Source organism: Komagataeibacter sp. FNDCR2 (assembly GCF_021295395.1).
GTDB lineage: Bacteria > Pseudomonadota > Alphaproteobacteria > Acetobacterales > Acetobacteraceae > Komagataeibacter.
Genome location: NZ_JAIWOU010000001.1, coordinates 1 through 57,179 on the forward strand (window position 1 = coordinate 1; position 57,179 = coordinate 57,179).

54 protein-coding genes (1 of these 54 running past the window's edge) are annotated in these 57,179 nt (G+C 65.2%); 33 read left to right on the forward strand and 21 right to left on the reverse strand.

Going from position 1 to position 57,179, the window contains the following annotated elements; genetic code table 11:
- From dnaA to gyrB, 4 genes are all read left to right on the forward strand, one after another.
- Positions 1–1,455, forward strand: coding sequence for a chromosomal replication initiator protein DnaA (gene dnaA / locus LDL28_RS00005; protein WP_233056631.1), 1,455 nt, complete (start codon positions 1–3; stop codon positions 1,453–1,455).
- Between the two features lie 101 nt (positions 1,456–1,556).
- Entirely contained in the window at positions 1,557–2,681 is a 1,125-nt protein-coding gene (dnaN, locus tag LDL28_RS00010) for a DNA polymerase III subunit beta (RefSeq protein WP_233056632.1), read from the forward strand.
- 22 nt (positions 2,682–2,703) lie between these two features.
- Positions 2,704–3,828, forward strand: coding sequence for a DNA replication/repair protein RecF (gene recF / locus LDL28_RS00015; RefSeq protein WP_233056633.1), 1,125 nt, complete (start codon positions 2,704–2,706; stop codon positions 3,826–3,828).
- 12 nt (positions 3,829–3,840) lie between these two features.
- Positions 3,841–6,387, forward strand: a complete 2,547-nt coding sequence (gyrB, locus tag LDL28_RS00020) for a DNA topoisomerase (ATP-hydrolyzing) subunit B (RefSeq protein WP_233056634.1) — start codon at positions 3,841–3,843, stop codon at positions 6,385–6,387.
- A gap of 4 nt (positions 6,388–6,391) precedes the next feature.
- Here the strand turns inward: gyrB and LDL28_RS00025 are convergent, their stop codons facing one another.
- Positions 6,392–7,069 carry an HAD hydrolase-like protein gene (locus tag LDL28_RS00025; RefSeq protein WP_233056635.1) on the reverse strand — a complete coding sequence of 226 codons (678 nt, stop codon included), beginning with the start codon at positions 7,067–7,069 and terminating at the stop codon, positions 6,392–6,394.
- A gap of 117 nt (positions 7,070–7,186) precedes the next feature.
- Between LDL28_RS00025 and glmU the strand changes: the two genes are divergently transcribed.
- From glmU to LDL28_RS00060, 7 genes are all read left to right on the forward strand, one after another.
- Positions 7,187–8,554: a bifunctional UDP-N-acetylglucosamine diphosphorylase/glucosamine-1-phosphate N-acetyltransferase GlmU gene (glmU, locus tag LDL28_RS00030; protein ID WP_233056636.1), complete on the forward strand. Its 1,368-nt coding sequence runs from the start codon at positions 7,187–7,189 to the stop codon at positions 8,552–8,554.
- The gene (gene glmS, locus LDL28_RS00035) at positions 8,554–10,377 is read left to right on the forward strand and encodes a glutamine--fructose-6-phosphate transaminase (isomerizing) (RefSeq protein ID WP_233056637.1); all 1,824 of its coding nucleotides are present in this window, start codon (positions 8,554–8,556) and stop codon (positions 10,375–10,377) included. The genes glmU and glmS overlap by 1 nt, the downstream gene beginning before the upstream one ends.
- 66 nt (positions 10,378–10,443) lie before the next feature.
- On the forward strand, positions 10,444–11,439 hold the full coding sequence (gene thiO, locus LDL28_RS00040; RefSeq protein WP_233056638.1) for a glycine oxidase ThiO: 996 nt from the start codon (positions 10,444–10,446) through the stop codon (positions 11,437–11,439).
- Between the two features lie 24 nt (positions 11,440–11,463).
- Positions 11,464–11,664: a sulfur carrier protein ThiS gene (gene thiS, locus LDL28_RS00045; RefSeq protein WP_233056639.1), complete on the forward strand. Its 201-nt coding sequence runs from the start codon at positions 11,464–11,466 to the stop codon at positions 11,662–11,664.
- Positions 11,665–11,668: 4 nt separating this feature from the next.
- Positions 11,669–12,439, forward strand: a complete 771-nt coding sequence (locus LDL28_RS00050; protein WP_233056640.1) for a thiazole synthase — start codon at positions 11,669–11,671, stop codon at positions 12,437–12,439.
- Positions 12,436–13,071: a thiamine phosphate synthase gene (locus LDL28_RS00055; protein ID WP_233056641.1), complete on the forward strand. Its 636-nt coding sequence runs from the start codon at positions 12,436–12,438 to the stop codon at positions 13,069–13,071. The genes LDL28_RS00050 and LDL28_RS00055 overlap by 4 nt, the downstream gene beginning before the upstream one ends.
- 208 nt (positions 13,072–13,279) lie before the next feature.
- Positions 13,280–15,904 (forward strand): cation:proton antiporter, encoded by a 2,625-nt coding sequence (locus LDL28_RS00060; RefSeq protein WP_233056642.1) that lies wholly within the window; start codon positions 13,280–13,282, stop codon positions 15,902–15,904.
- An 83-nt stretch (positions 15,905–15,987) separates the two neighbouring features.
- Here LDL28_RS00060 and LDL28_RS00065 read toward each other — a convergent pair whose 3' ends face one another.
- Together LDL28_RS00065 and lysA are read right to left on the reverse strand one after the other, a co-directional pair.
- The gene (locus LDL28_RS00065) at positions 15,988–18,726 is read right to left on the reverse strand and encodes a DUF4175 domain-containing protein (protein ID WP_233056643.1); all 2,739 of its coding nucleotides are present in this window, start codon (positions 18,724–18,726) and stop codon (positions 15,988–15,990) included.
- Positions 18,723–20,093: a diaminopimelate decarboxylase gene (gene lysA, locus LDL28_RS00070; RefSeq protein WP_233059134.1), complete on the reverse strand. Its 1,371-nt coding sequence runs from the start codon at positions 20,091–20,093 to the stop codon at positions 18,723–18,725. Before lysA ends, LDL28_RS00065 begins: the two co-directional genes overlap by 4 nt.
- Positions 20,094–20,172: 79 nt before the next feature.
- Between lysA and LDL28_RS00075 the strand changes: the two genes are divergently transcribed.
- On the forward strand, positions 20,173–20,571 hold the full coding sequence (locus LDL28_RS00075; protein ID WP_233056644.1) for a cytidine deaminase: 399 nt from the start codon (positions 20,173–20,175) through the stop codon (positions 20,569–20,571).
- A gap of 4 nt (positions 20,572–20,575) precedes the next feature.
- On the opposite strand, the gene LDL28_RS00080 is transcribed toward LDL28_RS00075, so the two are convergent.
- Entirely contained in the window at positions 20,576–20,743 is a 168-nt protein-coding gene (locus LDL28_RS00080) for a hypothetical protein (RefSeq protein WP_233056645.1), read from the reverse strand.
- Entirely contained in the window at positions 20,740–22,170 is a 1,431-nt protein-coding gene (gene argH / locus LDL28_RS00085) for an argininosuccinate lyase (protein ID WP_233056646.1), read from the reverse strand. Before argH ends, LDL28_RS00080 begins: the two co-directional genes overlap by 4 nt.
- 199 nt (positions 22,171–22,369) lie before the next feature.
- Between argH and LDL28_RS00090 the strand changes: the two genes are divergently transcribed.
- From LDL28_RS00090 to LDL28_RS00130, 9 genes are all read left to right on the forward strand, one after another.
- Positions 22,370–23,218 (forward strand): N-formylglutamate amidohydrolase, encoded by an 849-nt coding sequence (locus LDL28_RS00090; RefSeq protein WP_233056647.1) that lies wholly within the window; start codon positions 22,370–22,372, stop codon positions 23,216–23,218.
- A gap of 8 nt (positions 23,219–23,226) precedes the next feature.
- Entirely contained in the window at positions 23,227–24,105 is an 879-nt protein-coding gene (locus LDL28_RS00095; RefSeq protein WP_233056648.1) for a shikimate dehydrogenase, read from the forward strand.
- A 10-nt stretch (positions 24,106–24,115) separates the two neighbouring features.
- Positions 24,116–24,745 carry a dephospho-CoA kinase gene (coaE, locus tag LDL28_RS00100; RefSeq protein WP_233059135.1) on the forward strand — a complete coding sequence of 210 codons (630 nt, stop codon included), beginning with the start codon at positions 24,116–24,118 and terminating at the stop codon, positions 24,743–24,745.
- Positions 24,742–25,422, forward strand: a complete 681-nt coding sequence (dnaQ, locus tag LDL28_RS00105; protein WP_233056649.1) for a DNA polymerase III subunit epsilon — start codon at positions 24,742–24,744, stop codon at positions 25,420–25,422. Before coaE ends, dnaQ begins: the two co-directional genes overlap by 4 nt.
- 96 nt (positions 25,423–25,518) lie before the next feature.
- Positions 25,519–27,864 (forward strand): adenylate/guanylate cyclase domain-containing protein, encoded by a 2,346-nt coding sequence (locus LDL28_RS00110; protein ID WP_233056650.1) that lies wholly within the window; start codon positions 25,519–25,521, stop codon positions 27,862–27,864.
- Positions 27,861–28,757: an MlaE family ABC transporter permease gene (locus LDL28_RS00115; protein ID WP_370636189.1), complete on the forward strand. Its 897-nt coding sequence runs from the start codon at positions 27,861–27,863 to the stop codon at positions 28,755–28,757. The genes LDL28_RS00110 and LDL28_RS00115 overlap by 4 nt, the downstream gene beginning before the upstream one ends.
- A 2-nt stretch (positions 28,758–28,759) precedes the next feature.
- Complete coding sequence (locus LDL28_RS00120) at positions 28,760–29,455, forward strand: ABC transporter ATP-binding protein (RefSeq protein WP_233056651.1); 696 nt, start codon at positions 28,760–28,762, stop codon at positions 29,453–29,455.
- A complete protein-coding gene (locus LDL28_RS00125) occupies positions 29,455–30,402 on the forward strand; it encodes an MlaD family protein (protein ID WP_233056652.1) in 948 nt (315 codons plus the stop codon). Before LDL28_RS00120 ends, LDL28_RS00125 begins: the two co-directional genes overlap by 1 nt.
- The gene (locus tag LDL28_RS00130) at positions 30,399–31,283 is read left to right on the forward strand and encodes a hypothetical protein (RefSeq protein WP_233056653.1); all 885 of its coding nucleotides are present in this window, start codon (positions 30,399–30,401) and stop codon (positions 31,281–31,283) included. Before LDL28_RS00125 ends, LDL28_RS00130 begins: the two co-directional genes overlap by 4 nt.
- A 26-nt stretch (positions 31,284–31,309) precedes the next feature.
- Here the strand turns inward: LDL28_RS00130 and LDL28_RS00135 are convergent, their stop codons facing one another.
- The 7 genes from LDL28_RS00135 to sucC all read right to left on the reverse strand — a co-directional run bounded on the left by LDL28_RS00135 (position 31,310) and on the right by sucC (position 38,046).
- Complete coding sequence (locus LDL28_RS00135) at positions 31,310–32,770, reverse strand: SulP family inorganic anion transporter (RefSeq protein ID WP_233056654.1); 1,461 nt, start codon at positions 32,768–32,770, stop codon at positions 31,310–31,312.
- 34 nt (positions 32,771–32,804) lie between these two features.
- A complete protein-coding gene (locus tag LDL28_RS00140; RefSeq protein ID WP_233056655.1) occupies positions 32,805–33,332 on the reverse strand; it encodes a 6-carboxytetrahydropterin synthase in 528 nt (175 codons plus the stop codon).
- Positions 33,325–34,062 (reverse strand): 7-cyano-7-deazaguanine synthase QueC, encoded by a 738-nt coding sequence (gene queC, locus LDL28_RS00145; protein ID WP_233056656.1) that lies wholly within the window; start codon positions 34,060–34,062, stop codon positions 33,325–33,327. Before queC ends, LDL28_RS00140 begins: the two co-directional genes overlap by 8 nt.
- Before the next feature lies 1 nt (position 34,063).
- The gene (gene queE / locus LDL28_RS00150) at positions 34,064–34,699 is read right to left on the reverse strand and encodes a 7-carboxy-7-deazaguanine synthase (protein WP_233056657.1); all 636 of its coding nucleotides are present in this window, start codon (positions 34,697–34,699) and stop codon (positions 34,064–34,066) included.
- An 83-nt stretch (positions 34,700–34,782) separates the two neighbouring features.
- Positions 34,783–35,802: a biotin synthase BioB gene (gene bioB, locus LDL28_RS00155; protein WP_233056658.1), complete on the reverse strand. Its 1,020-nt coding sequence runs from the start codon at positions 35,800–35,802 to the stop codon at positions 34,783–34,785.
- 167 nt (positions 35,803–35,969) lie between these two features.
- Positions 35,970–36,842 (reverse strand): succinate--CoA ligase subunit alpha, encoded by an 873-nt coding sequence (gene sucD, locus LDL28_RS00160; RefSeq protein ID WP_233056659.1) that lies wholly within the window; start codon positions 36,840–36,842, stop codon positions 35,970–35,972.
- Between the two features lie 4 nt (positions 36,843–36,846).
- Positions 36,847–38,046, reverse strand: a complete 1,200-nt coding sequence (gene sucC / locus LDL28_RS00165; RefSeq protein WP_233056660.1) for an ADP-forming succinate--CoA ligase subunit beta — start codon at positions 38,044–38,046, stop codon at positions 36,847–36,849.
- 183 nt (positions 38,047–38,229) lie between these two features.
- On the opposite strand from sucC, the gene LDL28_RS00170 reads away from it, so the two are divergent.
- The 10 genes from LDL28_RS00170 to mltG all read left to right on the forward strand — a co-directional run bounded on the left by LDL28_RS00170 (position 38,230) and on the right by mltG (position 47,097).
- The gene (locus tag LDL28_RS00170; RefSeq protein WP_233056661.1) at positions 38,230–39,057 is read left to right on the forward strand and encodes an acyl-ACP desaturase; all 828 of its coding nucleotides are present in this window, start codon (positions 38,230–38,232) and stop codon (positions 39,055–39,057) included.
- A 40-nt stretch (positions 39,058–39,097) separates the two neighbouring features.
- Complete coding sequence (locus tag LDL28_RS00175; protein WP_233056662.1) at positions 39,098–39,730, forward strand: Dabb family protein; 633 nt, start codon at positions 39,098–39,100, stop codon at positions 39,728–39,730.
- A 36-nt stretch (positions 39,731–39,766) separates the two neighbouring features.
- Complete coding sequence (locus tag LDL28_RS00180; protein WP_233056663.1) at positions 39,767–40,525, forward strand: glycine betaine ABC transporter substrate-binding protein; 759 nt, start codon at positions 39,767–39,769, stop codon at positions 40,523–40,525.
- A 10-nt stretch (positions 40,526–40,535) separates the two neighbouring features.
- Entirely contained in the window at positions 40,536–41,810 is a 1,275-nt protein-coding gene (locus tag LDL28_RS00185; protein WP_233056664.1) for a bifunctional 2-polyprenyl-6-hydroxyphenol methylase/3-demethylubiquinol 3-O-methyltransferase UbiG, read from the forward strand.
- 5 nt (positions 41,811–41,815) lie between these two features.
- Positions 41,816–42,343: a YdcF family protein gene (locus tag LDL28_RS00190; protein WP_233056665.1), complete on the forward strand. Its 528-nt coding sequence runs from the start codon at positions 41,816–41,818 to the stop codon at positions 42,341–42,343.
- Positions 42,344–42,460: 117 nt separating this feature from the next.
- The gene (gene fabD, locus LDL28_RS00195; RefSeq protein ID WP_233056666.1) at positions 42,461–43,387 is read left to right on the forward strand and encodes an ACP S-malonyltransferase; all 927 of its coding nucleotides are present in this window, start codon (positions 42,461–42,463) and stop codon (positions 43,385–43,387) included.
- A gap of 53 nt (positions 43,388–43,440) precedes the next feature.
- Complete coding sequence (fabG, locus tag LDL28_RS00200) at positions 43,441–44,196, forward strand: 3-oxoacyl-[acyl-carrier-protein] reductase (RefSeq protein ID WP_233056667.1); 756 nt, start codon at positions 43,441–43,443, stop codon at positions 44,194–44,196.
- Positions 44,197–44,452: 256 nt separating this feature from the next.
- The gene (locus LDL28_RS00205; RefSeq protein WP_003618476.1) at positions 44,453–44,692 is read left to right on the forward strand and encodes an acyl carrier protein; all 240 of its coding nucleotides are present in this window, start codon (positions 44,453–44,455) and stop codon (positions 44,690–44,692) included.
- Positions 44,693–44,765: 73 nt separating this feature from the next.
- Complete coding sequence (fabF, locus tag LDL28_RS00210; RefSeq protein WP_255663154.1) at positions 44,766–46,049, forward strand: beta-ketoacyl-ACP synthase II; 1,284 nt, start codon at positions 44,766–44,768, stop codon at positions 46,047–46,049.
- 49 nt (positions 46,050–46,098) lie between these two features.
- The gene (gene mltG / locus LDL28_RS00215; RefSeq protein ID WP_233056668.1) at positions 46,099–47,097 is read left to right on the forward strand and encodes an endolytic transglycosylase MltG; all 999 of its coding nucleotides are present in this window, start codon (positions 46,099–46,101) and stop codon (positions 47,095–47,097) included.
- A gap of 23 nt (positions 47,098–47,120) precedes the next feature.
- Here the strand turns inward: mltG and LDL28_RS00220 are convergent, their stop codons facing one another.
- The 8 genes from LDL28_RS00220 to LDL28_RS00255 form a co-directional block, all read right to left on the reverse strand.
- Positions 47,121–47,945 carry a lipid-binding SYLF domain-containing protein gene (locus tag LDL28_RS00220; RefSeq protein ID WP_233056669.1) on the reverse strand — a complete coding sequence of 275 codons (825 nt, stop codon included), beginning with the start codon at positions 47,943–47,945 and terminating at the stop codon, positions 47,121–47,123.
- A gap of 122 nt (positions 47,946–48,067) precedes the next feature.
- Positions 48,068–48,853, reverse strand: coding sequence for an inositol monophosphatase family protein (locus LDL28_RS00225; RefSeq protein WP_233056670.1), 786 nt, complete (start codon positions 48,851–48,853; stop codon positions 48,068–48,070).
- Positions 48,854–48,879: 26 nt separating this feature from the next.
- Positions 48,880–49,380 (reverse strand): MmcB family DNA repair protein, encoded by a 501-nt coding sequence (locus LDL28_RS00230; protein WP_233056671.1) that lies wholly within the window; start codon positions 49,378–49,380, stop codon positions 48,880–48,882.
- 19 nt (positions 49,381–49,399) lie between these two features.
- Positions 49,400–50,167, reverse strand: coding sequence for a nucleotidyltransferase family protein (locus LDL28_RS00235; RefSeq protein ID WP_233059138.1), 768 nt, complete (start codon positions 50,165–50,167; stop codon positions 49,400–49,402).
- A gap of 8 nt (positions 50,168–50,175) precedes the next feature.
- On the reverse strand, positions 50,176–50,958 hold the full coding sequence (locus LDL28_RS00240) for a sterol desaturase family protein (RefSeq protein WP_233056672.1): 783 nt from the start codon (positions 50,956–50,958) through the stop codon (positions 50,176–50,178).
- Positions 50,955–52,064: an LptF/LptG family permease gene (locus LDL28_RS00245; protein WP_233056673.1), complete on the reverse strand. Its 1,110-nt coding sequence runs from the start codon at positions 52,062–52,064 to the stop codon at positions 50,955–50,957. The genes LDL28_RS00240 and LDL28_RS00245 overlap by 4 nt, the downstream gene beginning before the upstream one ends.
- On the reverse strand, positions 52,061–53,239 hold the full coding sequence (locus tag LDL28_RS00250; RefSeq protein ID WP_233056674.1) for an LptF/LptG family permease: 1,179 nt from the start codon (positions 53,237–53,239) through the stop codon (positions 52,061–52,063). Before LDL28_RS00250 ends, LDL28_RS00245 begins: the two co-directional genes overlap by 4 nt.
- A gap of 50 nt (positions 53,240–53,289) precedes the next feature.
- Positions 53,290–54,207 carry a metallophosphoesterase gene (locus LDL28_RS00255; protein ID WP_233056675.1) on the reverse strand — a complete coding sequence of 306 codons (918 nt, stop codon included), beginning with the start codon at positions 54,205–54,207 and terminating at the stop codon, positions 53,290–53,292.
- Positions 54,208–54,365: 158 nt separating this feature from the next.
- Between LDL28_RS00255 and LDL28_RS00260 the strand changes: the two genes are divergently transcribed.
- Complete coding sequence (locus tag LDL28_RS00260; protein ID WP_233056676.1) at positions 54,366–55,343, forward strand: acylglycerol kinase family protein; 978 nt, start codon at positions 54,366–54,368, stop codon at positions 55,341–55,343.
- Between the two features lie 12 nt (positions 55,344–55,355).
- Positions 55,356–56,321, forward strand: coding sequence for a hypothetical protein (locus tag LDL28_RS00265; RefSeq protein WP_233056677.1), 966 nt, complete (start codon positions 55,356–55,358; stop codon positions 56,319–56,321).
- Here the strand turns inward: LDL28_RS00265 and spt are convergent.
- A protein-coding gene (gene spt / locus LDL28_RS00270) for a serine palmitoyltransferase (RefSeq protein WP_233056678.1) crosses the window boundary here: on the reverse strand, positions 56,305–57,179 show its 3' portion. The gene runs 328 nt beyond the window's last position; the window shows 875 of its 1,203 coding nt (coding positions 329–1,203); the start codon falls outside the window, past its right edge; the stop codon is at positions 56,305–56,307. The two genes, LDL28_RS00265 and spt, sit on opposite strands and share 17 nt — an antisense overlap.

Sequence of the window (57,179 nt, forward strand, 5' to 3'; positions counted from 1 at the left end):
ATGACGGGCGGACTGGAAGGCTATGACGCGGTTGCGGAAGCCAACGCACAGAAAAGCGTGCTCGCCATTCATTGGTCGCGCATCTGCCAGCGGCTGAAGGCGGAAGTGGGTGAGGTCGAATACCGCACCTGGCTGCGCCAGATCACGGTCGGCCCGGTGGAGGAAGACGAAATCACCCTCTATCTGCCCACCCGCTTCCTGCGCGACTGGGTGCGTGGGCAGTATGGCGACCGGCTGGGTACGCTGTGGAACGCGGAAGTGCCCGGCATCCGCCGTGTCGAGTTGCAGGTCGCCCGCGCGGACGCCGCCCCGGCCGCGCCGGAAGGGGATGAAACGCCCGTGCCGCTCCCGCCCGTGGCGCGTGAAAAGGCGGCGGCCGTACCAGCCGCGCCAGTAGTGGATGAGCCACGGCAGGCGGAAGTGCGCACCGACCTGGCGGCGCCGCTGGATCCGCGCTTTACGTTCGATACCTTTGTGGTGGGCAAGCCGAACGAGTTCGCCTATGCCTGCGCCCGCCGTGTGGCCGAACGCCCGTCCAGTCCCGGTTTCAACCCGCTGTTCCTGTATGGTGGGGTGGGGCTGGGCAAGACGCACCTCATGCATGCGATCGGGGCCGAACTGCTACGCGAAGGGCGGGTCTCGGTGGCCTATATGTCGGCCGAGAAGTTCATGTACCGCTTCATCGCGGCCATCCGCTCTCAGTCCACCATGGAGTTCAAGGAACAGTTGCGCTCCGTCGATGTGCTGATGATCGACGACCTGCAGTTCCTGATCGGCAAGGACAATACGCAGGAAGAATTCTTCCACACCTTCAACGCGCTGGTCGATGCCGGGCGGCAGATCGTGGTGTCCGCCGACAAGTCGCCTTCCGACCTGTCGGGGCTGGAGGACAGGCTGCGCACGCGGCTGGGCTGCGGCATGGTGGCGGACATCCATGCCACCACGTTCGAGCTGCGCATTTCCATTCTGGAGGCCAAGGCCACGGCGTCCGGCGTGGTGGTTCCCGCCAAGGTGCTGGAATTCCTGGCGCACAAGATCACGTCGAACGTGCGTGAGCTGGAGGGCGCGCTGAACCGGCTGATCGCGCACGCCAACCTGTTTGGCCGCCCCGTCACGCTGGAAGCCACGCAGGATGTGCTGCATGACATCCTTAAGGCGCATGACCGGCGCGTCACCATCGAGGAAATCCAGCGCAAGGTGGCCGAGCACTGGAACATCCGCCTGACCGATATGTCCTCGGCCCGCAGGGCGCGGGCGGTGGCGCGGCCCCGGCAGGTGGCGATGTATCTGGCCAAGCAGTTGACCAGCCGTTCCCTGCCCGAGATCGGGCGCAAGTTCGGCAACCGTGACCATACCACCGTCATGCACGCCGTCTCGCGCGTGACGGAGCTCATGGAGCAGGATCCCGCCTTTGCCGAGGACGTGGAACTCCTGCGCCGCATGCTGGAAAGCTGAGCGGCATTTCCCGCGCGGGCCTCTTTACCGTTATCGTCCCCGCCTGCTAGATGTGTCAGCCCTGCGGCTAAATGCGGTGGGGCATGGAGGATATCGTACCAATGAAGTTGAAGGCTGACCGCGTAACGCTGCTCAAGGCCCTGGCCCATATCCAGAGCGTTGCCGAGAAGCGCAATACCATTCCCATTCTGGCCAATGTGCTGATCAAGGTGGTCGATGGCGCGACGACGCTGACGGCGACCGACATGGAAATCGCGGTTGTCGAGAGCGTGGTGGCCGAGGCCCTGCGCGATGGCGCGGTCACGGCCCCGGCCGCGGTCCTGTATGAAATCGTGCGCAAGCTGCCCGATGGGGCGGAGGTCGAACTGGACCACGCGGGCGGCGACGCCCCGCTGGGCCTGCGGGCGGGACGGTTCGCCACCAGCCTGAATGTGCTGGACGTGGACGATTTCCCGTCCATGATGGCGGGAAGCCTGCCGCATGAATTCCGCATTCCCGCGCCGACCCTGCGCGGGCTGATCGACCGGACGCGCTTTGCCATCTCCACCGAGGAGACGCGCTACTACCTCAATGGTATTTTCCTGCATGTGGCCGAAGGGGATGCCGGCGCGGTGCTGCGCGCGGTGGCGACCGACGGCCACCGCCTTGCCCGTGTGGAGACCGAACTGCCCGCAGGCAGTTCGGGCATGCCGGGCGTGATCGTGCCGCGCAAGACCGTGGCCGAACTGCGCAAGCTGCTGGAGGAAGGGGCGGAACAGGTCGATGTTTCCCTGTCCGATACCCGTATCCAGTTTTCGATCGGCAACATCACGCTGACATCGAAGCTGATCGACGGCACCTTCCCCGAATATGAGCGGGTGATCCCGCACGGGAACGACAAGGTGCTGCGCGTGAACAAGAAGATTTTCTCCGATGCGGTCTCGCGCGTCGCCGCCATCAGCCAGGAGCGTTCGCGCCCGGTCAAGCTGAGCATGTCGCGCAACCTGCTTACCCTTTCCGCCGCCAGTCAGGATCAGGGCACCGCGACGGAGGAACTGGACGAAAACAACGTGTCCTACGATTCCAGCCCCATCGAGATCGGCTTTCAGGCCCGTTACCTGAACGACATTACCGATCAGGTGGAAAAGGAAGTGGAATTCGTCTTTTCCGACAGTTCGGCGCCGACCATCGTGCGTGATGTGGATAGCCCTTCCGCCCTGTACGTGCTGATGCCGATGCGCGTGTAAGGGCACGCGGTCACCCGGTTGCATGGCGGCCATAACGCGGCTGGTGCTTACGGATTTCCGTAATTACCAACACCTGTCATGGCGGCCGGAGCAGCCGGTTACGGTCATTACCGGGCCGAATGGCAGCGGCAAGACCAACCTGCTGGAAGCGGTTTCCATGCTGGTGCCGGGGCGGGGGCTGCGCGGCGCGCGCATGGATGAACTCCCCCGGCACGGCACCACCCTGTGGGGGGTTGCGGCACAGGTGGCCGGGATGGGGGGGGATGAAGCCCTGTCCGTAAAACTCGCCACCGGCGCCAACCCCGTGCGGCCCGAGCGGCGGGTGTTTCATGTCGATGGGCAGGCCCTGCGCAACAGGGATGCCATTTCCGAATATTTTTCCGCCGTATGGCTGACCCCGCAGATGGACCGCCTGTTTCAGGAGGGGCCGGGCGCGCGTCGCCGCTTCCTGGACCGGCTGGTGCTGGCCCTTGAGCCCGGCCATGCCCGTGAACTGGCGGCGCATGACCGCGCCATGATCCAGCGCAACCGGCTGCTGGCCCAGCGCGGGGCCGATACCGACTGGCTGGCCGCGCTGGAGCGGACCATGGCGCGCCACGCGGTTGCCGCCGTGGCGGCAAGGGTGGATATGCTTGCCCGCCTCAATGCCGATGAACAGGCCATGCATGATGGGTTTCCCGCGGCCCATCTGGAACTGGACTGCGTGATCGCGGCCCGGTTGCATGACCAGCCCGCCCTGGCGGTGGAAGACTGGCTGGTGGAGCGGATGGCCCATGCCCGCAGCCTTGACCGCCAGCGGGGCGGCAGCCGGTTTGGCGCGCACCGGACCGATCTGCGCATGGCGGACCGGCTGACGGGCCGTGCCGCCAGCCAGTCCAGTACGGGGCAGCAGAAGGCGCTGCTGCTGGGTATCGTGCTGTCCCACGCGCGCACGCTCGCGGCCTGTCGGGGGCAGGCGCCGATGCTGCTGCTTGATGAACCGCTGGTGCATCTGGACAATACCCGGCGCGGCGCGCTTTTCCGGGCTCTCGGGCAGATGGGAACGGGGGTGATGCTGACCGGAACGGATAAAGAACAGTTCGCGCCGCTGCAGGCCCACGCCGAATTTGTAACGCCGGGTCAGGGTAATCTTTCCGCTGACGCATGATTTCGGTGGGGAATGCTGGTTACGCCGGGCGGTTCGGGCTATAATGCGTTCTGTTATTTTGTTGTTATGCGCTGTGGAGCATCTGCCGGCATGTCCGATCAATCCAGTCCCGATCAGAAACACGATGTCGCGGTCGAGGCGGGCGCTGTCCCCCCGGCAGACTACGATGCGGCATCCATCTCGGTTCTGCGGGGGCTGGACGCGGTACGCAAGCGCCCCGGCATGTATATCGGTGATACCGATGATGGATCGGGCCTGCACCACATGGCCTTCGAAATCATTGATAACGCGGTGGATGAAGCACAGGCCGGTTTCGCCACCTGCTGCACCGTCACGCTGAACGGGGATGGCAGCGTCAGCGTGCGTGACGACGGGCGCGGCATCCCGACCGACATGCACCATGAAGAAGGGGTCAGCGCGGCCGAGGTGGTGCTGACCAAGCTGCACGCGGGCGGCAAGTTCAACCAGAATTCCTACAAGGTGTCGGGCGGCCTGCACGGCGTGGGGGCCGCCGTGGTCAACGCCCTGTCCGAATGGATGGAGGTGCGGATCTGGCGCGATGGCAAGGAGCATGTCATCCGCTTTCGCGGCGGTGAACGTGACGAGGCGCTGCGCGTGGTGGGCGAAAGCGCCGAGCCGCGCGGCACGCAGGTTACCTTCAAGCCCAGCGCCGAGACCTTCGCCAAGGTCGAATTCGAGTTCCCGATTCTGGAGCGCCGCCTGCGCGAACTGGCCTTCCTCAATTCCGGGCTCAAGATCATCCTGCGTGATGAACGCCATACCCCGGTGCGGGAGGAGAATTTCTTTTACGAAGGCGGCCTGTGCGCCTTTGTGGAATGGCTGGACCAGGGCAAGAACCCGATTGTGGAGCCCCCCATCACCGGCAGCCTCCAGAACGAGGAAAACGGCATCAAGGTCGAATTCGCACTGACATGGAACGACAGCTTCCATGAGACCATGCTCTGTTTCACCAATAATATTCCCCAGCGTGATGGTGGATCGCATCTGGCCGGTTTCCGTCAGGCCCTGACCCGTGTGGTGGGCCGCTATGCCGAGGCCAATGCCGCCAAGAAGGACAGCCACGCCCTGAATGGCGAGGACATGCGCGAAGGGCTGACCGCCGTCCTGTCGGTCAAGGTGCCGGACCCCAAATTCTCGTCCCAGACCAAGGACAAGCTGGTCTCGTCCGAAGTGCAGCCCGTGGTCCACGCGGCGGCGGCGGACATGATCGCCCACTGGTTCGAAACCCACCCCAAGGAAGCCCGCCTGATCGTGGCGAAGGTGATGGACGCCGCCGCCGCGCGCGAAGCCGCCCGCCGCGCGCGCGAACTGACCCGGCGCAAGGGGGTGCTGGATATTTCCTCGCTGCCCGGCAAGCTGGCCGACTGCCAGGAACGCGATCCGTCCCGCTCCGAACTGTTCATCGTCGAGGGTGACTCGGCCGGTGGCACAGCCAAGCAGGGGCGTGACCGGCGCTTCCAGGCCATTCTGCCGCTCAAGGGCAAGATCCTCAATGTCGAGCGCGCCCGCTTCGACCGCATGCTGGGATCGGCTGAAATCGGCACGCTGATCACGGCGCTGGGCACCGGCATTGGCCGGGGGGATGTGGAGCATGGCGGCTTCTCGATCGAGAAGCTGCGCTACCACCGCATTGTCATCATGACCGATGCCGACGTGGATGGCTCGCACATCCGTACCCTGTTGCTGACCTTCTTCTTCCGCCAGATGCCCGAACTGATCGAGAAGGGGTACCTCTACATCGCCCAGCCGCCGCTTTATCGCGCCAAGCGCGGGAATGACGAACGCTACCTGAAGGATGACGCGGCACTCGAATCCTATCTGCTGGACAAGGCACTGGCCAACGCCACGCTGCGCTTTGCCGATGAGCGCGCGCTTGATGGCGCGCCCATGCGGACGGAGGTGATGTTCATCCGCGATGTGGCGCGCGCGCTGTCGCGGCTTTCGGCCCGGGTGCCGGTATGGGTTCTGGAACAGGCGGCGATTGCGGGCGTATTGCGTTCGGACCTGAATGCCGTGCCGGAACGGATCGTGGACCTTCAGGCCCGGCTTGACGCCGTATCCCCTCCGGCCGAGCGGGGATGGAAGGTGGCCGTAAGTGAAAGCGGGCTGGAAATGGCGCGCAGCGTGCGCGGCGTGGGGGAGGTTTACCGCCTTGAATCCCTCGCCCTGCGCAGCGCGGAGGTGCGCTGGCTGGCCGAACGCCATGAGCGGCTCGTGGCCGATTTCGGCAGGCCGGTGGAACTGCTGCTCGATGGCAATGCCCAGTCCTTTAACGGACCGGCCTCGCTATATGAACGGATTCTGGCGCAGGGCCGCAAGGGCCTGTCCATCAACCGGTTCAAGGGGCTGGGTGAGATGAATGACGAGCAGTTGTGGGAAACCACGCTCGACCCCGCCATGCGCACCCTGTTGCAGGTCAAGGTGGGCGATGTGGAAAACGCGGCCCAGGTCTTCTCCACCCTTATGGGGGATGTGGTTGAACCGCGCCGCGACTTTATTGTGGGTAATGCGCTTAAGGTCGCCAATCTGGACGTCTGATGTTTCAGGCGGGCACGAGTTCGCCCGCCAGATACGCGATGTCGGAAATGGAATCGGCCCCGACCGTGGCGCCCGCTTCCATTTCCGGCCGGCCATAGCCCCAGCGGGCAAAAATGGCCGGGACATGCGCGCCGTCAGCCGTGGCCATGTCATTATGGTGGTCGCCTGTCATGAACGCGTGCTTCGGGTTTCCCCGCGCCAGTTCTATGGTGCCCAGCAGGTGGCGCGGGTCAGGCTTGCGCACGCTGAAACTGTCCCCACCGCCCACGGCCACGAACCAGTGTTCCAGATCCAGCACCCTGAGGATATGCCGTGCGGCGGCCACCGGCTTGTTGGTGCATACGGCCATGTGCCAGCCCGACGCGCGCAGGCTTTCCAGCATCCCGACCGTGCCGGGAAACGGGCGGGACAGGTCGGTGGAATGCGGCGTGTAATCGGCCATGTAGCGCGTGGTGGCCTCGGCGCGGTCAATCCCGGCGGCGGGCGCGCCCGCATGGGCAAGCAGGCGGCTGACAAGGGCGCTCACGCCATCGCCGATCATGGGGCGGACCTGTTCGGAGTCTATGGGGGGCAGGCCGTAATGCGACAGGAGCCTGTTGGCGCAGGCGGCAAGATCGGGAAGACTGTCGATAAGGGTGCCGTCCATGTCGAATACGGCCAGACGGGGTAGGGAAGCGGGCATCCACGGGCTCCTTCGGGTGTTGGATTATAAAGTAGCAATCGGAAATTCTAAGTGATGGTAGCGCGCGTGCATAAGGGTTTGACAGGGCCATCTGGTGGGGAGTACGCGCACAATGCGATGAATACCCAGACAGATCCCGCACCATCTTCGGCTGCGTTGCCCATGTCGACCGCCGTCATCCTGGCCGCTGGCCGGGGCACGCGCATGAAATCGGAACGGCCCAAGGTCATGCACCCGCTGGCCGGGCAGCCCATGCTGCGCTACCTGCTTGATAACGCGGCGCAGGTCTTTGACCGGATCGTGGTGGTCGTCGGTCCCGGCATGGACGATGTGGCGGCCCTTGCCGCGCCCCACGGGGTGGTGATCCAGCATGAACGCCTTGGTACGGGCCATGCGGCACGGCAGGCGGCGGCGGAGTTCGGGACGGGCGATGTCGCGGTGCTGTATGGTGATAATCCGCTGATCACACCGGGCACGATGCGCGCGCTGCTGGCGCAGCGGCGGTGTGATGATACGGGGCTGGCGCTGCTGGCCATGGAACCGGCCGACCCGGCGCGCTATGGCCGTGTCGTAACACAGGACGGGCAGGTAACGCGCATTGTCGAGTGGGCGGACGCCACGGCGCGGGAGCGGGACATCGGGCTGTGCAACGCCGGTGTGCTATGCGCCGATGCCGCGGATTTCCGGCGCTGGCTGTCCGAAATCGACAATACGAACGCACAGGGCGAATATTATCTGGGGGATGTCGTGGCCCGCGCCGTGGCCGAAGGGCGGAGCGTGCGGGCCGTCGTCGCACCCGAGGACGAACTGCGCGGCATCAATTCCCGCACCGAGCTGGCCATGGCGGAAGCCTGCGTGCAGGCCCGCCTGCGTCAGGCGGCCATGGCGGGTGGGACGACCCTCATTGCCCCCGATACCGTGTTCCTGTGCGCCGATACCCGGCTGGAGCCCGATACGGTGGTACACCCCCATGTCGTGTTCGGGCCGGGCGTGCATGTCAGGCGGGGGGCGGAAATCCACGCCTTTTCCCATGTTGAGGGCGCTGTTGTCGGCCCTGACGCCCGGATCGGTCCCTATGCCCGCCTGCGCCCCGGCAGCGATGTGGGGGAGGGCGCGCGCGTGGGCAATTTCGTGGAACTCAAGGCCACGACACTCGGCGCGGGGGCCAAGGCCAGTCACCTGACCTATCTGGGCGATACATCGGTGGGGTGTAACGCCAATATCGGCGCGGGCACCATCACCTGCAATTACGACGGGGTGTTCAAGCACAGGACCGAAATCGGGGCCGACAGTTTCATTGGCTCTGATTCCGTTCTGGTCGCCCCCGTGCGGGTGGGCACGGGCGCGATTACCGCCGCCGGTAGCGTCATTACGCACGATGTACCCGATGGCGCCATGGCCTTTGGCCGGGCGCGCCAGTCCAACAGGGCGGACTATGCCCTGTCATTTCGCGAGCGGCTGACGAACAGGAAGGAACAGGGCTGATGTGTGGCATTGTAGGGGTTGTGGGCGGCAATCAGGCCACACCGGTCATTCTGGACGCCCTGCGGCGGCTGGAATATCGCGGCTACGATTCCGCCGGGATCGCCACGCTGGAACACGGACAGGTCGAACGGCGGCGCGCGGCGGGCAAGCTGGATCACCTGGCCACCCTGCTGGCGCGGATGCCGCTGCCCGGCGTGACCGGCATCGGCCACACGCGCTGGGCCACCCATGGCGCCCCCACGGAAAACAACGCCCACCCGCACGGGACGGAGCGGGTCTCGGTTGTCCATAACGGCATTATCGAGAATTTCGAGGCGCTGCGTCAGGAGCTTGAAGAAGCGGGGCAGGTGTTTTCCACCGAAACGGATAGCGAGACCATAGCCCAGCTTGTCGATTATCACCTCCAGCGTGGCCTTTCCCCGCGTGAGGCGGCGCATGCCTGCCTCAAACGGCTGGAAGGGGCCTATGCGCTCGCCATGATCTTCGCCGGGCATGACGGCATGGTGATCGGCGCGCGCCACGGCGCGCCGCTGGTGGTGGGCTTTGGCGATAACGAGATGTTTCTGGGCTCGGACAGCCTGGCGCTTGCCCCGCTGACCCGCCGCATCGCCTATCTGGATGATGGCGACTGGAGTGTCATCACCGCCGCCGGGGCCGAGTTCTTTGACATGGCGGGCAACCCGGTCGAACGCCCGGTCAAGGTCACCGCCCTGATCGCGGCCTCGGTCGGCAAGGATGGCTACCGCCATTACATGGAAAAGGAACTGCATGAACACCCGGTGGTGATCGGGCAGACGTTGCAGCGCCTGATCGACCCCGCCACCCGCCGCGTGGTGATGCCCGACCTGCCATTCGATCTCGCGACCGTGCCGCGTGCCGTCATTACCGCCTGCGGCTCCGCCTTCTACGCGGGCATGATCGGGCGCTACTGGATCGAGCAGTATGGCCGGCTTCCGGTCGATATCGACGTGGCGAGCGAGATGCGCTACCGCAACCCGCCCCTGGCGCAGGGTGGTTTGGGGCTGCTGATTTCCCAGTCGGGTGAAACGGCGGATACGCTGGCGGCCCTGCGTGGCATGCGCATGGCGGGGCAGCACATCGTCTCCGTGCTCAATGTGGAACAGAGCACCATGGCGCGTGAAAGCGACGCCGTGCTGGGCACCGTGGCCGGTCCCGAAATCTCGGTGGCCAGTACCAAGGCCTTCACCGCCCAGCTTTCGGTTCTGGCGTGCCTGACCATCGCCCTTGGCCGGGCGCGTGGCCTGCTGGATGCCCGGCAGGAGGAACAGATGGTGACAAGCCTGCTCGACCTGCCCAGCAAGGCGACGGAAGTGTTCGAACGCCATGACGAGATCCGCCGCATGGCTGCTATCGTGGCGCAGGCGCGCGATGTTCTCTATCTGGGGCGCGGCGCGATGTTTCCCGTCGCCCTTGAAGGCGCGCTGAAGCTGAAGGAAATTACCTATATCCACGCGGAAGCCTATGCCGCAGGGGAAATGAAGCATGGCCCGATTTCCCTGATCGACAGCACGGTGCCGGTCGTGGCGACCGTGCCGTCGGGGCCGTTGTTTGAAAAAACCCTGTCCAACCTGCAGGAAGCCCGGGCGCGTGGCGGCCGGCTGCTGGTATTTACGGATATGGAAGGCGCGCCGCGCCTGCGTGACATCGCGGAATGCGTGGTCGCGATTCCCACGGTGGATGAATTCGTGGCCCCGATCCTGCAGACCATCCCGGTGCAGATCCTGGCCTATGAGGTCGCGTTGCTGAAGGGCACGGATGTGGACCAGCCACGCAACCTCGCCAAGTCCGTGACTGTTGAATAGACACGGGCGCGGAACCGGCACAAACATCGCTCGTAAACATGATAATAAACAGGGGGTACGGCGCAGATGGAAGCACAAACGGCATTTTCCGGCGGGACGGGTCCATCTGTCCTTGTGCGGGGGGCGGGCGTTTCCGGCCTGACCGCCGCCGTCACCCTGGCGGAGCGCGGGGCGCGGGTTCATGTGCATGAATCCGGGCCACGGATCGGATCGGGCGCGTCGTGGCAGGCAGGCGGCATGCTTGCCCCGTGGTGCGAGGCGGAATCCGCCCCCAGGGAAGTGACCGCGCAGTCCCTTGCCTCGCTCGACTGGTGGGACGCGCATGTGCCCGGCGTGGTGCGCAATGGCACGCTTGTGCTCGCCCCCGCGCGCGATGTGGGGGAAGTGGCGCGCTTCGGGCGGCGTACCTCGCATTTTTCCACGATAGGCGAGGCCGAGGTGGCCGATCTCGAACCCGACCTGGCCGACCGCTTTTCCCGCGCGCTGTTTTTTGCCGGAGAAGGCCATGTGGACCCGCGCGATGCCCTGCGCGCACTCGCGACCCGGCTTGTGGATCTTGGTGGCCAGATCGCACTGGATGTCCCTGTTGACGCGGCGACGGGTGGCTATGACTGGGTGGTGGACTGCACCGGTATCGCCGCGCGCGACCAGGTAGCGGATATGCGTGGTGTCCGGGGCGAGATGCTGCTGCTGCGCTGCCCCGATGTGACGCTGCACCGTCCGGTGCGGATGCTGCATCCGCGCATTCCCATCTATATCGTGCCGCGTGCCGACCATGTTTACATGGTGGGGGCGACGATGATCGAAAGTGAGAACGCAGGCCCGATGACGCTGCGGTCGATGGTGGAGATGCTGGGCGCGGTCTATGCCCTGCATCCGGCCTTTGGCGAGGCCGAGATCCTGGAAACCGGCACCGGCCTGCGCCCGTCCTATCCCGACAACATGCCCGCCGTCAGGCGGGAGGGACGCCATATCCACATCAACGGCATGTATCGGCACGGCTTCCTGCTTTCACCCGTCCGTGCCGCCGACGCGGCCGATATCGTGTTCGGTAATGCCTAAATTCCTCCCGCAAAGGAGATGACCATGCAGATTCTGGTGAATGACCAGCACCATGACGTGATCGCCCCCACCCTGGCGGCGCTGCTCGAGGAACTGGGCTATGACGGCACCGCCCGTCTGGCCACCGCGATGGATGGCAGTTTTGTCGCCGCTGCGAAGCGTGCCGCCGTGTCCCTGCATGAAGGCGCGCGGGTCGAAATTCTGGCTCCCATGCAGGGAGGGTGAGGCCATGACCCTTTTTTATGGCACCGAGCTTTCATCGCGCCTCATGCTGGGCACGGCGCAGTACCCTTCACCGGAAATCCTGATGGATGCCGTGCGCCGGGCGGGCGCGGGGGTGGTGACCGTATCGCTGCGGCGTGAGGCGGCGGGTTCGCGCGCGGGGCATACGTTCTGGGAGATGATTCGCGCGCTGGGCGTGCCGGTGCTGCCCAACACGGCGGGCTGCCATACGGCGCGGGAAGCCGTGACCACCGCGCAGATGGCGCGCGAAGTATTCGGCACCGACTGGATCAAGCTGGAGGTGATTGGCGAATCCGATACGCTCCAGCCCGACATGTTCGCGCTGGTCGATGCCGCCCGCATCCTGGTCGAGGACGGATTCAAGGTCTTTCCCTACATGACCGAGGATCTGGTGGGCGCCGAGCGTCTGCTGCGCGCGGGGTGTGAGGTGCTCATGCCCTGGGGCGCGCCCATCGGTTCGGGCAAGGGGCTGAACAACCTGTTTGGCCTGCGCGCCCTGCGCGCGCATTTTCCTGATGTGCCGATGGTGGTCGATGCGGGCATCGGCGTGCCGTCCCATGCCGCGCAGGCCATGGAACTGGGCTATGACGCGGTGCTGATCAATACGGCGGTGGCCAAGGCCGGGGACCCGGCGGAAATGGCCCGGGCCTTCGCCATGGCGGTGGAGGCGGGGCGCATGGCCTACCTGGCCGACCCCATGGAAATGCGCGACATGGCCGTGCCGTCCACGCCGGTCATCGGGCAGGCGGTGTTATGAGTTTCACACTTCCCTCACGCATCTATCCGGTGGTGGACGCGGCGCGGTGGGTCGCCCGTCTTGGCCCGGCGGGCGCGCGCCTGATCCAGTTGCGCCTGAAGGACATGGCGGCGGACGACCTGCGCCGTGAAATCCGCGCGGGCGTTCACCATGCCCGCCAGCATGGAGTCAACCTGGTCATCAATGACCACTGGCGCATCGCGATCGAGGAGGGCGGGGATTTCATCCATCTGGGGCAGGAGGATCTGGACACGGCCGATCTGTCCGCCATCCGGGCGGCGGGGCTGCGCCTGGGTATCAGCACCCATAGCGAGGCGGAGCTTGACCGCGCCCTGTCCGTTGCGCCGGATTACGTGGCGCTGGGACCGATCTGGCCGACGATGCTTAAAAAAATGCCGTGGGGGCCGCAGGGGACGGAGCGGCTGACGGTATGGAAGCGGCGCGTCGGTTCCATACCGCTGGTGGCCATTGGCGGCATAACGCTGGCGCGCGCACCGGAATGCATCACCGCCGGGGCGGACTGTGTATCCGCCGTGTCGGCCTTCATTCGCATGCCTGACCCCGAAGAGCAGGTAAAGGCATGGCTTGCCGCGACGGATCAGGCGGCCGCCCTGCAAAATCAGGACTTATGAGACAAGATATATGTGTTGTTAATGCAACGCGTGTGTGGCTTTATTGATACTTGATGCAACGGCGCGGGCGGAACGGCTTTAATCCGTTGGAGCCAGTGCCGTAAACCAGAATTATGGCGGCGCCGTAACAGGAAGGACATAATCTGTTCATGGTCGGCTGTTAGACCGGGCCTGCAGGCATGATACGATCGGGAATCGAGGGTTTTGAATGGAGATAGCGGGTCTGGCAGCAATTCTGATGGCGATTGCCGTGCTGCTTGTCGTTGTCAGCGCGGTCCAGCCGCTTGCCCGCCGTCTGGAACTGTCGGAAACCGTCCTGCTTGCCGTGGCGGGCATCGTGATCGGGGGCGCGGCCGACCTGGTGCTGCGCAACACCCATCTGGAAATATTCAGTGGGGCGGCGGAGACGCTGCTGGATTTTCCGCTCAATAGCGAAGCCTTCCTGCTGATCTTCCTGCCCATACTGGTGTTTCAGGGCGCGCTGGGCATCGATGTGCGCAGGCTCGCGCATGAAACCGCCACCGTGCTGCTGCTGGCGGTGGTGGCCGTGGCCGTGTCCACCGCGACCATCGGGTTCGCGCTGTATCCCTTTGCCGGGGTCCCCTTGGTGGTCTGCCTGCTGCTGGGCTCCATCGTCGCGACCACCGATCCTTCGGCCGTTGCGGGGATCTTCAAGGAAATCGGCGCCGCCAGCCGCCTGACCCGGCTGGTGGAAGGCGAGGCGCTGCTGAATGACGCCGCCGCGATTTCCATTTTCACCATCCTGCTTGGCTCCATTACCTCGCACCACAAGATCATGCTGGGCGGGGCGATGCTGGAGTTCCTCGTCTCCTTTATCGGCGCGCTGATCATCGGCATTGTGTTCGGGCGGCTGACGCTCATGATGATCCCGGCGCTGGGGGCGGCCCCGGCGGCGGAGGTCACGCTTACGGTGGCGCTGCCTTACCTGTCCTATATCGTCTGTGACGAATTTTTCGGGTTTTCCGGGGTGGTGGCCACGGCGGCATCCGGGCTGACCATATCGATCTATGGCCCCTCCACCTTCCGGCCACAGACATGGCGGTTCCTTAACGAGTTATGGCAGCAGCTTGTCTTCTGGGCGGGATCGCTGGTGTTCGTGCTGGCGTCCATGCTGGTGCCGCGCCTGCTGGTGGGCATGACACGGTGGGATTGCGTGCTGATCCTGCTTGCGGCCGGCGCCGGGCTTCTGGCGCGCGGGGCGGTGGTCTTTGGCATGCTGCCCATCCTTGCGGCCACCAAGCTTTCCCCCCCCGTGCCGACACCGTTCAAGGTGACAATGGTATGGGGTGGGCTGCGGGGCGCCATTACGCTGGCGCTGGCGCTGGCGGTGACGGAAAACGAGCATGTCTCCAGCAGCATCGCGCATTTCATCGGTATCATCGCCACGGGCTTCGTGCTGATCACCCTGTTCGTCAATGGCCTGTCGCTGCGTTATCTTGTGCTGTTCCTGAAGCTGGACCAGCTTCCGCTGATAGATCAGGCATTGCGCCACCAGATCCTTGCCATCGGGTTGGGGGAAGTACGCGATCAGACGCGCGACGTGGCGGGCGAGCTTGGTTTCTCCCCCACCGTGACCAGCACGGTGGTGGAAGTGCTGGATCGCCGTGTCCATGCGGAAGAACAGGCCAATACCTTCGATACCGCGCTGGGCGACCGCCAGCGCGTGACGCTGGCGCTGATTGTCATCGCCAACCGCGAACGCTCCATCCTGCTCGACCTGTTCCGTATCCAGGGCCTGTCGCGGCGGGTGATGGAAACGCTGCTGCGCTCGGCCGAGGCGATGGTTGATGGCGCGCGGCTGGAAGGGCGCTTTGGCTACGTGCGCGCCCTGCGGCGCAGGCTGCGGCCGTCACTGCGCTTTCGCGTGGCGCAGATGATCCATCACCGGTTCAATTTCGACGCGCCCCTCATGTATTGCATGATGGAGCGGTTCGAGATGCTGATGATCGCCTATTTCGTCTCCCTTTCGCTTACGCGCTTCATGCGCCAGCGCATGGAACCCACGCTGGGCCACCGCATAAGCGATATCGTGGGCGAGGTGCTGGACCGCCAGTGCAAGCTGCTGGACGAGGCATTGCAGACGCTGCGCCTGCATTACCATGGCTATTCGGAAGCACTTGAAAACCGGATGCTGCGCCAGATCGCCCTGCGGCTGGAAGAGGAAAAATACGATAACCTGATGTCCGAATCGCTGCTGAGCGAGGAACTGCACCGCGAACTGCACCGTGACGTGGAACACAGGCGCGAACAGCTTGATTTCAGGCTGAAATTCAACATCCGCGCCGGGATCGAAAGCCGCATCCACAATTTCCCCCTGTTTGAGGGGGTGGCCGATGGCGTGCTGCATGACATCGCCATGAAAATGTCCATCCACTTCTCCTCCCCCGGGGAGCGGCTGTACCGGAACGGGCAGAAGGTGCGCACGGTCTATTTCATCAGCGCCGGACTGGCGGAGACACATTACCCGAAACACGATGTCCGCTTTGGCGCGGGCGCGGTGCTGGGCGCGCAGGAGGCGCTTGAGAACGGGCGGGTGAACGCCACCAGCCGGTCCCTGCAGTTCGGGCATTTCATGACCATGAGCGCGCGCGATTTCCGCAAGCTGGTCGAGGATTATCCCCGGATCGGTGAGAACCTCGAACGTCTCACGCAGGCCCATGCCAAGGGCGAAATGCCCGATGCGCAGCTTCTGCCGGTCGAGGGCGAAGAGGCGAAGGGCGCCCTGCCGTCCTACGACGCCATCGATCTGGCCACCGCCCCCGTCAATCGCGCCCTTCCGGCCCACCAGCCCGACCAGACGACCGACGCCTGAAGGGGGGGGCCTTCGTCCCAAACCTGCCCTACGCTAGCCCCGCTGGCTCTTTCCTTCGTATGGCCGCAGCCTGAACGCGGTTGTTAGAACGCACGCAGCAGCCGGTCGAGGTATTCCAGCTCCTCCGGCGGGCGGGTGCGGTCCGCGTCGCGGCGGCGGAGTTCCTGTTCGATTTCCCGCGCCCGCTCGCGGCTGGCGTTATCGGGCACATGGGTGTCGTTATCCATGCCCTGTCGTGTATCGCCGGTCTTGCGGCCCAGCGGGTCGCGATCGTTCCTGCTGTCCGTGGGCTGCTGGTCGGCGTCGTCGTCATCGTCCTCTTCGCCGGGGCGGTTGCCACCGCTGCCATGGCTGCCCTGCCCATTGCCCTGTGACAGCATGGGCAGGAAAACGGTCATGCCACCATGCGCGCCCTGGTTGCGGATGGACTGGCGCATCTGCTGGTCGCCCTGCTGCAGGTCGGCCAGCACCTTTTTCTCGGCATTCGCCGCATCAGGATCCCCGCCGGTGGCCAGCGCGGCACGAACCGCCTTCATATCCGTCTGGGCCTTGTCGAGGGCGGGCGTATCCTTGCCGGAGAACTGCTTGAACTCATGGCGTAATTCATGCAGGGCGCGGGCGAGCGCGTGCTGCACGGCGCGGTCGGCATGCTGCTGGGCCGTGCGCGCTTCCGGTGTCATGCTTTCGGGCGACGGAGGGGGGGATGCCGGGGCCGGCGCGCCACCGGGCGGCGTGATGCCCAACTGGCGCAGCAGGTCCGCCGTGGACAGGGCGGACAGGTCGGATCCGTCCTCATCCATGTCCGTCTGGTGTTTCGCGGCGTCGCGTTCCTGCTCGCGCCGGGCCTGATCCAGACGCGACTGGGCATGGTCGAGCAGTTGCGACTGGCGGGCTGTCAGGTCACGCAGCGCGTGGCGCAGTTCCCTGGCGCGCTGGCGGGCCTGCATCTGCTGGGCAAGCTGCACCATGTCCTGCGGGGTCGCGTTGCGCATGCTCTCGGCCATGTCCTCCATCTGCTGGAGTTTCTGCATGGCGTCGGCATTGCGGCCACCGGCGGCGTCATCCTGCAACTGCTGCATCATGCGGCCCAGATTCTGCTCCCCGCGTGCGGTCATTTCCGGAATGGCGGGCATGGCGGAATGTTCGCGCATGGCCTGCTGGGCAAGGGCCTGCATCTTGCGCGAAATCGCATCCTTCAGCGCCTGCATGCGGTGCTGGAGTTCGGCCTGCTGGTCGGGGCCCTGTCCCGCCGGTCCCATCTGGCGCATGTGTTCAAGCTGCTGCCGCACGGCTTCCTGCGCGGCCTGCACGCCAAAATCAGCCTGTTCGTTATTGATGTCGTGGCGGTTGTGCTCGATATCGAGTGCTAGAAACCATAGCCGTCCCGTGGCCTGGGTTATGGCATAGTCATCGGGCACGTCCTCGCTGTCCAGCATCGCCGCCGTGCTGGTAAGGGCCAGAAGCAGCCCGACCTGATGGGTCAGCATGGTATCGGCCTGCCCCAGCGCAAGCAGTTCACGCATGCCCTGCGTGCGGTTCTCCCGCCGCAGGGCGATGCGCTTGCGGATATCGAGTATCGCCTTGGCCAGCGGGTTGCGGAAGCTCCGCGCGCCGATACGCAGTCGGACCGGCGCGGATGTGGCCGTGACCCCGCTGCTGCTCGTGGCGACAAGGCGCGCGGTAACATCCTCGCCCGCCCATGGGTTTTCAGACAGGTCGGGTGTGGCCACGTCATCCGCCATGCGCGGGTGGCCGTTCAGCGGGATCGGGACATCAAGCCTGTCGCGCGGGCTGTCCGGCATGACCAGTTCCGCATGCATGCTCGCGATGCCGTAGGGCTGGGAGACATGATAGGGCAGGCGGGTCCGCCATTCGCCATCATGGCTGCCGGGGTCTTTCCCCCATGCGATTTCCGGGGCGGGGTTGGGGGTAACCTTCAGGTTCCACCGGGTAAGGACGCGCCCCCGGCCGCGCAGGGTCAGCGTGCCGCTGGCCAGCAGGGTTGCCTGCGCGCTCCAGCTTGCATTGCCCAGCGACCGGAAATCATGTGGCCCCAGCGCCGGGTCCTGTGCGCCGCGCATGCGCAGGGCGGGGTGGCCGTTCAGCCCGTTCAGGGTAACGGTCAGTTGCGCGCCTGCGGGAATGGTGGCGTCCGTATGCGCGGCGTCAAGGAAGACCGGCGCGCCCGGCGCGTAATCCGGCATGGTGATCCATGCATTGACCTGTGCCGCCGGGGTATCGGCATCATCCATGCCGGGCAGGAAGGCGGCGGCGATGCGGCTGGGGGCATGCCCCCCGGACCAGAGCAGCCCCCCCGCCAGCAGCACGCCCAGCGCCGCAGTGACCTGCCAGCGTCCGGCCGCGTGCAGGCGGGGCCGTGGCCAGCCGCCGCGCAGGTGGCCAAGTTCCGCCGTGACGCGCTGGAGGTGCCTTTGCCAGAGAAAGACGATCTCCGGCGTCCGCGGGTTGGCGGGCCGGTCGTACAAGGTGCGCAGGGGCTGGCCGGACAGGCCGGAAGCCTGTTCCACCCGCCGGTCGGTTTCCTGCGCGGTGGGGGGGCGGATGCGCTCTCCCGCCCGCCATGTCGCATAACCCGCCCCGGCGGCGATGGCCGCCAGCAGGAGCGTATGAACGGCGTCGGGCAGGGACTGGGGCAGGCGTGCCAGCCCCAGCACGCCAACGCCGAGGGCCGCATCGGCCCCCGGCAGCATGAGCGGCCACAGGCGTTCCACCCACAGGGCGCGACGGGCCTGCTGGCGGGCATGGGCCAGACGTTGCGGCAGGTCGCCGCCGGGCTGGGTGCTGTCCTGCCCGGTCGTCATAGGCCTCCGCCAGCGGGGATGAGGGACGCCCCCGCCCACTCGGGAATGCGGTCAGCGGCCCATAGATCCGCGATCTCCTGGCGTTCACGGATGACGGACCAGCGACCGCCATCCACCATCACCTGCGCTGCGAGCGGGCGGGCGTTATAGGTGGAACTCATGACCATGCCATAGGCCCCGCAATCCAGCAGCGCGAGGCGCGATCCGGCCTCCATGCGGGGCAGGGTGCGGTCATGGCCGAACGTATCCCCACTTTCGCATACCGGCCCCACCACATGCACCTGCTCGGTCGGGGCCGTGGCGCCAGCGGCGGAAAGGGGCAGGATGCCGTGCCACGCATCATACAGGCTGGGCCGCATGAGGTCGTTCATCGCCGCATCAAGCACAAGGAAAGGCGGCATGCCGTCATAGCCCCGCTTGCGCAGGATCACGGTACTCAGCAGCACCCCGGCAGGGCCGGCCAGCCAGCGGCCCGGTTCGATGGCAAGGCGCGTGCCCAGCGCCCCCAGTTCGGCATGGATGGCGGCGGCAAGCGCCTCGGGCGCGCCCTCGCTTTCATCGCGGTAGGAAATGCCCAGGCCCCCCCCGCAGTCCAGCACGTCTATGGCAAGGCCACGCGCGCGGATGGTCCGCACCAGATCCGCCAGCTTCGCATAGGCGGTACGGTAGGGCTGCATGCGGGTGATCTGGCTGCCGATATGCATGGCGAGCCCGACGGGCCGGATGCCGGGCAGGGCGGCGGCATGGGCGTAAAGATCGACCGCGCGGTTGTAGGGAATGCCGAATTTGTTGGTGGCGAGGCCGGTGGTGATCTTGGCGTGGGTGCCGGCATCGACATCGGGGTTGATGCGCAGGGCGACGGGCGCGTCCGCCCCTTCGGCGCGTGCGATGGTGGAAAGGAGGTCGAGTTCCTCCGCGCTTTCGACATTGATCTGGCCAATGCCCGCGCGCAGGGCCATCCGCATCTCATCGGGCGTCTTGCCCACGCCGGAAAAGACGATCCGGCCCGCCGGGATGCCCGCCATCATGGCGCGGCGCAGTTCACCGCCGCTGACCACATCCGCTCCGGCTCCTTCGGCCGCCAGCACGCGCAGCACGGCCAGATGGTCATTGGCCTTGACCGCGAAATGGATCGAAACCGGGCGGCCCGTGGCGTCGAATGCCGCCGCAAGGCGCCGGTAGCGCGCGCGCAGCGTGCCCGCGCTCATGACCCATGTGGGGGTGCCCAGCGCATCCGCTATGGCGTTGAGGGGCACATCCTCCAGCACAAGTCCGTCCATGGCGTGCATGGACAGCGCCGGACGGGCGGCCAGAAGGTCGGCAACGGAAGGATCCTGTCCGGGACAGGTGAGGGGAGCATGAGCCATGATGGCGTGCAGGATACCGTCTTGCACCGTCCCTTCCAAGGTGCTTGACGCAGGAAAGGCGGGGAAGCACAAATCAGTCATGGAAAATGACCCTCTGGTGCGGGCGGCGGTCGATGTGAGGCTGCGGGCCTATGCGCCGTATTCGCGCTTTCTGGTCGGTGCGGCGGTCGAAACCGTGGACGGACGGATTTTTGCCGGGTGCAATGTCGAAAATGCGGCCTATCCGGAAGGAACCTGTGCCGAGGCCGGGGCCATCGCGGCCATGGCGGCGGCGGGCGGGCGGCGCATCCGCCGCGTGGTGGTGTGTGGCGGGCTGGACGCTCCCTGCACGCCATGTGGGGGATGCAGGCAGAAAATAAGGGAATTCGCGGCGCCGGATACCGCCGTCATCATGGTCTCGCCACAGGGGGAGACGCTGCTGGAGCGTACGCTATCCGACCTGCTGCCCGACAGTTTCGGGCCGGGCAGCCTGTCCTGACCGCCTATCTGTCGGAACTGGGATAGCTCCGGTAATAAGCGTTTGAATGCGCGGGCTGGCGGGGCGTGCCGATGCGGCCACAGGCGTCGAGCGTGGTGGCCATGACCGCCAGAAGGCCGGTCAGCAGCATGAGCATGGCCGCGCGCCGGTGGCGGGTGGTGAAGCGGGTCATTTCTGCGCTCCCAGAATATCAAGCCAGCGCGCGGACTGCGCGCGCACGTTGTCACTCGCGGTGCCGCCATGGCTGGTGCGTGAGGCGATGGAGGAATCGACATCGAGTACCGAGAAGATGTCCCGGGTAATGCCCGGTTCCTCGGCCTGCATCTCCTCCAGCGTCAGGTCCGCCAGGCCCACGCCACGTGCTTCCGCCCTGCCGACCAGACGGCCCGTGACATGATGGGCGGTGCGGAACGGAACCTTCAGCACGCGCACCAGCCAGTCCGCCAGGTCGGTGGCGGTGGAAAAGCCCGAACCGGCATAGGCGCGCATCTGTTCGGCGTTGACGCTCAGATCCCGGATCATGCCATCCATGGCCGCAAGGCTCAGGGCGGCGGCGTCGGTCGCCGCGAAAACGGGCTCCTTGTCCTCCTGCATGTCCTTGGCATAGGCCAGCGGCAGGCCCTTCATGACCGTCAGCAGCCCCACCAGCGCGCCGGTGATGCGCCCGCCCTTGGCGCGGACCAGTTCGGCCGCGTCGGGGTTGCGCTTTTGCGGCATGATGGAGGAGCCGGTGGTGAACGCATCCGACAGGCGGATGAAGGAGAAGGGGGCGGAACACCAGATCACGATTTCTTCCGCCAGCCGCGACAGATGCACCGCCATGATGGACAGGGCGGACAGGTATTCCAGCGCGAAATCGCGGTCGGACACGGCATCGAGCGAATTGGCGGTCGGGCGGTCGAAGCCAAGGGCCTTTGCCGTCATGTCCCGGTCGATGGGAAACGACGTGCCCGCAAGGGCCGCCGAACCCAGCGGGGATTCGTTGAGCCTGCGCCGCGCATCCGCCAGCCGCCCCCGGTCACGGGCCAGCATTTCCACATAGGCCAGCAGGTGGTGGCCGAAGGTGACGGGCTGTGCCGTCTGCAGGTGGGTGAAGCCGGGCATCGGGGTCGCGGCATGTTCCTGCGCCCGGCGGGCCAGCGCGCGCATGAGGGAGGCCGCCTGCTGGTCCAGCCCGTCGATCGCGTCGCGCACCCACAGGCGGAAATCGGTCGCGACCTGGTCGTTGCGCGAACGCGCGGTGTGCAGGCGCTTGCCCGCCTCGCCAATGCGGTCGGACAGGCGGGATTCGATATTCATGTGAATATCTTCCAGCGCGGTGCTGAACGCGAACGTGCCCGCCGCGATCTCGCGCCCGATCTCGTCCAGCCCATCGGTAATGGCGCGCGCGTCCTCGGCGGAGATGATGCCGGTCCTGGCCAGCATGGCGGCATGGGCCTTGGATCCCGCGATATCCTGCCGCCACAGCGCCCTGTCAAAACCGATGGAGGCGTTGATGTCCTGCATGATCGCCGCAGGCCCCCCGGCAAAGCGTCCGCCCCATTGCGCGTTGGCCCCGTTCGCGTCCTGATCCGTCAGCGTTTTCGCATTCCCCGGCATTCTGTGTTCCAGCTACCCCAAAGTGTGATTAAGGACCATGTTGGCGTAACGCCATGGTTGCCGCGCACCCTACCCACGTGGGCCGTCAGATACAATCATTCCTGCGGGATGTGGGTTGTCGTGCGGGGTCTTTTACTCATGCGGCAGGGGCTGTAGGGTCGTTGCGCAATCCGCCCACGGCCAGAGGACGCCCCGCACAATGCCGCACGCAGCCCTTGCGCAAGAGCCGTCACGTTTGCTGACGCAGGATGATCCTCCGCCCGTTATCCAGTTCGGTCCATCGGCCGCCGGAAACCCCGTTACAGCCTCCACCCTGCCGTTCGTGCTGGCCAGCGACCACGCCGGCCGGGCCATTCCCGCGGCACTGGGGGATCTGGGGGTGGGCGCGGCCGATCGGGCGCGCCACATCGCCTGTGACCTCGGCATGGCCGAGACGGGTCGCCTGCTGGCGCAGCAGTTGGGCTGTGTGCTGGTCGAGCAGGCCTATTCCCGTCTTGTAATCGACTGCAACCGTGCGCCGGGGCATCCGACATCCATCGTGCGGCGCAGCGATGGCACGGATGTGCCCGGTAATGTCGATATTACCGCAGCCCAGGAGGGCCGGCGCGTCGATGAGATATTCCTGCCCTACCACCAGCGGATCGAGAGTGAAATCTCGGCCCGGCTGGAGGTGGGCCTGCCGGTCGTGCTGGTTTCCCTGCACAGCTTTACCGAATGCATGAACGGACAGGTGCGTCCGTGGCATACGGGCGTGCTGCACAACCGCAATCCCGCATTCGGGCTGCGGGTGCGTGACCTGCTGGCGGCGGAGGAAGGGCTGGTCGTGGGCAGCAACGAGCCCTATGCGCTGACGGACGCCAGCGATTATACCGTGCCGGTGCATGCCGAAGGGCGGGGCCTGCCCTATCTTGAAATCGAGATCCGCCAGGATCTGGTGTCCACCGCGCGGGGGCAGGCGGAATGGGCCGCGCGCCTGGCGCGCATCCTGCCGCGCGCATGGGACGAATTCAGCCGCCAGAGTGCCGGTTCACGTAAACAGACAGCCTGATGGACCTTATGCAAAAAACAACGCAGCGCACGCCGCGCATTGATGGGCATACGCTTCTGGCCGGGGTGATCGGCTGGCCGGTCGCGCATTCGCGCTCACCGCTCATGCATAATTTCTGGCTGCGCAAATGCGCGATCAATGGCGCCTACGTGCCGCTGCCTGTCCGGCCGGGCCAGTTCGATACGGCGGTCCGTGGCCTTCAGGCGGCAGGATTCCGGGGTGTGAACGTCACCATCCCGCATAAGGAATCGGCCTACGGAATCGTGGACCGGCTGGACCGTTCGGCCGAACGCTCCGGGTCGGTCAATACGCTGGTTTTCACTGACGACGGCCGGATCGAGGGCTATTCCACCGATGGGGATGGATTCGTCGCCAATGTCGAGGCGCACGGGATCGCGGTTCACGGCGGCTTCGCCCTGCTGCTGGGCGCGGGGGGGGCTGCCCGCGCCATCGCGGCCAGCCTGCTGGACCGGGGGGTGAGCGTCATCATCGCCAATCGTACCCGCGCGCGCGCCGAAACGCTTGCGGCCTCACTTCCCGGGGTCAGGGTGATCGACTGGGCGCGGGCTGGCGAGGTGCTGACGGAGTGCACCCTGCTGGTCAATACCACTTCCATCGGCATGGAAGGGGCGGCGGACGGGGCATTCCCACTGGATCTGGGGCAGGCCGACAGGGCGCTGGTGGTGTGTGACATCGTTTACGTGCCCCGGCAGACCGCGCTGCTCAGGCTGGCCGCGGCGCACGGCCTGCGTCATGTTGACGGGCTGGGCATGCTGATCCACCAGGCGGGGCTGGGATTTCACAAATGGTTTGGTGTGACACCGGAAATCGGGCCGGATGTCGAGGCCCTGCTTGATGCGGACCTGCATGCCTCCCGCACGGGCTGACCGGCGGCGCATGCGGGTGCTGGGGCTGACCGGGGGCATCGGCATGGGCAAGTCCACCACCGCCACCCTGTTCCGCCGGGCGGGTGTGCGGGTGTTCGATGCGGATGCGGAGGTCCGCGCCCTTCAGGCGCCGCATGGCCGCGCGCTGCCCGCCATTGGCAGGCTGGTGCCCGGTTCGGTGCATGACGGGGTGCTGGACCGGGGAATGCTGCGGCGCGTGGCGCTGTCGGATCCCGCCATCATTCACGGCCTGGAGGGGATCCTCCACCCGATGGTGCGCAGGGCGCGTGAACGCTTCCTCCAGCGCGCGCGGCGCGATGGCTGCCGCTGGGTCGTGCTGGACATCCCCCTGCTGTTCGAGACCGGGGCCGAACGGGCCTGTGACGCCGTGGTCGTTGTCAGCGCGCCCGCGCGGGTCCAGCGCGCGCGGGTCATGCGGCGCGGCAGGATGACGCCTGAGCAGCTTGACGCCGTGCTGGCCCGCCAGATGCCGGACGCCCACCGCCGCCGCCGGGCCGATGTGGTGATAGAAACGGGACTGTCGCGCCATGATACGGTGCGCCAGGTCCAGCGCCTGCTGCGCGCCATGCGCGCGGGCACGATGGCCACACGGGCGCGGGCCGGAAGGAAGCAGACATGAAACGCACGATCCTGTTCGATACGGAAACCACCGGGCTTGATCCGCTCAAGGGCGACCGGGTGATCGAGATCGCGGCGCTGGAGCTGATGGGCGACCTGCCCACGGGGCGGAATTTCCATGTCCTGATCGACCCCGAACGCGACGTGCCCGAGGAAGCCTCCCGCGTGCATGGCTTCACCCGCGCCGACCTGGAAGGCAAACCCAAATTCGCCCAGATCGCACAGGAGTTCACGGCGTTCATCGGCAGTGACGCCCTGATTGCCCATAACGCACGGTTCGACTTCGGCTTCCTGAACGCGGAACTGACCCGCGCCGGCCTGCCGGAACTGGATATGGGCCGCATGGTCGATACGCTCGACATGGCGCGGGAGCGGTTTCCCGGCATGCCCAACAGCCTCGATGCGCTGTGCAGGCGTTTTTCCATCGACCTGTCGGAACGTACCACCCATAACGCCCTGCTGGACTGCAAGCTGCTGGCGGCGGTCTATCTGGAACTGACCGGCGGCAGGCAGCGCGGGCTGGGCCTGGCGGTGGAGGAGGACGGCGGCGGCATCGCCAGTTACAATTACGTGCGCCCGCCGGGGCACGTGCCGGTGCGGGTCAGGCCCGATGAAGCGGAAATCGCGGCCCACCGGGCGTTTATCGAACGTCTGTCCGATCCGCTATGGCTGGGTTGAACCATATGCAGGCCATAAAGGGTTTGGTCGGCGCGGTATGTCTGGTCTAGGGTCTGCAAACACACCGTACCTGATGTCTTGAACAGGAAGAGAGCATTGTCCACGGACGAGATTGTCGATCCCACGATTGCCCCTTCCGACCAGTTCCGGCGCTTCCTGTTTCATATTGGCATTCCCGTCGCCGGGGTGGTTTCGGTCATCGCCATTATCGCGGGGGTGGGGTGGCATTCCTACCAGACGGCCCGCACGGGCGCGCTCGCCCTGACGCATGACCTGCTGGTCAGCCAGCAGGATTATATCGCCAAGGAAGTCAGTTCCTTCCTCATGCCGGCCTCGGCCGGGGCCATCGTGGCGCGCGACATGCTCGAACATGGCGCACCGGTCGTCGAGCAGAAAATATTCAATGGCTACAGCAGCACCATGCTGCGCAACGTGCCGCAGATCCAGTCCTTCTACCTGGCTGATAGCGACGGAAATTTCAGCACGCTCGAACGTGGTGAAAACAATCAGGGCGTTGCCGTCACCACCCTGCAGAACCGCGGAACGGGCAAGGCCACGTTCGCCCACGAACTGCGCGACGCGCAGGACAAGGTCATACGGCAGTGGCAGACGGCGGCGGGTGATTACGACCCGCGCGGCCATAGCTGGTTTGCCGATACGGTCAAGGCCGGGCAGGAGTTCTGGACACACCCCTACGTGGTAGAAGTCACCCGCCAGCTGATCCTCACCTCCGCCGTGCCGTATAAGGGGCAGGATGACAGGACGCATGTCTATGCCATCAACATCTCCCTCGATCACCTGAACAAATTCCTGAACTCGCTCAAGATCGGGGAAAGCGGTAACGCCATCCTGCTGGACCATGACGGCCACGTCCTGGCCGGGCACGGCATGGAGGAAACGCTGGTCCGGGCCAATGGTGACCCGATGAAGATGGTGATCGACCCCACCCGCTTTCCGGTCATGACCAAGGCGTTCGATCAGTACCGCGTCCATGGCTTTGGCGCGCGGACGGTGCGCGTAAACGACAGGAGCTATGTCACCATTACGGCGAACCTGCCGGTGGGCAAGGATAGCTGGGTGCTGCTGCTGGTCGCGCCGGAGGATGATTTTTCACGCTTCGCGCTGGCGTCGGGGCGGCAGAATCTCCTGTTTTCCATTCTTGTCGTGCTCATGGCGTCGGGGCTGGGGTTCATGCTGTTCCTCCAGGCCCGCAGGAGCGAGCGCCTGCGCCGCGAGATCCTGCAGTCCCATGCCGTGGCCAATTACGAGAGCCATGCCCTGCAATCCGTCGCCGCGTATCCCGAACTGTTCAACCCCGAGGATAACGCCCTTATCCTGACCGAGGCGCTGGCCGACCAGTCCCATGCCCGTCGCGCGGCCATATGGCGCATCCTGCATGATGGGCGCACGCTCATGTGCATCGATTCCTATGACCGGCAGCAGGACGTGCATTCCGGTGGCTTCGAAATGGGGACGACCGACCTCAAGAGCTTTTTCGACGCCGTATCCCATGGGGATCCGCTGGCGATCACCAGCGCGGCGGATGATGGGCGCACATCCGCCTTCTACCGCGTGTACATGCGCAGCTTCGGCAGCAAATCCCTGTTCTGCAACCCCATTCAGGGCGCGAGCGGGCCCGTGGGCGTCATCACGCTGGAAGATGCGCCACGGGCGGATATGGTGTCGCATTTCGTGGACATGATCGCCGGTGTCGCGGCGGCCCGTTTTTCCGCCCAGCATTACACGGCCGTCGCCGCGGCGAAGGAGGAGCTGGAAGGCGAACCCACGGTCGATGAGGAACCGCACGACCCCAGCCAGGGCTTCCTGCTGGCGCCCGGCGCGCTGGCCATGAGCGGCCAGCAGCAGGCCCCGGCCGACCTGAGCGGGGTGGATGGTTTCTATCCCGCCGTCGGCATCATGGTCATCAGCCTGTCCGATATGGTGATGACGGCCCAGAACGACCCCACCGCCAACATCAAGCTGATTGATACGATGGCGGGCCTGTTGCAGGACATTGCCCATCAATGCGGGCTGTATTCCATCCGTATGCTCGGGCACCGGGTGGTCTGTGTCGCGGGCTGCTCGCGCACGCCGGACAAGGGGGCCGCGTACCGTATCGCCAACGCGGCGCTGATGATGCGCGAGAACACGCTGTCCATGCTGGCCAAGGCGGATCTGGACCCCGTATTCCGTATCGGGATTGATGTGGGGCCGGTCTTCGGCGGCATGCTGGGCAAGGAGCCGCAGGCGTTCAACCTGTGGGGCGACGCCATGGGCATGGCCGAGATGATGGCGCAGGGCGCGCCCGATGTCGGCACCATCCAGGTGACGGAGGATGTCTATCTCGCCTTGCGGCAGAACTTCCTGTTCCGTGAGCGCGGGCGCTTCTTTATCCCCGGCGTGGGCCTGACCCGTACCTATGTGCTGGCCGGGCGGCGATGACGGACGGCCTCCCCCCCGGCAGCGCGCAGGCGGGCAAGGGCGCGCCCGCGTCGCCCGTGGCCTCGCCCCCGTCCGATGAGGGCGGTCGCATCGTGCTCATGCTGCGGCGTTTCGCGCCATGGCTGGCCAGCATCGGGCGGCTGACGCGCCATCAGGTCCGTTTCACGCTGCTGCTGATCGGGGCCGGGTGGGGCACCCTGCGTGAAAGCCTGCGCCCCAATTCATGGCGCAGGCCGGTTCTGTACGAATTCCGCGCAACGCTGCGGCAGGTGATCGGCGGTGGTTTCCTGAGCATCGTGATCACGGCGACGCTGACGGGCCTTATGGTCGTATCACAGGCGGCATACTGGCTTGGCTATGCCGGAATGGCGCAGATGACGGGCTCCATTCTCGTTTCGGTGCTGGTGCGCGAAATCTCGCCCATTCTTGTGGGCATCATCCTGATGGGGCGTAGCGGCATGCTGTCGCTGACCGAGATCGGGATGCTGGTTCTGGGCGGCGAGGTGCGCAGCCTGCAGGCGCGCGGCATCGACCCCTTCCTCGCGCTGGTCATGCCGCGCACGTTCGCGTTCACGGTGGGCGGTTTCACGCTGGGCATGATCTTTTCCGTCGTGTCGCTGCTCATGGGGTTCGTGGTGGCCCATGCCAATGGCGCCATCACATCATCGGTATGGACATTCTTCTTCAACGTCCTTGCCGCTATGACAACGTGGGATTACCTGGTCATTCCGCTGAAATTCGTGCTGGTCGGGTTCTTCGTGGGGCTGGGCGCGTGCATCACGGGCCTGACGGTCAGCAGCAATGACACGATGGCCACCATCATGCCACGCGGCTTCGCGCGCGGGATCATGCTGGTGCTGGTGGTCAATATCCTCTTCATGCTGGATTTCTGATCATGACAGCGAACGCTCCCCTGCTGGAACTGCGCGACGCCGTGCCCACGTTCGAGGAAAGCGGCCTGATGCCCGCGCCCTACAACCTGCGCATGATGCCCGGTGAATGCGTGGTGATCGACTGTCGCGACAGCGCGCGGGCCGCCATATTCGCGGATCTGTGCTCGGGCATGGTTTCGCTTGCGCAGGGCAGTGTCAGCTTCATGGGGCTGGACTGGAGTACGCTGCGCGACAGGCAGCTTAACGCCCTGCGGGGGCGCATCGGCCGCATTTCGCGCCACGGGAGCTGGCTCAACCTGTTCGGCACGCATCTCAACATCATGCTGCCGCAGCTCTACCATACGACCGATACGTTCGAGGATGTCGTGGAGCACGCGACCCGGCTGGGGCATGCCTTCGGCCTTCCCGGCCTGCCTATTACCGCGCCGGACCGCCTTTCGGCCGCCGATCTGGCGCGCGCGGCCTGTGTGCGGGCCTTCCTCGGGCGGCCGGAGCTGCTGGTGCTGGAAGATATATCCGACACCCTGCCCGAAGAGAGCGTGCTGCCGTTTTTTGAAACGATCACCGCCGCGCGGGACCGGGGCTGTGGCGTGTTATGGTTCGTCCGCTCCGCGGCGGCCTGGCGTGAATATCGCAAGGCGGTGAATCTCCACATGCGCCTTCTTGACGAAGGTCTTTTTTCCATGCGGGTGGTGTAATGGTCCAGAAACAACAGTCAGACGGGCTCCGGCAACTGGTGCGTGTCCGTTACGCGGATGAATGGGTCGGGGTTCTTGTCCTGGTCTCCCTTGTCATCCTGTTCGGCGCCGTGATCGAGGCCGGCGTACTGCATGACTGGCTTACGCCAGCGGGCCGGTTGCGGATCGTCCTGCCGGAAAATGGCGTGAGCGGCCTGTCCGTGGGCGATGATCTGGAGGTGATGGGCATTCACGCCGGGACGGTGCGGCGCGTGCGCATCAATCCCTCGGGCGGCATGTACGCCATTGCGGAAATCGACCCCGATATCGAACCCTATATCCGCCGTGACAGCACGGCCATCATCCGCAAGCGTTTCGTGGTGGCCGGGGCCAGCTATATCGACATCTCGCGTGGGGTGGGCGACAAGCTGAACTGGAGCTATGCCGTGCTGAGCGCCACCAACGCGCCCAACCCGGCGGACACCATCACCCAGACCTTCAGCGATATCCGCGATCGCGTCATTCCTGTTCTCGATAACGCCCAGCACATGATGGCGACACTGGATGCGACCATTACCGACATGCATGCGGGCAAGGGGTCCATCGGGCGTCTCATGACCAATGACGACCTGATCCGCCAGGCCGAGCAGATGATCACGACGCTCGACGCCACGATCGGCCAGCTCACACCCATTGAAAAGCAGCTTGCCAGTGTGATGGACAAGGCCAATGCCAGCATGACCAACGTGCAGAAAGCCACGGGTGACCTGAGCAACGCAACGCCCGCCATCACCCGCAACCTGCAGGATGCCAGCCAGCAGCTTCCGGTCCTTCTGGTGCAGGCGCAGAGTACAGTCAGCAGCTTGGAAAAGCTGGTCGATCAGATGCGCGGGCTGTGGATACTGGGTGGCAGTTCGAAAAAAGTGACGCACGGGCACCGCCTCCCGGCGCAGAGGGTGCAGCCATGACCATGAAAAAGGACTATGCGGCCGTGGTGTTCGTCCTTGCGCTGGCGGGATGTGGCGGGGGGCAGCAGTCTTCCGCCCCCACGGACACGACGCTGTCGCAGGCCATGGATACGGCGGGTGAAGCCGTGAGCCTTGACCGCCTTGCGGTGGCGGAACAGCAGTATCGCACCGCGGGCGAGCGTGCGCTGGCACGTGACGACGTTACGGCGATAGGGGATTCGGGCTATAATCTGGCCACGGTCCAGCTTGACGCCAACCGGCCGCAGGACGCGCTGGGCACCATCGCGGCGACGCGGGCGGCGCTGGTGGTGCGCGGGCAGTCCGGCGATGATGCCGGGCTGGATCTGGTGCAGGCTGGCGCGTTGCACCGTCTTGGCCGCGATCCGGAAGCCGCCGCCGCCGCCACCCGGGCGGCGGGCGCGCAGGATTCGGATATTGCGGAAAAGGGTCAGTTCATTCGTGGCCTGATTGCCGATGACAGTGCGGACCATGCAACACTGGCCTCCGTCGCGGCCTATTTCGCGACGCTGGCAGGCAGGATCCCCCCGAACTGGAACGCGGATGCGAAGGAAATCGCGGCCCGTAACCTGCTGGCGACCAATGGCGATGCGCGAACCGCATGGCAGGACGCCCTGCAGGCCGCCACGATCCGCCAGCAGCAGGTGGCGTATCGCGACATGGCCCGTGCGCTGGGTGTTGCGGCCCGCGCGGCTGACAGGGCGGGCGACGGGCAGGCCGCCTTACAGCTTTATGCCCGCGCCAGCCAGAGCGCGCGGCAGGCGGGCGATACCGTCATGGCGGATCGCTGGGCCAAACTGGCCGGTGCATCAGCGGGGGTGGACCCCTTCGCCCGGCCCGAACCCCCGGCGCATACCAAATAGGACGGCATGCCCCAGGAGATGGGGGATTAGCCCTGTGACTGCAGGGCGGTATGGCGTTCGAGCAGGGAAGTGCTGGCGCGGTTCAGGCCGGTCAGCCGTACCTGCTTGCCCTGGGCTTCCAGCCTGCCCACCAGTTCCTCCAGCGCGCTCACGGCCGTCATGTCCCACAGATGGGCCTGTGTCAGGTCGATGGTGATGGTGCGCGCCGTGTCATGCAGGTCGAAGGCATCGGTAAAGCTGTCGGATGAGGCGAAGAAGACCTGCCCGTCCACCTTATAGGCCCGGCTGCCGCCATCGGCGGAAAGCGTGCTGCTGACAGACAGCATGCTGGAAACCTGAAAGGCGAAGAACAGGCCGTTGAGCAGTACGCCCACCGCGACGCCCGCCGCCAGGTCATGCGTGCCGACAACGACCGCGACGGTCGCGAGCATGATAACGCTGGTGGTGCGTGGATGGTGCGCCAGATCCCGCAGCGATGACCATGAAAACGTGCTGGCCGACACCATGATCATGATCGCGACCAGCGCCGTTACCGGCACTTGCGCCACCCATGGCCGCAGCACGACCATAAGCAGCAGCAGGAACGCCCCCGCTACAAAGGTGGACAGTCGGCCCCGTCCGCCGTAGCGCAGGTTTCCCACCGTCTGCCCGATCATGCCACAGCCCGCGATGCCGCCAAACAGGCCGACGGCGATGTTGGCCACCCCAAGCCCCACGCATTCCTGCCGCTTGCTGCTGTGGGTTTCGGTCATGTCATCCACCACGCGGGCGGTCATCATGGATTCGAGCATGCCCACGCTGGCCATGGCCAGCGCGTAGGGCGCGATCACCTCAAGCGTGGCAAGTGACAGCGGCACGTCCGGCCAGATCAGGTGCGGCAGGCTGTCGGGCAGGCGGCCAAGGTCGGCCACGGTATGCAGCGGCATGGGATAAAGAACGGACACCGCCGTCAGCACCACAATGCAGATGAGGGGCGAAGGAATGGCGGAGAAGACGCGCGGCACGGAATAAATGATCACGAGCCCCAGCGCGATCATGGCGTAGCTGTGCCACGTTACATGCAGCATGTGCGGGATCTGCGCGGAAAAGATCAGGATGGCCAGCGCGTTGACAAACCCGGTGCGCACGGGGCGCGAGACGTAGCGCATGAGCACATGCAGCCGCAGGATGCCGAATATGACCTGCAACAGCCCGCACAGCAGGGTCGCCGCCAGCAGGTACTGCACGCCATGCGCGCGCACCATGGCCGCGGCCACGAGGGCGACCGAACCCGCGGCCCCCGAGATCATGCCCGGCCTGCCGCCGGTCAGGGCGATCACGACGCTTATGACAAACGATGCATACAGCCCGACCGCGGGGTCCACGCCCGCCACGAACGCGAATGCGATGACCTCCGGTATCAGCGCGAACGTCCCGACCATGCCGGCCAGCGTGTCACGCGTGATGTTGCCAAACCATTCCTGACGATAACGGGCAAGAGCTGACATGGGTGCGACGGGGCCTTTCAGCGGTGGGGATGGATCAGGTATCGGCAATGGTCATGTCCGCGCGTTGCCACCAGCAGCGCGCGGCGGGGCGGGGCTGGGGCAGTACGGCCAGGGGATCGCCGCTGTAGCGGACGGTGTTGGTGGGCGTTTCCTCGATTTCGAGGGTGGCGCAGGTCAGTATGCCCCCGTCATGGGCAAGGAAGGTGTTCAGCTTGGCCATGAGCAGGCAGGCCACCAGTTCGGTCGTGGGGTCGCCGGGTGTGACCAGTATGCGCCGGGCGCGCTGCGGTTCATGCCGGGCGAACCAGTCCAGCAGGGGGTCATGTTCAGCCAGTTGCAGCGCGTGATCGACATGGCCGTCTATGAAGCCATGCCACGTTTCCTTCGCGCGCTGGAATGGCAGGACCATGTTGGCGTGACCGTCGAGCGGCCGGGGGTTCGTGGCGCGCAGGCTGGCGCGGATATATTCGTTATGGCCGTGGGGCAGGGCGCAGCGCTCGCTCCCCCCGGCCAGCAGGCGGTGCGCCATGGAAAAACGGCGGGTAAAGACCAGTTCAAACATGGTGGTGTTCCGCCATGAAGCGTTCCCACCCCGCCTTGCGCAGCAGGCAGGCCGGGCAGGTGCCGCAGCCATGGCCCCATGCATGCAGCGTGCCGCGCGTGCCGAGATAGCAACTATGGCTTTCACGGTTGATGAGCCGGACGAGGGCGTTGCCGCCAAGCTGGAGGGCCAGTTCCCATGTCTGGGCCTTGTCGATCCACATGAGCGGGGTCTGGATGATGTAGTGGCTGTCCATGCCCAGATTGAGCGTAACCTGCAGGGACTTGATCGTATCGTCGCGGCAGTCGGGGTAGCCTGAATAATCGGTTTCGCACACGCCGGTCACGATATGGCGGATGTTGCGCCGGGCCGCGAGGGCGGCGGCGAAGGTCAGGAAAATAAGGTTGCGACCGGGTACGAAGGTGTTGGGCAGCCCCCCTTCGGCCATGGCGATCTCGGATTCACGGGTCAGCGCGGTGTCCGATACGGTGCCAAGGGCGGCCAGATCGAGCGTGTGGTCAGCACCCAGGCGCTGCGCCCATGTGGGGTTTTCAATCGCCATGCCGTCACGCAGTGTGGCGCGGCATTCCAGTTCGACCGCGTGGCGTTGCCCGTAATCGAAACCCAGCGTTTCCACCCGGCCAAAACGCGACAGCGCCCATGCAAGGCAGGTGGCGGAATCCTGCCCGCCGGAGAACAGGACCAGCGCGGCTTCGTTTTCAGGGTGGGAAGGGGGCGGGGGAACGCTCATGTCAGGGTATCCCGATCAGCTTGTGGGTCTGCAATGATAGACGCCATTGCGGGTGATGCATGCAGTAATCGACCGCCGCCGCGGTATTGAGGTCACGATGGGCGTTATCCATCGGCTGGAGCCAGAACTGCCTGAAATCCAGATCCGCGACACGATCGGGCGGCAGGCCGGGTTGCGGGTAGACGAGTTTCAGCTCATCCCCGCTTTTTAGCACAAGGGCCGCCCCGGCCTTGGGGCTGACACAAAGCCAGTCGATTCCGGCGGGAGCCGGAAGGGTGCCGTTGGTTTCCACCGCGATTTCAAGGTTGAGCGCATGCAGCGCGGTAATCAGCGGCGCGTCAAGCTGGAGCAGCGGCTCGCCCCCGGTAAAGACGACAAAGCCCGGCTCATCATCCTGTCCGGGCCAGGTGGCGGCTATGGCATCGGCAAGCTGCGCGGCTGTGGCGAAGCGACCGCCACCCATGCCATCGGTACCGATAAAATCCGTATCACAGAACCGGCAGGTCGCCTTGTCACGGTCCCGTTCAAGGCCGGACCACAGGTTGCACCCCGCGAAACGGCAGAATACCGCCGTGCGGCCAGCCTGTGCCCCTTCCCCCTGAAGGGTGGGGAAAATTTCCTTTACCGTGTAGGACATGTTCCAGATTTCGTAATGCACGCGACCGGACAGGGCCAGCGCGGGAACATGCCCCTGCCGGCCCCGCGCCGGCTGCGTCGGGTTCAGCCCTGTTTATGGGATGTATGCATGCCCAGCCGGTCAAGCAACTGCCGGTCGCGCGTGGCGGCGGGATTGGGGGTGGTGAGCAGGCGTTCGCCATAGAAAATGGAATTGGCCCCCGCCATGAAGCACAGGGTCTGGGCCTCGTCACTCATGTCCTCGCGCCCGGCGGCAAGACGCACGCGGCTGGCGGGCATGGTAATGCGGGCGGCGGCGATGGTGCGCACGAATTCGATCGGGTCCACCGTCTCATCCGTCTGCTGGGCCAGAGGCGTGCCCTCCACGCGCACCAGCATGTTGATCGGCACGCTTTCGGGGTGCTGGGGCAGGGTGGCGAGTGCTGCGATCATGCCCGCGCGGTCGGTGCTGTTTTCCCCCATGCCAACAATGCCGCCACAGCAGACATTGATGCCGGCGTCACGCACGTTATCGAGCGTGTCGAGCCGGTCCTGAAAGGTGCGGGTCGAGATGATGTCGCCATAGTATTCGGGCGAGGTGTCGATATTGTGGTTGTAGTAATCCAGCCCCGCCGCCTTGAGCCTATGCGCCTGCCCGTTATCGAGCATGCCCAGGGTCACGCAGCTTTCCAGCCCCAGTTCCTTCACGCCCTTCACCATGGCGCATACGGTCTGCAGGTCGTGGTCCTTCGGGCTGCGCCATGCCGCCCCCATGCAGAAGCGCGTGGCCCCGGCGGCCTTGGCGGCGCGGGCTTCCTTCAGCACCGCCTCCACCGCCATGAGGCGGCTGGCCTTGACGCTGCCGTCTTCATGCTGCGCGCTCTGCGGGCAATAGGCGCAGTCTTCGGGGCAGCCGCCGGTCTTGATCGACAGCAGGGTAGAAATCTGCATTTCCGTGGGGTCGAACCGGGCGCGATGCACGGTCTGCGCACGGTAGAGCAGGTCGGGAAAGGGCAGCGCCATCAGGGCCGCGACTTCATCACGCGTCCAGTCTGTCCTTACGGGGGGCAGGCTGGTGTGGCCAGCGTGCGCGTGCAGGGTGTCCGGGCGGCTCCCATCGGGCATCGGTCGTGATCCTCTGGCGGTCATGATGTGAAAAAACCGTTCTGCCTGTGCCATATAACCGGGCCGAACACCATCATATTTATAATTTATGGCACGGCGCGACGCGACCGGGGCGGTGGTCCGCCCCGGTCCGTGCCCGGTTCATGATGGCTGCGGTACTGCCGGGTTCAGCCCAGTACGCGCGCCAGCGTGGTGCCCAGTTCCGCCGGGCTGGGTGAGACATGCACACCGGCTTCGTGCAGGGCTTCGATCTTCGCGCTGGCGGTTTCGTGGCCGCCGGTAATCACGGCGCCCGCATGGCCCATGCGGCGGCCGGGCGGTGCGGTGGCGCCGGCGATGAAGCCGACGACCGGCTTGCGCGTGCCGCTGGCGCGGATCAGCTCCGCGCCCTCGATTTCCGACGTGCCGCCGATTTCCCCGATCATGACAATGGAATGGGTGTCCGGATCCGCGATCATGCGCTCCAGCACATCGGTAAAGTCCATGCCCTTGACCGGGTCGCCGCCGATCCCGACGCAGGTGCTCTGCCCCTGGCCAATGGCGGAGGTCTGGGCCACGGCCTCATAGGTCAGGGTGCCGGAGCGCGAGACGATGCCCACATGCCCGCGGCGGTGGATGGGGCCGGGCATGATGCCGATCTTGCATTCATCGGGCGTGATGATGCCGGGACAGTTCGGGCCGATCAGCAGGCTGTCCGACTGTTCCAGGGCGGCGCGCACGCGCACCATGTCCTGCACCGGAATCCCTTCGGTAATGCACACGATCAGCGGGATGCCGGCTGCTATGGCCTCCAGAATGGCGTCGGCGGCCCCCACGGGCGGCACATAGATGACGGAGGCCTCGGCCCCCGTGGCCTCACGCGCCTGGACGACGGTGTCGAAGACCGGCAGGCCAAGGTGAAGGCTCCCCCCCTTGCCGGGGGTGACGCCACCGACCATGCGGGTGCCGTAGGCAATGGCCTGCTCGGTGTGGAAGGTGCCCTGCGCGCCGGTAAAGCCCTGCGTGATCACCTTGGTGGAACGGTTGACGAGAATGGACATTCACTCAGGCTCCGGCATTACGGACGGCGGTTACGATCTTGCGGGCGGCGTCGCCCAGATCGTCGGCGGGGATGATCGTCAGGCCGGATTCAGCCAGCAGCGCCTTGCCGCGTTCGACATTCGTGCCCGCCAGACGGACCACCAGCGGCACGTTCAGACCCGTTTCGTGCGAGGCGGCGATGATGGCTTCCGCGATCACGTCGCAGCGCATGATGCCGCCGAAGATGTTGACAAGAATGCCACGCACCTTGGGGTCGCCGATCAGGATGCGGAAGGCGGCCGCCACCCGCTCCTTCGATGCGCCACCGCCGACATCGAGGAAGTTGGCGGGCTCTTCGCCCTCCATCTTGATGATGTCCATCGTCGCCATGGCCAGGCCCGCGCCATTGACCATGCAGCCGATATTGCCATCCAGCCCCACATAGGCCAGCCCGTATTCGGCGGCTTCGCGCTCGCGGGGGTCTTCTTCATGCTCGTCGCGCAGGTTCGCCACTTCAGGGTGGCGGAACAGGGCGTTGTCATCGAAAGACATCTTGGCGTCGAGCGCCAGCAGGTCGCCCGCCCCGGTCACGACCAGCGGGTTGATTTCCACAATCGCGGCGTCAAGGTCGGTAAAGGCGGTGTAGGCGGCGCGCACCACGTTCTGGAACGCACGGATTTCGCGGCCCTTCAGCCCAAGGCGCACCGCCAGGCCACGGGACTGGTAATCACACAGGCCCTTCGCGGGGTCGATGTTTTCCTTGAAGATACGCTCGGGCGTATGGGCGGCCACTTCCTCGATTTCCATGCCGCCATCAGGCGAGGCGACGATGACCAGCCGCCCGGTCGAGCGGTCCACCAGCAGGGAAAAATACAGCTCACGCGCAATGTCGCAGCCGGATTCGACATACAGCGTGCGGACAAGACGGCCCGCAGGTCCGGTCTGCTGCGTGACCAGCACCTGACCCAGCATGGCATAAGCCGCGTCCGTGACCTCATCGATGCTGCGGGCCAGACGTACGCCGCCCTTGCCTTCGGGCTTGCCGGCAAAATGTCCGGCACCACGCCCCCCGGCGTGAATTTGTGCCTTGACCACGGTAACCGGCGCACCAAGTGCGCGGGCGGCCGTTACAGCTTCATCCGTGGTGGTGGCAGCACGTCCTTCAGGCACGGGCATGCCGTAGGAGCGCAGCAGCGCCTTTGCCTGATATTCGTGAATGTTCATATGGCGACCCAATCTGTCTTTCTTATTGGCGGTGTCGGGCAACGCCCCTAGCACGATATGGGACCGCTGTGACAGGGGGAGAGCGCGCGGGATTGGCGTAAACGTGAAACATGTGTCATGTCCTCCCTGGCAAAGGCAGGTGCCCGATGCCGTTATTGGAGAACATGCAGAAGACAGGTCGCGATGAAACACTGGCGCATTGAACAGATGAACTGGGACCGTTTCGACCCGCAGCGGGTGGACCCTGAAATCGTCCCCTTGGTCAAGGCCGCTTCGGTCGTTGAGCGCAACAGTCTTGACTATGCCCACTACCTGAAGAACGTGTTCGCCGATGACCCTGATTTCAGTCAGGCGGCGGATAACTGGGCGCAGGAGGAGGTCCAGCATGGCGACGCGCTGGGCCGGTGGGCGATGCTGGCCGACCCGTCATGGGATTATATGGCGGCGTTCACGCGCTACCGGCAGTCCTACCGGCTGGATGTGGACGTGGATGCGTCCATACGCGGCTCACGCACGGGGGAACTGATCGCGCGCTGCATGGTGGAAACCGGGACTTCGTCTTTCTATACCGCCCTGGCCGACGCCACGCACGAACCGCTGCTGGAGGCGATATGCAGGCAGATCGCGGCGGATGAATACCGCCATTTCAAGCTGTTCTACGACCATATGCAGCGCTACCTGCGGCGGGAGCATCTGGGTGTGTGGCAGCGCACCCGTATCGCCATGGGCCGTGTGACGGAAAGTGAGGATGATGAACTCGCCTCCGCCTTCCATACGACAAACGAACCCCCCGGCATGCCCTATGACCACAAGCGCTGCATCGCGGGCTATATGTCGCGCGCGCTGCGTTTTTACCAGCCGCGCCATGCCGCGCGGGTCACGGGCATGATTCTCAAGACAATCGGCTGGACACCGCATGGGCGGCTGCATGCCCTGCTGGCGGCGGGGATGTACCACCTGCTGCAGATGCGCCAGCGCAAATTCGCCCGGCTCAGGGCCGCTACGGCCTGATGGTGTCACCCCCTTGATGACAGGAACAAAGACGGACAGGATGACGGTTCAGTACATAAAAACGCATGCCGCCGGGCTACTGGCCGCAGGCGGCGTGTTGCTGGGGGCTGCCGCGCATGCGGATACGCTGCCCACCTCCGCCCCGGCGGCCCAGGTCGCCCCGGCCGACTCCCCGCTCAGCGACGCCACGCGCGCCCAGCGGCTCATGGCGGCACGGATCGGGCTGCGTACCTTCACCTCCGCCGGTTTCCATGCGGGCACCGTGCGTCATATCGTCCTGCTGCGTTTCCTGCCGACCATAACCGACGCCCAGCGCGCCGAAGTCGTGCGGCGGTTCATGGCGCTGCGCCAGATTTCGCGGCGCGAGGACGGCGCCCCCGTCATCAGCACCATCGAGACCGGCGCCCAGATCAGTGGCGAGGGCGCGGATGAAGGGTTGCAGCAGGCCTTCGTGGTCACGTTCCGCTCGGAAGGGGACCGTAATTATTACGTTGGCCGCCCGGTGGTGACCGACCCGGCCTATTTCGACCCCGCGCATGAAGCGTTCAAGAAATTCGCCGCACCCTATGTCATCGCGACCGTGGTGTTTGACTATGCCGTCCCGCCCGCCGCCCCCCAGCGCGACGCGCCCATAAAGCCGGTGCGCGCGCAGGCGCCCCAGCCGCAGGGCTGACAGGCCAGGCCTATCCCCTTCAAGGAATGAAATGACATGACAACCGTGACCCTCGGGCATCTGGACACGACCGTACAACAGGCATCCGCCGCCGCCGTGGCCCGCGTGCTGGAAGCCTACGAGCTTGAAATAGAATACGTTGTGACCCCGCACGCGGAAATGCTGGAGCATATGCGCCGCGGCGACGTGGATCTGTTCGTCTCCGCCTGGCTGCCAGAGGTGGATGCCGCCTTCCTTGCCCCCGATCTGGGCATGCAGGCGTTCGGGCAACTGTACCGTCCCGTCTTTGGCTGCGGCGTGCCCGACGCGGCGGGGACCGGCATCACGTCGCTTGCGGATCTGGCGGCGGCGGGTGACGTGATCGGGCGGGAAATCGTGGCCCCGGCTTCGGTCCTGGATCGCGTCAGGCAGGTGGTGGCGGCCTATGACCTGACGGAGGCGGGCTACACCATCGCGGCCCGCCCCGATGAGGAAGCGTTCGGACATGCGGCGCATGTGCTGGAAAAGGGCCTGCCTGAAATCATTCCCGCATGGCAGCCTTCCTTCGTGTATTACGGCAACCGCCTGACCCAGCTTGAAGACCCCAAAACCGCCTGTGGTCCGGAACAGGAGGCGCGGATCCTGATCCGTTCGGCCATCCGTGCAGATATGGATTCGGACCTGCTGGACGAACTGGATGAACTGACGCTGGGCAACAAGGTGGTGAGCGCGCTGGACCACGCCATGCGCAATGACGGCATGAGCGCCGAGGACGCCGCCGAAGCATGGCAGCGCGGCAGGCTCCTGCCGCGCTGAGGCCCGTATCATGACCAGCCACGAAAGCGATGCCACCGGCCCGGGGGATGCGCGTGACGCCGGGTTGCAGGCCCAGTACGAGCATTACCCCTATCCCGCCCGCGACCCGCGTGAGGAGAAGGGCAGGCTGCTGATCGGCAGTCCCAGCCACCTGCGTGAGATCGATTACTGGGTATTCGGCGCGACCCGCCCCCGTTCCCTGCCGCTGCGCGTGCTGGTGGCGGGTTGCGGCACGGGTGATGGCGCGATCATGCTGGCCACCCACATGGCGCGCGCGGGGCGGGAGGGGGAGGTCGTATGCCTTGACCGATCGGTGGCGGCGCTGGACACGGTCCGTGCCCGCGCTGCGGTGCGGGGGCTGGAGAACATGCGCTTCGTCCGGGGGGATCTGACGGATCTCGCCGCCACGGTGTCCGGCCCGTTCGATTATATCGACTGCTGCGGCGTGCTGCATCACCTGCCCGACCCGGATGCCGGGCTTGCGGCCCTTGTGGGCGTGCTGGCGCCCGGGGGCGGCATGGGGCTCATGGTCTATGCCCCGTACGGCCGTACGGGTGTGTACATGCTTCAGAACGCGCTTGAACGGCTTGCCCCCGTGGCGGAGCCGCCAGCCCGGCGGCTGGATATGGCGCGCAGGCTCATGCGGCATCTGCCCGCCACGGCATGGCTGCGGCAGAATGGCAATTTTGGCGACCACCTGACCGGGGGGGACGCGGGGCTGTATGACCTGCTGCTCAACCCGCGTGACCGGGCTTATGACATCACCGCCTTTCACGGCCTGCTGGACCGGGCGGGGCTGGCCGCTGCCTGCCTGATGGAACCGGCGCGCTACGATCCCGCCCTGCTGCTGCCCGACCCGCGGCTGCGTGAACGCATCGCGGCCCTGCCCGAACGCGCGCGGCAGGCCGTGGCGGAAGATGCGGCGGGGAACATGGCCACTCATGTCGCCTATGTGCGGCGCGCGAGCGAGCCGGTCCGGCGGGCCGATCCGCATGCGCCGGACGCCGTGCCGGTCATGCGCGAAATCCCCGGTCTCGAACTGGCCCGCATGATCGGGCCGGATGACCGGCTGCCCTTTGCTTTCGGCACGTTGCAGGTGTCCATTCCGCTGCCGCCGCAGGCACGCGGTATCCTGCCCCTGATCGATGGCGTGCGGCGCGTGGCCGACATCGCGGCGATCGTGGAAACGCGGGGCCTGTCAGCCACACGGTTCGCCCGGGTGTGGGGGCAGATCTTCACCACGCTGGAATCGCTCAACCGGGTGCTGCTGCGCGCGCCGGACTGACCGCCATGCCCCGTGGGGATGCGACGGCCCTGCCGATTGTCATATTTGGCGCGAAACTGCGACCCGACGGCACGGCGGGCCGCACGCTGCGGTTACGGGTCGCCGCCGCCCGGGCCTTTGGCGCGGGGCGGGGCGATGCGGTGGTGTATATGCCCACCGGCGGCCTGCCGGGACCGTCGGGCCTGACGGAAGCCGCGGTCATGACCCGGCTGCTGCTGGAAGCCGGTGTGCGGCCCGACGCCGTGGTGGAGGAAGGGACGGCGCCCGATACGCTGGCCTCGGTCATCGCATGTTCGCAGCTGCTGCGGCAGGCGGGGCATGCCGGGCCGGTCGCGGTGGCCAGCAGCGCCTATCACCTGCCGCGCTGCCTGCTGCTCATGCGCATGATGGGGTGGCGGGTCATCCGCGTGCCGCCGCCCGGTGTTCCCGCCGCGCGTGGATGGCGCGGGCGATGGTTCTGGCGCCTGCGCGAAGGGGCGGCGCTGCCATGGGATGCGCTGCTGCTCGCGTGCCGACGGTTGCGGGGTGATTGACACTGCCAGCCATAGCCCGCATCACGCGGGGGAGTTGAAGAAACAATATTAGTCTGGATGGAAGCCATGCCTGTGCAAGCCTTTGTTTTCCCCGGTCAGGGAAGTCAGTCAGTTGGAATGGGGCACGATCTGGCCCAGGCATTCGCGCCTGCGCGGGAAGTGTTTCAGGAAGTCGATGACGCACTGGGCCAGCACCTCTCGAAGCTGATTTTCGAAGGGCCGATGGACGAACTGACCCGGACCGATAACGCCCAGCCCGCGCTGATGGCGGTCTCCCTTGCGGTGCTGCGGGTGCTGGAGCGTGAGGGCGGGCTTGACCTGAAGCGTGACGTGGCGCTGGTGGCCGGTCACTCGCTGGGTGAATATTCCGCCCTGGCCGCGACCGGCGCGCTGGGCGTGGCCCAGACCGCGCGCCTGCTGCGCCTGCGCGGCAACGCCATGCAGAAGGCCGTGCCGCCGGGTGAGGGGGGCATGGCCGCCCTGATCGGCGTGGGCATGGACCTTGAGCGCGCCACCGCCCTGTGCGCGGAAGCCGCGAATTTTACCGATGAGGCGGGCCTGACCCACCGGCAGGTGCTTGAGGTCGCCAATGACAATGGCGGCGGGCAGGTGGTCGTGGCGGGGGAGATGGCGGCGATAGACCGTGTGATCGTGCTGGCGAAGGCGCAGGGCGTCAAGCGCGCGCTCAAGCTGCCGGTTTCGGCCCCGTTCCACTGCTCCATGATGGAACCCGCCGCCGTGGAAATGCGCGAAGCCCTGGCCGAGGCCCCGATCAGCCCCCCCGTCGTGCCGGTGGTGGCGAATGTCACGGCGGCCAAGGTGACCCAGCCCGACATGATCCGTGACCTGCTGGTGCGCCAGATCACGGGCACGGTGCGCTGGCGCGAAAGCGTTGACGCGATGGTGGCCATGGGCATCGACAGTTTTGTCGAAATCGGGGCGGGCAAGGTGCTGGCGGGGCTGGTGCGGCGCATCAATGGTGATGTCGCCACCTGCTCGGTCGGCACACCCGCCGATATCGAGGCCTATCTCGCCGCGCGCTGAATGCGCGCGGCATCCTGTTTCATTGATGGATAGCTGAAAGGGACGGACGGTTCATGTTCAGACTGGACGGAAAAATTGCGCTGGTTACCGGCGCGTCGGGCGGAATCGGGCGCGAGATTGTCCGCGCGCTCCATGCGCAGGGGGCGACGGTGGTGCTGTCGGGCACCCGGCTGGCAGTGCTGGAGGAAGTCGCGGCCAGCGTGGGCGCGCAGGGCGGGGCCGAGCGGCTGCATGTCTGCCCCGCCGACCTGTCCGATGCCGCCGCCGCCGATGTGCTGGTCGCCAGCGCGGAGGAAAAGGCGGGCGCGCCGCTGGCCATTCTGGTCAACAATGCGGGGCTGACGCGCGACACGCTTGCGATTCGGATGAAGGACGACGACTGGAACCGCGTGCTGGACGTCGATCTGGCGGCACCCTTCCGCCTGTGTCGCGCCGTGCTCAAGGGCATGCTGCGCCGCAGGGCGGGGCGGATCGTCAACATCGCCTCCGTCGTGGGGGTGACGGGCAATGCCGGGCAGGCCAATTACGCCGCCGCCAAGGCCGGCATGATCGGGATGGGCAAGTCCCTGGCGCAGGAAGCGGGCGCGCGCGGCGTGACCGTGAACACCGTCGCCCCCGGCTTCATCCAGACCGCCATGACCGACGTCCTGCCTGATGCGCAGAAGGAAAAGCTGATCGGCGCCATCCCGCTTGGCCGCATGGGCCAGCCGGGCGATATCGCCCCCGCCGTGGTTTATCTCGCATCCGATGAGGCGGCGTGGGTCACGGGCGCCACCCTGCACGTCAATGGCGGCATGGCGATGCCCTGACGGATGTGATATTTTGCTGGACAGCAGGCCGGAAGTGACAAAAAAGATAGGCCTGACAGCCCGGCTGTCCCCTTAAATTCGGGGCGAACGGACACGAAATGCAATCGCTGCCTTGGCGATGGCATCAAAACCGTGCTAATCGCCCGCAGCTTCGTCCGAAGCAGGCCGGTGTGCAACGCCGGTGCGCAGGGACGTTACACGACGAACACGTTTCGAACCGCCCGTTCTTTCAGGGGCAGACAGGAAGCAGAGACAGATGAGCGAAATCGCCGATAAGGTTAAGAAGATCGTAGTCGAGCACCTTGGTGTGGACGAAAGCAAGGTCACCCCGGATGCGTCTTTCATCGACGACCTGGGCGCGGACAGCCTGGACACGGTTGAACTGGTCATGGCTTTCGAGGAAGCTTTCAGCGTCGAAATCCCTGAGGACGCCGCCGAGAAGATCACGACCGTGAAGGACGCGATCGACTATATCGAGAAGCAGAAAGCGGCCTGATCGGCCTTCAGCCGATCACGTTTTTATACGAATTCAGTCAGGTATCGTTACTTTCAGGGAGCAGGACGGGTTGATGCAGTCTACCGGATTGACGTCTGGACAGCGGCGCGTTGTCGTAACCGGTATGGGCATGGTCAGCCCTCTCGGACTGGGTGTTGAGCGTAACTGGTCACGTCTCGTGGCCGGGGAAAATGGCTTCGGCCGTATTTCCGCGTTCGATGCGTCCGACCTGCCGGCACAGGTCGCGGGCGAAGTGCCCGAAGGGCCGACGGGAAGTGGCGGCCTGACCCTTTCGGACTGGGTGCCGGTCAAGGACCAGAAAAAGATGGACCGCTTTATCCATCTTGGTCTCGTGGCGGCGACCGAAGCGGTCGAGGATTCGGGCTGGAAGCCGGAATCGGAGGAAGATCGCTGCCGCACCGGCGTCATGATCGGTGCGGGTATCGGCGGCCTCCAGACAATTTACGAGGCATCCGTGACGGTAAAGGAAGGCCGGGCCCGCCGCCTGTCGCCTTTCTTCATCCCGTCCGCCCTGATCAATCTCGTATCCGGGCATGTCTCCATCAAATACGGTTTCAAGGGGCCGAACCATTCGGTCGTCACGGCCTGCGCCACGGGCGTGCACGCCATTGGCGACGCCGCGCGCATGATCATGCTGGGCGATGCGGAGGTTATGGTCGCCGGTGGGGCCGAGGCCGCGGTCTGCCCGCTGGGTATCGCCGGGTTCTGCTCCGCCAAGGCTCTTTCCACCCATTTCAACGACACGCCGGAAAAGGCGTCCCGTCCATGGGACAGGGATCGCGACGGCTTCGTGATGGGTGAAGGCTCCGGCATCGTGGTGCTGGAGGAATACGAACACGCCAAGGCCCGTGGCGCCAAGATCTATGCCGAGGTGATCGGCTACGGCATGTCGGGTGACGCCCATCACATCACCGCACCCGCGCCGGGGCATGAAGGTGCGTATCGCGCCATGCAGAACGCCCTGCGCAGCGCGGGTCTGACCACGGCGGACATCCAGTATGTCAACGCCCATGGCACCTCCACCATGGCGGATGACCTTGAGCTGGAAGCGGTCGAACGCCTGTTCGGTGATGACGCGCGCGGGCTGGCCATGTCCTCCACCAAATCCGCGACCGGGCATCTGCTTGGCGCGGCGGGCGCGATCGAGGCGATTTATTCCATCCTCGCCATTCGCGACAACGTCGCCCCGCCCACGCTCAATCTGGACAATCCATCACGTGAAAGCGTGATCGACCGCATTGCCCATACGGCGCAGGAGCGCAGGATCGACACGATCCTGTCCAACAGCTTCGGCTTTGGCGGCACCAACGCCAGCGTGATCCTGCGCGGCGTGTAAATGGTGGTGCCTGCGGGCACCTCCTTTTGAAAATACGTAAGGAGACGGGGTGCGCAGGGTTCTGACGGCCCTGGGGCTGGTATTCCTGCTGCTGGTCCTGTCAGGTCTGGGCATTGCTTTTGTGGGGGTGCGGCAGTACGACGCCCCCGGTCTTCTGGCCGAACAGCGCACGGTTGTCATTCCCCATGGCGGCGTGGCGCAGGTCTTCGCCACCTTGCAGCAGGCCGAAGTGCTTGATCGCGGCCTGCTGACGCAAAAAGTGTTCATGGTGGCGACGGCCCTGACCCGTGTTGACGGGTCGTTCCATGCCGCCGAACTGGTCTTTCCCGCCCATGCCTCCATCCGTCAGGTGCTGCTGGTGCTGCGGCATGGCAAGCCGGTCGTGCATCGGCTGACCGTGCCGGAGGGGCTGTCCGCCATCCAGATCGCGACCCTTCTGGAGCGTGCGCCATATATGGACGGCAGCTTCCCCTTCCCGGCGGAGGGATCGGTCATGCCCCTGACCTATGATTACGAATGGGGCATGCCGCGTGCGCAGATACTGCTTCGCATGCAGCATGGCATGGACCGTGCGCTAGATCAGATATGGCAGGGGCGCGAAGTTGATTCCGCCATAGTGGACCGGCATAACCTGCTGGTTCTGGCCTCGATGATCGAACGCGAAACAGCACTTGCGGATGAGCGCCCCCTGGTCGCGCGCGTGTTCCTTAACCGTCTCCATCACGGGATGCGGCTTCAGTCCGACCCGACCGTGGTGTATGGGCTGAACAAGGGGGAGGGGCCGCTTGGCCATGCCCTGTCGCGCGCCGATCTTGCGCAGCCCACACCCTATAATACCTATCTTATCGCGGCCCTGCCGCCGGGGCCGATCTGCTCACCGGGTATGGCGTCCCTTTATGCGGCAGCACACCCGGCGCAGGGCGACCAGCTTTATTTCGTGGCGAATGGCCATGGCGGCCATGACTTTGCATCCTCTCTGGATGATCATAACCGCCATGTCTCGGTCTTCAGGGCCGCGAAGCACGCGCAGGAAGCACCGCCCAGATAGCGACCCGTTCCGTCAGACGGGACTTACTGGGGCGGCAGGCTCTGGCTCGTGACCGTGCCGGTGGGGGCCGGGGTCATGGGCTGCGCCTGCGTGGCGGGGGCGGTCGTCGTGGTTGCTGCCTGGCCGTTCCTGCCCGGGCGGCTCTGGGCCGTGGCCAGCACTTCCGACAGGGCGGCGCGCAGCGGGTCCGCACCGGAATTATTGACCCGCATGGAGATGACAATATCCTCCGGGCCGACAATCTGGTTGTAATAGGCGCGGTTGGCGGCGCTGTTCACCCGCATCTTGGAGCCGCCAAGGGCCGCCCCCGCAAACAGCCCCTTGGATTTCTGCACACCAAGAATGCTGGTGTTGTGCTCGCCCGCCGTGCCCCGTTCCAGCCCGGAACCGGACGAGGCGAAGGACGTGCCGATATCGGCGCTGAGCTTGAACTGGCTGTCCAGCAGTGACTGCACGCCCTGGTCGGTCATGACGAACAGCATGACCTCCACATCCTGCATGCCAAGCTGAAGGCCGAAATTGGCCGAACTCATGCGGTAGAACGCCGGGTCGGACCAGGAACCATGGGCGTCACGGGTCAGGAATACACAACCGCCACCACCGCCGCCAAAGGCGATCGACATGCGAAAGACCGAGGGGCAGACAATCGCGCCACGGGCATCGGCCAGATAATGGGTGATCCGGCTGTCCGCCGTCGCGGTGGAGAACATGTCCCGGACGGTCAGGGTCGCGCGGTCAACCAGATTCTGTTCTTCCTCCATGCTTGCCGCCAGGGCGGCATGCAGCGGCATCATCAGGGCCAGAGCGGCGAGTGATGTCCTGATGAGATGAAACTTGTGCAAACCCATCCTCCCTTTCCGATTCGTAGCGGCGGATCCACCAAAACGGTCCGTGCGTTGGAGTGGCCCGTTTTCATGGCTGAATCATGGCCGGTTAGGCAAGCCCGTTCAGCGTCCTGCCGCCCGGATAATTAAAAGGATACCCCCACCGCATCCGACAGCGCATCGGCAATGCCGGGGGCGGCGGCGAGAATGCTGATTCCGTCCGTAAGGCCCCCGTCGCGCAGGAAGGGAGACACGCGCGCCCCGGCTTCCTCAAGCAGTACGAGGGCAGCCGCCACGTCCCACAGGTTGATGCGGATTTCCAGATAGCCATCCTGCCGCCCGCAGGCGACTTCGGCCAGCGCGATGGCGCCCGAACCGCCCGAACGCGGCATGGCGCCCAGGTTCAGGATGGCGTCGATCTTTTCCTGGAACACGCCGGGCGGCACGCGGTTGCTCCATCCCATTTCAATCAGGGAGGAGGCGGTATCCGTCACCGGCGAGGCATGGATGCGCTGGCCATTGAGGAAAGCCCCGTGCCCGCGCACCGCCGTATAGGTCTCACCCAGGGCCGGGGCCTCGATAATGCCGGCAACGGGGGTGTCGCCCTCCATCAGGCCAAGCGAGATGCACCAGCGGTTGCGGCCGCGCGCGTAATTGGATGTGCCGTCAATCGGGTCCACCACCCAGCGCAGGGCGCCCGTGCGGGTGCGGCCTTCTTCCTCGCCCTGAAAGCCATCTTCCGGGAACAGGGCGCCGATTCGCTCTGAAATGAAGGACTCGACCGCGCCATCGGTTTCCGTCAGCCAGTCCTGCGCGCTTTTCTGGGTGCCCTTGGGGCCACCGGGGGCGGGGCGCATTTTCATGGCCATGGCGGCGGCGTCGCGCACGACCGAGCGTGCGGCTTCAAAACGGCTCAGAATGGCCTGTGTCATCTAGCTAACCTTTCCTGTCTTAAAATCTATTCCACGCGTAGCGCCGTTTTCACCGCGTGTTCCACCTGCGGCATCTCGATCCGGTTCAGGCGCGCGGCGGCCTGCATCGCGAACTGGAGCATCAGCCGTCGCCTGCGGGCCGGGGCAAGAGGCGTGTGGGGTGGGTGGCGGATAATGGCACAGTCCAGGCATGTGGTCATGCCATCCACGCCATGACCCGTCGCCGCCACGATCAGGCCGGTGCCTTCAGGCAGGATATCGGAAGGGAAATCCTGACTGACCGCGAAATACATCTGGTCGCACCAGGGCAGGTAATCCCGCCATTTATGATCGGCGCGGAAATCCGGCAGGCCCGACTTGATCTCGATGCAGATGAGATGCCCCGCGGGCGTCAGGGCCATGATGTCCGCCCGTCTGCGGTCGGGCAGGGTGAATTCATGAAGCACGGCCCATCCATGCAGCCTGCACATCTGGCTTGCGCCGGTGCGGATGGCGGCCTGGACCTGCGGCGCGGAAGGACGGGACATCAGGTGGGGGCGGGGCCGGTCAGCCTGCCGGCGCGGTGGACAGAAGGCGCGTCACGAGTTCCAGATCGGCTGGCTTGTCCACATCCACGGCGGCGCGGCCGAAGGGCAGGGGAATCAGGGCGACGCGCGCACCGGACAGACGGCCGATGCGGCGGCAGACATCCGCGCGGGTCAGGCGCCGCAGCACAAAGCGCAGCAGGATGCCAAGGCCCAGGATACGCGCCATCCTGAGCGGGTTCTTGCGCTCGGCCTCCAGCTTCTGCCACAGCCGGATCACGCCCTGGGCGGCAGGCGTGCGGAACAGGAACATGTTGCAGCCCGAAAAGGCGCCATCCGCCAGCCGGATCATGGTGCGGCGGGTGCCCGGCACATCGCGCAGGATGTCCGGCTCCATCGCGATGCCCGCCGCCACGTCGCACCCGCTGTCCTGTGCCGCCTGCACGAAGGCGCTGACCCATTGCGGTTCAAGCAGGGCATGGTCGGCGGTCGTGACCAGCAGCGGCGTGCCCAGCGTATCCAGCGCCTTCAGCACACTGGCGCTGGGGCCTGCCGCGGGCGCGATGAAGGTGACGTCATCCGGCACGAGCCCGTCAAGTACTTCGGGCTTTTCAATGCATATGGCGATCCGACCGATGGTTTTTACCGCCTGCAGCGCCTTTATGACGCGGCTGATCATGGGGATGCCGCACACCGGAAGGGCGGCCTTGTGCGACAGCCCTGCCGCCTGGGCCATCGGGTCGGCGCGGCCGGGCCGGCTGCCTGCCAGTATGAGTACGTTCAGCCCCATTGTCCCGTTCACGCCGCGTTGCGGGTGACATTCGCCCCATCGGGCCGGTCACGCGGCGGGGCGCCGGTTTCTTCCATGACCCAGGGGTACTGCTGTGCTTCCTTTACGTCGTAGCCGAGGTTGAACACGCTCGGGCTGCGCGGGAAGCTGCGGGCATCGACATAATAGCTGCCGAACAGCCGGTCGGCCACGAAGCTGGTGATGCCGTAATTGCCGTTCTCGTTATGGAAATGGTGCAGGACGTGGCGCTGCTTCATGCGCTGGATCCAGCTCATGCGGGGCTTGTAGTTCAGGTGCTGGATGCAGTGAAAGAATTCATAGATGCAGGTAATGGTCAGCCCCGCGCCAAAGGCGGCGGCGGCCCCGGCAAGGTTGCCGATGGCGTAGCCGATGGGCACGGTCACGATGGCGATGGTGGGAACGGTGTTGGCGGGGGAGCCGAACAGCACGTCCAGCAGGTGGGGGTCCTGATGATGGTCGAAGTGGATGCGCTTCCACAGCGATGCGCTCCATTTCATGCGGTAGAGAAACCGGCCATGCAGGATGAAGCGATGAATCCCGTACCATACCAGTGGGTAGACGAGCATGACCGCCACTATGCTGATCGCGACCGGAAGCAGTGAGGTATGGGCATACACCATGATCGCATAACTGATGATGGCGAGGGCGAAATACAGCATGATGGTGGGGTAGGTCAGATAGGCAATCCAGAGCTGACGAAGGTTCATCTTGCCCAGGTCGAAGCTTCGGCCCGTACGGATGGAACTGTTCTTCAGGGTGTTCGTAATCATCGCTCTTCGATCCTCAGTAGCACGGTAATGACGCCAAGGATGAAAATCAGAATCCCGACGCATATTGCCATAAGAGAGGGCAAGGTTCCCGCATTGCCCAGGGCGCGCAGAAGTCCCTGGAACACCACAAATAGCAGACCCGCGCCCAGACACCATATCGGAAGCCAGCTACGCGCACCGGCACGGGGGGGGATATAGACCACTGGCACCGCCAGTAACAGCATAACCGTAAATGTCACGGGTAACATGATGCGTCCCAGTATTTCCGTCAGGAAAAAGGACGGGGACTGGCTGGAGGCAAGCGTGCCCCGCTGTTCATCAAGCATGGTGCCGATCGACTGGGTGAAGCTGACCGTAAGCTGCATGATGTAGCCGGGGGTGAGGGACGCGGGCCAGTCCACCCGCACGACCTGGCCCGGCGGGACGTCCAGCAGGTCAACGCGCGTCGGGCTGATCACGCTCAGGATGCGCGATGGCGTGCCATACCAATGCCCATGCACGTAGTGCATATCAGCCAGTGTCGTGACCTTCTGCAGCAGGGACTGCCGGTCACGGTGGTAGACGGTCACGTTTTTCATGTGCGTGCCGCCACTATCCAGATAGTTGATGTTGATCAGGTCGTCACGCGAACGGATCCAGTAATTGCGCCATGTATCCCCGGCATTGGGGGACGTGCGGTTCCACCATTGCGCCAGGGCGAGTTCGCTGCGGGGCGTGACCTGATCATCCACGATTCCGCTCAGCACGCCCAGCGCGAGTATGGTGGGCAGGAACAGCTTGATCAGCCCCGGCGTGGACAGGCCGGCCGCGCGCATGATCGAGATTTCATTCGACGTGGTAAGCTGCAGCAGCGTCAGCAGCGAGCCGATCAGAACAGCGATCGGCATGGCGTTGCCGAACAGCAGCGGCAGGTGCATCACCGCGTAATACAGCACGCCCGACAGCCCCAGATGGCGGTGCATGATTTCCGTGACCTGCTCCAGCAGGGCCAGGATTTCCATGAGCGCCACCACGATGGCGGTCGTGGTGAACACCTTGCCCAGAAGTTCGCGCGACAGGTACCCGATCAGCACCGTGCCGCAGGCCATGCGGAGCCTGTGCTTCATGCCGGGCCTTGCGCAACGTGGCGCGGCAGGCCATCGGCCGAAAGTTCACGCGGCGGCAGGGCCGGGCCACGGATCAGGAGCGTGCGCAGCCCCCCCGCCTGCCGGATCAGCATGCCCACGCAGATGAGCGCGAACCCGGCGGTGGGCAGCCAGATGACCAGCAGCGGGGACATATGCATGTTGGCGACGAAGCTCAGGCCCATCTGGAGCGTATGGTCGAAGCCGACCAGCGTAATGGCGGCGATGGCCAGCCCCGGGTTGCCGCGCTGGCGCTTGCGCACCCCCGCCAGGGCGCAGGCCAGGATGGGAATGAAGGGGATGGCGATGGTCCGCGCCAGACGGAAATGGAGTTCGGCCAGCATGTACGAATGGCTCAGCCCCTTGTACCCGTGGCGTATGCCCGCGTACAGCTCCGGCACCGTCAGTTCGCGTTCGGTTTCGCCGCGATTGCGGTAGGCCTCATCATCGATCTTGTGGTTGGGTGAGATCAACTGGGTGGTGCGGGTGAAGCCGGTAATGCTGGGGGGCTTGTCCTGGCTGTCGGTTATGATCGTGCCGTCCATCAGGTCAAGGCGTATGTTCGAGCCATCGGCGGGGTTATAGAGATACCCCTTCTGCGCGGAAATGAAGCGGACATGCGCCTTGTCCGTATTGTCACGGATGAAGACGTGCCACATCCTTGAACCGGCATGGTCCACGTTTTCCGCCGTGAGCAGGATGTTGTCCGATGCGGCGAACATCTTGGATTGCAGGTGTGGCGCCCATCCGGCATGGCTGGCGAAATAGAAGGCCGCACGGTAATCGTAGCGCGCGTAAGGCTGGATAAACCCGTACAGCGAGAATGCCAGCAGGCTGAATATCGCGCCGGTCAGCACGAAGGGCTGGCAGATGCGAAAGATCGAAACCCCGCTTGCCGTCAGCGCGTCGATTTCATGGTTCGCGCTCATGCGGCGGACGACGGAAAACACGCTGACGCACATGGCCGCGGGCAATGCCAGACCCAGGTAATGCGGGATCAGGTCGCTGAGCAGGCCGAAGAACGTCTTCATCGAACTGCCATTGGCGGCCAGTATGTCGAACAGCACCAGCAGCCGTTCCAGCAGCAGTGCCGCCATGACGACGCCAAGCGCAATGGAAAACGGCGGCACAACCTGACGCAGAAGATAGCGATCCATTGTGCTGGGGAGCAGTTTTCCCATTATCCCGTGCTGAAAAGACATACGGCTCATGTGGGCGTGCTTATACCCGAAAAATGGCTGGATGGAGGGGTCTGTTCAAAAATAGTTTCCTGCGTTGTGTCGCCGTCCTGATCTGTTGGAAAGAAACGTCTTGTAACGCCAAGCGTGAAGCCAGCCCCGCCCGGGGCCACGGTAATGCGATTCCAGGCCGCCGCGCGCAGCGGATCACGTGATCGTGCGGAGGCGGAGGCAATGCCAAGCACGGGCACGGCCCCATCCGGCCCGGGCAGGGAGGATATGGTGGACAGGTGGATATGGCCGTGCAGCACCATCTCGGCCCCTTCCTGCGCAATGCAGGCGGAAAAATCATTTATATCCGTCAGCGCCTTACGTAACGGCGTAAGACCCGCCACAGGTGGGTGGTGGATCATGACGATCCGGCACAGCCCCTGTCGCGCCGTCTCGCGCAGGATGGTGCGCAGGCGCTGCAACTGGCGCGCGCCCACCCTGCCTGTCGCCAGGAACCAGGGGACAGGCACACCGGAACTGACACCGATCAGCGCCACGTTTCCCACCCGGCGGACGAAGGGAAAGGGCAGGGGCCCCATCCATGGCGACCACAGGCCGACCGTATCATGCCAGTTGTCCTGAACAAGGGTGTCATGATTTCCGGGTATGACTGTACACGGCGCCGGCATCTGTTCCAGCCAGCGCCGCGCCTGCCGGCATTCTCCCGGCAGGCCCATGTTGGTCAGATCCCCGGTCACGGCGATCATGTCGACGGAACTGGCGCGGATGTCGGCCATCACGCGGGCCAGAATTTCCGGCCGGTGTATGAAACGGCGGCGCCTTTTCCATGAAAGATGGCTGAACATGCGTTTGTTCAGTTGTTCCCCCAGGCGGGGGGGGACCATTTCGGTAGGCAGGTGAGGGTCTGAAAGATGGGCGATTGTGGTCGTGCTCAAGCTGGCGTCTTCCCTTGCCTCATACCCGGCATGGACGGGGCATGCGGTGTTATGCCTGCCTGCCCATCGGGGTGGTCCATCGTTTCGTGCCTTGCAATAGAAGGCAGATGGTTGCTTATGGCCTGTACGTCAAATTTCAGACAGGGATGGGATAATCAGTGACCGGACGTTTTGCGCTTGTTTACAACCCGCGCAGCCGGCGGAATGTGAAGGATGGGAGCCTGTACGCCCGGACAGCCCGCAGCCATCTGGGTGAGAATTTCATCGAACCCGCTGATCGTGCCCGTCTGGATACCCATATCGCGCAACTGGCCGCCCGCCAGATGGACTGCATTGCGATTGACGGGGGGGATGGAACCGTCAGTGATGTCATGACGGCGGTCCATCGCCATTATGCCCCCGACAGGCTGCCTGCCCTCGCCATCCTGCCATCGGGCAACACCAACCTGATCGCGGGCGATGTGGGGTTTGGCATGCGCGGGATCACGGCGCTCGAGCATCTCCAGCACCTTGCCGCGTCCGGTATGCTCCGGCGCAATGTGCGCAGGCGGAGCGGGCTGGTTGTCGAATGGCCAGAAGGGGATGGACGCGCGCCGGTCGTGGGTATGTTCCACGGGGCGGCGGCATTCACGCGCGGGATCGAACTGGCCCATCAGCCCGCGATCCTGAACCACTATGCGCATGAAACGGCTGTTATTGTTTCGTTCCTGTCCTCGGTCGCGCATCTGCTGACCCGGCGCTCCCGTCAGGAATGGATGATGGGCGACCCCATAGGGGTGCGGGCCGGGGGGACGGCACGGCAGGGAAACTGCTTTTTGTTCCTGTCCACCACGCTTCAGCACCTGCCCTACGGGATCTGGCCGTTCTGGACCGAGCATGGCGCGCGTGATGATGTCGTCAATTACCTGCATGTGGCGGCCCGGCCGTCACGCCTGGTCGCGGCGGCGCTGGCGCTGCTGCGGGGGCGGCATCCCGGCTGGTTGCGCCGCAATCCCGATTACCACAGCGGATGCGAGGCGCGTATCGAAATGGCGCTGACATCTGATTTCGTGCTGGATGGGGAAGTTCTCTCGCCCGGCGCAAGTGGACGGATCACCCTGTCATCGACCGCGCCCATCGACTTCATACAGGCCTGAGGAAGGGTCAGCATGCCGCATTCCAGCCCGCTCCGCCTTGCCGCCGCAGGGCGCGTCGCCCATCTGCTGGCCGATGACCTGATCCAGCCGGTCGCGCCATCGGTGACCGAGTTCGTGATGCGGATGATTGGCAAGGCGCGCCCCATGGGGGTGCTTTTTTACGGCTCCGTCCTGCGCGAACCCGATCCTGAAGGCGTTCTGGATTTCTATGTCATTGTCGAGCGGCTGGAGGACTGGAACGCCGGTTACCTGGCGCGTGAAGCCAACCGCCTTCTGCCCCCCAATGTGGAATATCATGAGATCGCGGCAGGCGGGCAGGTCATGCGCGCCAAGGTGGCCATCCTGTCCATTGCCCAGTTCCGGCGCATGACGGGGCAGGCAACGCTCGATACCACCGTGTGGGCGCGTTTCTGCCAGCCCGTGCGGCTTGTGTGGGTGCGGGATCCGGGCGCGGCGGACGCCATCCTCGCCTGTATCATCCGCGCGGTGGCGCAGGCCGGCCGGTGGGCCGCCGCACTGGGGCCGGAGCGGGGCACGGCGGATGAATTCTGGCTTGCCCTGTTCGCCCATACCTATGGCGCGGAACTGCGGGTGGAAAATGGACGCAGGCCCCGGACCCTGCTGGGTGGGGCGGAAGCACGCTACAGAACCCTGCTGCCTGACATATGGACAGCGGAAGGACTTGCATTCGACCGTGACGGCACGATCCTGACCCCCCATCTGTCCCCCACGCGTCGCCGCGCCCTACAGGACGGATGGTGGTTGCGCGGGCGGCTGGGACGGGTTCTGAACGTAAGCCGCCTGTTCAAGGCCGCCTTCACCTTTGAAGGCGGCGCGCGCTATATCGCATGGAAAATCCGGCGGCATTCCGGCATCGAACTGCCGCTGGGGCCATTTTCCGAACGGCACCCGCTGATCTGCCTGCCCTATCTGTTATGGAAGCTGAGACAGGCCGGTCTGTTCAGGCGGCGCGGTTGATTCCCATTTCCGCCGCGACAACCGCGAATATCTCGACAGCGCGGTCGATCTGTTCGGGGGTATGCGTCGCCATGACGGAGGTGCGCAGCAGCGGGTGCTGGTCAGGTGTTGCGGGCGGAAGGCTGAGGTTGACGTAAACCCCCAGATCCAGCAGCCGGTTCCAGAACGCCACGGCAACCGGGATATCATCAAGCACGACGGAAACAACCGGGCTGGCCTGTGGCCCCGTACGCAGCCCGGCGGCCTGAAGGCCCGCATGCAGCCTGCGCGCATTGTCCATCAACCGCACACGCAGTTCAGGCTGGCGCTCCATTTCCTCCAGCGCCGCCATGGTCGCGGCAATGACTTCCGGCGGGAGCGACGCGGTAAACATATAGGGGCGCGAACACAGACGGATCAGGTCCAGCCCGGCATGGTTGGAAACACAGTAGCCACCAACCGTGCCAAGGCTTTTGGAAAAGGTGCCGACGACAAAGTCCACATCGTCTTCCACCCCGTCGGCTTCCGCCACGCCGCGGCCGTGTTCGCCCATGACGCCGACGGAATGGGCCTCATCCGCCAGCAGCCACGCACCCGTTTCCCGCTTGACCGCCGCGAACTCCGCCATGGGAACCACGTCGCCCATCATGGAATAGATGCCTTCGACCACGACCAGCTTGGCGCCCGGCGTGCCATCGAGCCGGCGCAGGCGCTTGCGCAGGTCATCGGCGTCATTATGGCGGAAACGGATCACCTGGGCATGGCCCAGACGGCTGCCGTCATAGATGCTGGCATGACTGTCCGCGTCAAGCAGCAGGTAGTCGTCCTTGCCCGCAAGGGCGGAAATCGTACCCAGGTTGGCTTGGTAGCCGGTGGAAA

Coding starts and splice junctions, on each gene's coding strand:
- dnaA (WP_233056631.1), top strand. CDS start 1: ATGACGGGCGGACTGGAAGGCTATGACGCGGTTGCGGAAGCCAACGCA.
- dnaN (WP_233056632.1), top strand. CDS start 1,557: ATGAAGTTGAAGGCTGACCGCGTAACGCTGCTCAAGGCCCTGGCCCAT.
- recF (WP_233056633.1), top strand. CDS start 2,704: ATGGCGGCCATAACGCGGCTGGTGCTTACGGATTTCCGTAATTACCAA.
- gyrB (WP_233056634.1), top strand. CDS start 3,841: ATGCTGGTTACGCCGGGCGGTTCGGGCTATAATGCGTTCTGTTATTTT.
- LDL28_RS00025 (WP_233056635.1), bottom strand. CDS start 7,069: ATGCCCGCTTCCCTACCCCGTCTGGCCGTATTCGACATGGACGGCACC.
- glmU (WP_233056636.1), top strand. CDS start 7,187: ATGAATACCCAGACAGATCCCGCACCATCTTCGGCTGCGTTGCCCATG.
- glmS (WP_233056637.1), top strand. CDS start 8,554: ATGTGTGGCATTGTAGGGGTTGTGGGCGGCAATCAGGCCACACCGGTC.
- thiO (WP_233056638.1), top strand. CDS start 10,444: ATGGAAGCACAAACGGCATTTTCCGGCGGGACGGGTCCATCTGTCCTT.
- thiS (WP_233056639.1), top strand. CDS start 11,464: ATGCAGATTCTGGTGAATGACCAGCACCATGACGTGATCGCCCCCACC.
- LDL28_RS00050 (WP_233056640.1), top strand. CDS start 11,669: ATGACCCTTTTTTATGGCACCGAGCTTTCATCGCGCCTCATGCTGGGC.
- LDL28_RS00055 (WP_233056641.1), top strand. CDS start 12,436: ATGAGTTTCACACTTCCCTCACGCATCTATCCGGTGGTGGACGCGGCG.
- LDL28_RS00060 (WP_233056642.1), top strand. CDS start 13,280: ATGGAGATAGCGGGTCTGGCAGCAATTCTGATGGCGATTGCCGTGCTG.
- LDL28_RS00065 (WP_233056643.1), bottom strand. CDS start 18,726: ATGACGACCGGGCAGGACAGCACCCAGCCCGGCGGCGACCTGCCGCAA.
- lysA (WP_233059134.1), bottom strand. CDS start 20,093: ATGGCTCATGCTCCCCTCACCTGTCCCGGACAGGATCCTTCCGTTGCC.
- LDL28_RS00075 (WP_233056644.1), top strand. CDS start 20,173: ATGGAAAATGACCCTCTGGTGCGGGCGGCGGTCGATGTGAGGCTGCGG.
- LDL28_RS00080 (WP_233056645.1), bottom strand. CDS start 20,743: ATGACCCGCTTCACCACCCGCCACCGGCGCGCGGCCATGCTCATGCTG.
- argH (WP_233056646.1), bottom strand. CDS start 22,170: ATGCCGGGGAATGCGAAAACGCTGACGGATCAGGACGCGAACGGGGCC.
- LDL28_RS00090 (WP_233056647.1), top strand. CDS start 22,370: ATGCCGCACGCAGCCCTTGCGCAAGAGCCGTCACGTTTGCTGACGCAG.
- LDL28_RS00095 (WP_233056648.1), top strand. CDS start 23,227: ATGCAAAAAACAACGCAGCGCACGCCGCGCATTGATGGGCATACGCTT.
- coaE (WP_233059135.1), top strand. CDS start 24,116: ATGCGGGTGCTGGGGCTGACCGGGGGCATCGGCATGGGCAAGTCCACC.
- dnaQ (WP_233056649.1), top strand. CDS start 24,742: ATGAAACGCACGATCCTGTTCGATACGGAAACCACCGGGCTTGATCCG.
- LDL28_RS00115 (WP_370636189.1), top strand. CDS start 27,861: ATGACGGACGGCCTCCCCCCCGGCAGCGCGCAGGCGGGCAAGGGCGCG.
- LDL28_RS00120 (WP_233056651.1), top strand. CDS start 28,760: ATGACAGCGAACGCTCCCCTGCTGGAACTGCGCGACGCCGTGCCCACG.
- LDL28_RS00125 (WP_233056652.1), top strand. CDS start 29,455: ATGGTCCAGAAACAACAGTCAGACGGGCTCCGGCAACTGGTGCGTGTC.
- LDL28_RS00130 (WP_233056653.1), top strand. CDS start 30,399: ATGACCATGAAAAAGGACTATGCGGCCGTGGTGTTCGTCCTTGCGCTG.
- LDL28_RS00135 (WP_233056654.1), bottom strand. CDS start 32,770: ATGTCAGCTCTTGCCCGTTATCGTCAGGAATGGTTTGGCAACATCACG.
- LDL28_RS00140 (WP_233056655.1), bottom strand. CDS start 33,332: ATGTTTGAACTGGTCTTTACCCGCCGTTTTTCCATGGCGCACCGCCTG.
- queC (WP_233056656.1), bottom strand. CDS start 34,062: ATGAGCGTTCCCCCGCCCCCTTCCCACCCTGAAAACGAAGCCGCGCTG.
- queE (WP_233056657.1), bottom strand. CDS start 34,699: ATGTCCTACACGGTAAAGGAAATTTTCCCCACCCTTCAGGGGGAAGGG.
- bioB (WP_233056658.1), bottom strand. CDS start 35,802: ATGCCCGATGGGAGCCGCCCGGACACCCTGCACGCGCACGCTGGCCAC.
- sucD (WP_233056659.1), bottom strand. CDS start 36,842: ATGTCCATTCTCGTCAACCGTTCCACCAAGGTGATCACGCAGGGCTTT.
- sucC (WP_233056660.1), bottom strand. CDS start 38,046: ATGAACATTCACGAATATCAGGCAAAGGCGCTGCTGCGCTCCTACGGC.
- LDL28_RS00170 (WP_233056661.1), top strand. CDS start 38,230: ATGAAACACTGGCGCATTGAACAGATGAACTGGGACCGTTTCGACCCG.
- LDL28_RS00175 (WP_233056662.1), top strand. CDS start 39,098: ATGACGGTTCAGTACATAAAAACGCATGCCGCCGGGCTACTGGCCGCA.
- LDL28_RS00180 (WP_233056663.1), top strand. CDS start 39,767: ATGACAACCGTGACCCTCGGGCATCTGGACACGACCGTACAACAGGCA.
- LDL28_RS00185 (WP_233056664.1), top strand. CDS start 40,536: ATGACCAGCCACGAAAGCGATGCCACCGGCCCGGGGGATGCGCGTGAC.
- LDL28_RS00190 (WP_233056665.1), top strand. CDS start 41,816: ATGCCCCGTGGGGATGCGACGGCCCTGCCGATTGTCATATTTGGCGCG.
- fabD (WP_233056666.1), top strand. CDS start 42,461: ATGGGGCACGATCTGGCCCAGGCATTCGCGCCTGCGCGGGAAGTGTTT.
- fabG (WP_233056667.1), top strand. CDS start 43,441: ATGTTCAGACTGGACGGAAAAATTGCGCTGGTTACCGGCGCGTCGGGC.
- LDL28_RS00205 (WP_003618476.1), top strand. CDS start 44,453: ATGAGCGAAATCGCCGATAAGGTTAAGAAGATCGTAGTCGAGCACCTT.
- fabF (WP_255663154.1), top strand. CDS start 44,766: ATGCAGTCTACCGGATTGACGTCTGGACAGCGGCGCGTTGTCGTAACC.
- LDL28_RS00220 (WP_233056669.1), bottom strand. CDS start 47,945: ATGGGTTTGCACAAGTTTCATCTCATCAGGACATCACTCGCCGCTCTG.
- LDL28_RS00225 (WP_233056670.1), bottom strand. CDS start 48,853: ATGACACAGGCCATTCTGAGCCGTTTTGAAGCCGCACGCTCGGTCGTG.
- LDL28_RS00230 (WP_233056671.1), bottom strand. CDS start 49,380: ATGTCCCGTCCTTCCGCGCCGCAGGTCCAGGCCGCCATCCGCACCGGC.
- LDL28_RS00235 (WP_233059138.1), bottom strand. CDS start 50,167: ATGGGGCTGAACGTACTCATACTGGCAGGCAGCCGGCCCGGCCGCGCC.
- LDL28_RS00240 (WP_233056672.1), bottom strand. CDS start 50,958: ATGATTACGAACACCCTGAAGAACAGTTCCATCCGTACGGGCCGAAGC.
- LDL28_RS00245 (WP_233056673.1), bottom strand. CDS start 52,064: ATGAAGCACAGGCTCCGCATGGCCTGCGGCACGGTGCTGATCGGGTAC.
- LDL28_RS00250 (WP_233056674.1), bottom strand. CDS start 53,239: ATGGATCGCTATCTTCTGCGTCAGGTTGTGCCGCCGTTTTCCATTGCG.
- LDL28_RS00265 (WP_233056677.1), top strand. CDS start 55,356: ATGCCGCATTCCAGCCCGCTCCGCCTTGCCGCCGCAGGGCGCGTCGCC.